The following is a 54,831-nucleotide window of genomic DNA, read 5'->3' as shown; positions in this document are numbered from 1 at the left end:
CCTCATGCACCGCCTGCCGATGGCGCGCGCCGCGAAGGCGGCCGGCTACGACGTGCACGTGATCACGCGGATCAATCGGGAGCAGGATCGCACGGCGATCGAGGCGGAGGGTTTCGTCGTCCATCCGGCCGATCTCGCGCGCGGCAGCCGGCGCCCCGATCGCCTGCTCGCCGCGGTCCGTCGGGTGCGGGCGCTCTACCGCGACATCCGTCCTGACATCGTGCATCACGTCGCCCTGCAGGGCGCCGTCGTCGGCGCGCTCGCCGGGACCGGGCTTCGGCTGCCGACCGTCAACGGACTGACCGGCCTCGGCACCCTGTTCACGTCCGACGCTGGCGTCGTGTCCCGGCTGGTCCGCGTCGCACTCCCCGCCCTGCTCGACCGCGCCCGCTCCCTGACGACGGTGGAGAACCCGGACGACGCCGCTTTGCTCGCCGCGGCCGGCGTCTCGCCGGCGCGGATCGTTCCGTTTCCGGGCTCGGGCGTCGACACCGACCGGCTGACGCCGCTGCCGGAGCCGGACGGCGCACCGACATTCGCCTATGTCGGACGCATGCTGGTCGACAAGGGCGTCCACACCTTGATGAGCGCCTGGCGGATGCTGCACGAGGCCGGGCAAGCGCCGCGCCTGCTGCTCGCCGGAACCCCCGATCCATCGAATTCCACGTCGCTCTCGGAGGCCGAGCTGCGCGCCTTCGCGCAGCTCCCCGGCGTCACCTGGCTGGGCCATGTGTCGGACATTCGCGCCGTGTGGGCCGCGGCGCATGTCGCGGTGCTGCCGTCGCGCCGCGAAGGCCTCCCCGTCAGTCTGCTCGAGGCCGCCGCCTGCGGCCGTCCGCTGCTCGCGACCGACGTGCCGGGATGTCGCGAGGTGGCCTGCGCCGGCATCAATGCGCTGCTCGTTCCGGCCGACGATCCGGCGGCGCTCGCCGCCGCCGTCCGGCGGCTCGCCGCGGATCCGGATTTGAGACGGACGCTCGCCGCGCAGAGCCGATCGCTCGTCGAGGCGCAGTTCTCGGCCGCGATCGTCGGGCGGGAGATCGTCGCGCTCTACGACCGCGTCGCCGCGCTCAAGCAGCCTCGCCCCTGAAATCCGGGATGGCGTCGCGCAGGATCTTCAGAACCTCGTCCTGGGCGCCGTCGGTTCCGTGCGCGAGCGCGCGCTCGAGGGCGCCGAGCCGCGCCTTCATCACGTCGAGCGAGGCGAACACCGGCTTCGCCGCCATCACGCCCGGGATGCCGATCTCCAGCGTCGGCTCGCCGCGTGCGAACAGGATCTCGTTCAGCCGCTCGCCCGGCCGGATCCCGGTGAACTCGATCGCCACGTCGCGCCCCGGCTCCAGCCCGCTCAACCTGATCATCCGCTCCGCGAGATCGACGATGCGGATCGGCTGGCCCATGTTGAGCACGTAGATCGACACTTCCGAGCGATCCGGCCCGAGCGCATGGCTCGACGCCGTGAGGACGAGATCGCAGGCCTCCCGGATGGTCATGAAGTAGCGCACCATGTCGGGATGCGTCACCGTCACCGGGCCGCCCATCTCGATCTGGGCCTTGAACTTCGGGATCACCGAGCCGTTCGACGCGAGCACGTTGCCGAACCGGACCGCGATCAGCCGCGTCGGGCGCCGCTCGGCCGCGCCCGCGCGGCGCACCAGCTCGGCATCGAGCGCCTGGCAGTACATCTCGGCGAATCGCTTGGTCGCGCCGAGCACCGACACCGGCTCGATCGCCTTGTCGGTCGAGATCATCACCATGCCGCGGGCGCCGACCCGCACGGCCGCGTCGGCGACGTTGACGGAGCCGATCACGTTGGTCTTGACGCCCTCGTCCCAGTCGCGCTCGAGGATCGGTACATGCTTGAGCGCCGCGGCGTGGAACACCAGGTCCGGCTCGAACTCGGCGAACAGCCGGTCGATCCGCGTGCGGTCGCGGATGTCGGCGATGCGGCCCTCGATGCTGGCGTCGCTGCCCTTGGCGCGCAACGCATCCATCACATCGTGCAGCGCGAGCTCCGAGCTCTCGATCACCAGGAGCCGCGCGGCGCCGAACCTGATCACGCGATGGCACACCTCCGACCCGATCGAGCCGCCGCCGCCCGTCACCACCACGGCCGCGCCCGCGACGAACCGCTCGAGCTGCAGGTTGTCGATCCCCACACTCGGCCGCAGCAGCAGATCCTCGACGGCGACGGGCGCGAGCCGCAGCACCTGCCCGCCCTCCTCCAGCGACGGCAGCCGATGCGTCGCGATCCCGAGGCGGCGCGCCGTCGTCAGCACGGTCTCCACGCCGGTGCCGGACTCGAAGGCCGACGACGTCAGCACCAGCCGGCGCAGATCGATGCCACGTCCGACGAGGTAGTCGTTGGCCTGCGCGAGATCGGCGAACGTCCCCAGCACCCGCACCCCACGCACCATCTGGCCCTGCTCGGCCTGCGACGGCGACAGGATGCCGACCGGCGCGAGCTGATGCACCGCACCGCTCTCGATCGAGCGCAGCAGCACCTCGGTGTCGGCCGCCCGGCCGAGGATCAGCGTCGCGACCGAATTGCCCTGCGCCAGCGTCCGGCGCCGGGTCCGACTCAGCCGGAACCAGCGATAGGCGATCCGCGGCCCGCCGAGAAAGAAGATCTGGAGGACGAAATAGAGCGCGATGGTGATCTTGCCGAAGAAGAAGCTGCCGAAAAAATACGACGCGACCAGAATGTAGTCGAGCACCAGCAGCGACAGCGACAGGACCGCCGACGAGCGGACGATGTTGACGAGGTCGGGCAGCGAGGCGAACCGCCACTTCGACCGGTACAGGTCGAAGAACCAGTACACGCCGCTCGCATAGACGAAGAAGAACGGCAGGACCACGGCGAGCAGCGACGCCCGCTCCTCCAGCCCCGAATCCTCGAAGCGCACGTACAGGCTCAGCAGCAGCGCCGCGACCGTCGCCACGACGTCGTGCCCGATGATGCAGTACCGTCGCCAGTTGAACCGAACCGGAATACCCATCCGCCGCCTGTCGTCCCGCGTCGCAACCAGACTAGTAGAGCAAGCGTCTGCCCGGCTCAACTGCGAGACATCCGACATCGACGAGCGACCGCGCCGGATTCCACCGGAACGCCGCGACCGTGCGATGGACATTCCTGTGCCGTCTCGCTAGTTCTGCCTCGTCGGGCGGTCCACCCCCGCAAGGCACGGCACGACCTTGGTCACCCGGGCCGGGGTCGTCCGGGTCGCGGTCGTGCGCACGAATGGAACCGGCGATGCCGCACTGGCACACTTCGACACTCCCGGTGCTGGTCGCGTTGGCCGGTCTCGTGGCCACCGCGCTCCTGACCGCCGGCCTAATCCGCGTGCTATTCCCGCTGCTCCGGCGCTACGCCCTGGCGCGCCCCAACGCCCGCTCCTCCCACACGATCCCGACCCCCCAGGGCGGCGGCATCGCCGTCGTCGCGACGACGCTCCTGGTGGCGGCGGGTGCCGCGACCTGGGTCGGCATCGCGCCCTGGCCGCACGAACAGCTCCTGGTTGTCGTCGCCTCGACCGCGATGCTCGCCGTCGTCGGGCTGATCGACGACATCCGTCCGATTCCGCCGGGACCGCGGCTCCTGCTCCAGGCCGTGGCGGTCGCCGCCGTGACGGCGACGCTGCCCGGTCCCGTCGATCTCCTGCCCGCGATTCCGGACCCGATCGAGCGCACCGCGCTCGGCCTCGGCCTTCTGTGGTTCGTGAACCTCGTGAACTTCATGGACGGGATCGACTGGATGACGGTCGCGACCGTCGTTCCGATCACGGGCGGGCTTCTGGTGCTGGCGCAGCTCGGGGCGCTGCCGCCGCCCGGTGGCGTGGTCGCACTCGCGCTGCTCGGTGCGACGCTCGGCTTCGCGCCGTTCAACAAGCCGGTCGCGCGCCTGTTTCTCGGCGACGTCGGCAGCCTGCCGATCGGCCTGCTCATCGGCTGGCTTCTGATCACGCTCGCTGCCCGCGGGCATGTCGCCGCCGCGCTCCTGCTGCCACTCTATTACGTGACCGATGCGACTCTCACCTTGCTGCGCCGGCTCGCCCACGGCGAGCGCGTGTGGGAGGCGCACAAGACGCATTTCTATCAGCGCGCCGTGACGCGCGGGATGAGCGTCCGCCAGGTGATCGGCCGGGTGTTCGCGACCAACACGGCGCTCGTCGTCGCCGCCGTGATCACGGTTCTGGCCGACCAGACCGCCGTCAGCCTCGCGGCGACTCTCGCGGGCGCGGCCGCGGTCACGGCGCTGCTGGTCGATCTCGCGGGATCGCTGCGCGCGGCGACGCCCTCGCGACCGCCCTGCTGATGCGCATCCTGGTCACCGGCGCATCGGGATTCGTCGGCCGTGGCTTGGGTCCGGCGCTCGTGCGCGCCGGACACGTCGTCCGCGCGGCGGCCCGGGATGCGACGGCGATCTCACCCGAACCTGCGGTCGAGCGCGTCCGGCTGCCCGATCTCGCCGGAGAGGTCGACTGGACACCGCTGCTCGACGGCGCGGACGCGGTCGTGCACCTCGCCGGCATCGCGCATCGCAGCGGCGTCGAGGCAGGCGATTACGACCGGGTGATCCGTCACGCGACCGCCGCGCTGGCGCGAGAGTGCGCCGCACGCCGCCTCCCCCTCGTCTTCGTCTCGTCGATCGGAGCCCAGACCGGCTCGGCCGCCGACCATGTCGTCCGCGAGACCGACCCGCCGCGCCCGGTCACGGCCTATGATCGCGCCAAGCTCGCCGCCGAGGCCGCCGTGCGCGAGGCCGGCGGCGCTTTCACGATCCTGCGGCCGCCGCTCGTCTACGGCCCCGGCGTGAAGGGCAACATGGCGCTGCTGATGCGGATCGCCGATCGGCCCTGGCCGCTGCCGCTCGGCGCGTTCCGGAACCGGCGATCGCTGGTCGCACGCGACAATCTGGCCGAGGCGGTCGCGTTCTGCCTCGCCACGCCCGCGACGCGGGGCGAGACCTACGTCGTCGCCGATCGCGAGGCCCTGAGCGTCGCCGAGATGATCGCCGTGCTGCGGACCGCCTGCGGGCGTCCGCAGCGGCTGATCCCGGTTCCTCCACCGCTGATCGGCGGGCTTCTGTGTGCGGCCGGACGCGCCGCGACCTGGGACCGGATCGGCGGCGCCCTGGTGGTCGACCCCGGCAAGCTTCTCGCCGCCGGTTGGCGGCCGGCGGTCGACACCCGCGCCGGGCTCGCCGCGATGATGCGGGCGTACAGGTCGGCCGCAAGGGCGTGAGCGCCGCCGCCGGAGCGAGCCGGACGGTGGTTGAACCGACTCGGACCGCACAGTAAGACCGTCGAGGCGCCGCACGAGACGGCGCGGATCGGGGTGCGAGCCGAACGGGGTGGTGCGCGTGCGAACGTTGATCACGGGTGCGGGTGGCTTCGTCGGGCCCCACTTATGTTCAGCGATCGGGCACGCGATCGGACCGCGGCTGGAGCTCGTTCCGACGTCCCAGGCGCCCGAACGGCACCCCGCGCTCGGTCCGTTGCCGGGCCTCGACATCACCGACAAATGCGCCGTGGCGGAGACGATCGCGCGCCTTTCGCCCGACTGCGTCGTTCATCTCGCCGGGATCGCCGCCCCTGTCGCGGCGAGCGCCGACTGGCGCAAGGCGTGGCACGTGCATGTCGAGGGGACGCTCAACATCGCGCACGCGATCCTGGCCCACGCGCCGCACTGCATCCTGATCTTCGTCGGCTCCGGTCAAGTCTACGGCCACAGCGCCCGGACCGGCACCCCGCTCGACGAAGACACGCTGCTCGCGCCGGTCGACGACTACGGCGTCACCAAGGCCGCCGCGGACCTCGCCCTCGGAGCGCTGGCCCAGCGCGGCCTGCGGGTGATCCGGATGCGGCCCTTCAACCATACGGGCCCGGGCCAGACCGAGGACTTCTTCATCCCGAGCGTGGCGATGCAGATCGCCCGCATCGAGGCCGGCGTGCAGCCGCCCGTCATCCGGGTCGGCAACCTGACGGCGGAGCGCGATGTCCTGCACGTCGCCGATGTCGCGGCGGCCTATGCGTCGGCGATCCGGCACGCCGCGGACCTCGCGCCCGGGACCATCCTGAACATCGCGTCGGGACAGCCGGTCAGCATGCAGGCCGTGATGGACCGGCTGATCGGCGCGAGCCGCGTGGCGATCACGGTGGAACAGGATCCCGGGCGGCTGCGGGCGAGCGATCTTCCACGGATCGTCGGCGACGCGTCGCGGGCACGCCGCCTGCTCGGCTGGCAGCCGCGGCGGAGCCTCGACGACGCGCTGTCCGATGTGCTGAACGCGTGCCGGGCGCGGATCGCCGCCGTTTGATCTCTCGGCAGCGGCCGACGCCCGGCGACGGTGGCCTCGTCAGATCTTCAGCCGCTTGAACACGAACCACGGCAGGTGGCGGATGATCGTCATGATCGGCCACCAGAACCACGGCGTGTAGACGGTGCGGCGGCCTTTCTCCACGGCCCGCACGATGTCGGCGCCGACCGCGTCGGGGCTCGCGAACAGCGGCCCCTTGGCGATCGCGTCGGTCATCGGCGTGTCGACGAAGCCCGGCTTGACCGTGAGAACCCGCACCGGCGTGCCGGCATAGGCGTGGGCGAGCCCTTCGAGAAAGCGGTCGAGCCCGCCCTTCGCCGCGCCGTAGACGAAGTTCGAGGCGCGGCCGCGGTCGCCGGCGACCGAGCCGATGGTGATCAGGGCGAGCGGCGCGGCGGCCGGGCGGTCCTTCAACAGCGCCAGGATCCATAGCGCGACGCTGACGAAGTTGACCTCGAGTGCGTTTCGCGCGGCGGCGAGGTCGCGCTCGCTGGTCGCCTGGTCGCCGAGCCCGCCATAGGCGATCAGCACCTCGTCGGGCTCGCCGAGACGGCGGCGCAGCTCGGCGGCTCCGGCTTCGATGCCGGCGAGATCGGCGAGATCGAGCGTCGCGACGTCGGCCGCCCGTGCCCCGCCGGCGCGCAGGTCGTCGGCGATCGCCGACAGGCGGGCGGCGTTCTGCCCGACCAGCAGGAAGGCGGCGCCGGTCGCGGCGCGGCGACGCGCATAGGCCTGCGCCATCGCCGAGCCGGCGCCGAGAATCAGAATGCGGGAGGGCGAGGTCGGCGTCTCGGGCGTGCTCATCGGGCGTCTCCGGTCACGCGGCGCCAGAAGTCGGAGCCGAAGGCGGGGTCGCGCGACGCCGCGACCTTGCGCCAGTCGGGATAGCCGGACCGGAACATCTCCGGCGTCATCACGGCGTCCTTGGCGGGATAGATACGGCCACCCGCGGCGGTCGCGATCGCGGCGAGCCGCAGCAGCAGCCGTCGGGTGGCCTCGCCCTTGTCGGGAAAGTCGAGCGCCAGCGTCGCGCCCGGCATCGGGAACGACAAGACGCCGCCCGAGCGCGATTCGCCCAAGAGCTTGAGGACGGCGAGGAACGACCCCTGGCCCTCGGCGGCGGTCGTCTCCAGGAGACGCACCATGGTCGCGCGCGCGACGGGCAGCGGGATCACCGACTGGTGCTGATAGAAGCCGCGCTTGCCGTAGAGCCGGTTCCAGTTCGACAGCGCGTCGAGCGGATAGAAGAACGGGTCGTAGTGCTGCGTGCAGGCGCCGACCGCATAGGGCCGCCGGCGATAGAGCGCGTTGAAGGCCCGCATCGTGACGCCGTTGAGGACGAAGCCGGGCAGCTCCGGCGCGAAGCCGAGCCGCGGCGGCTTGTGCACGTCGAGACCGCCGGTCTCGGCCCAACGGCCGCGCATGAAGAGGCCGCGGCCGAGATCGCGGCCCCTGGCGAGGCAATCGACCCAGGCGACCGTGAACGGCCAGTCGCGGCTGTCGGCGGCGATGCGGAAGAACTCGTCGACGTCGCGGATCGGAAGCGATTCGGTGTGCAGCCGCGCCGCCGCGATCGGCGCGAGCCGCATCTCCACCCATTGGATGAAGCCGGTCAGGCCGAGCCCGCCGATCGTGGCGGCGAACAGATCCGCGTTCTCGTCGCGCGACAGCGTCAGGCTCTCGCCGGTCGAGCGCAACAGCCCGATCTTGTCCACATGGGCGCCGAAGCTGCCGGCCGTCTCGTGATTCTTGCCGTGCACGTCGTTGGCGACGGCGCCGCCGAGCGTGACGAACTTGGTGCCGGGCGTCACCGGCACGAACCAGCCGCGCGGCACGATGGTGCGCAGGAGCCGGTCGAGCGACAGCCCGGCTTCGGCCCGCACCCGCCCGGCCTGCAGGTCGAGCCATTGCAGGCGGTCGAGCCGATCGGTGACGAGGAGCCGGCCGTTCGCATTGAGGCAGACGTCGCCGTAGGAGCGGCCGAGCCCGCGGGCGAGCAGCGGCGCGCCGGGGACCGTGACGACGCTCGCCGCGACGTCCAGGAAGGGCGGTCGCACGACCTCGTGCAGTGGCCGGACGAGGCGCCCCCAGGCGGTCAACGGGGTCATCGGCATCGGGCTGATCCTGATTTGCTCATCCTGCCTCGCTCGCTCCGATTCGTCTCTCGTCCGATTCGTGGTGTGCCGCGCGTCTCGTGCGCACGTGCCGCTCCGGCCGGCTCACGCGGCGACGGGCTTCGGAGCCGAGAGCCGCACCGCGACCGGCACGGCCAGGAAGCCGGCGACGGTCGCGTACCACACCGTGCCGAGCCGCAGGATCGCGGTCGCGACCAGCGCCACCTCGGTCGGCACGCCTTGCAGGCCGAGCAGCATCACCATGACGATCTCGAAGCCACCGACACCGCCCGGCGTCATCGTCAGCCCGCCGACGACGGCAGCGAAACCGAACACGAAGGTGGCGGCCGACAGCGTGACGGGCGCACCGAGCAGGTGCAGCACCGCCCACAGCGCCACGGCCTCGACGAACCACGAGGCGATCCCGAGCGTCAGCGAGGCGAGAAAGACCCGGCCCTGCATCACCAGTGCGGTGTCGCGAACCATGTGGCGCAGCTGGATGAACAGGCGCGGCTTCACCCGCACGATCCCGTAGATCGCGTTCAGCATCGCGTTCAGGAGCCGCGGACGGGCGATGAGCAGCGTCCCGGCGGCGGCCACCGCCAGAACGGCGAGCACCGCTCCGCGATACTGCTCGAAGCCGGTCAGCCCGGCGAGACACAGGAGCAGCATCGCGTAGACGTCGCTGATCCGGTCGGCGAGCTGGAGCGCGAGGCCACGCCGATAGGCGAGATCGAATCGACGCTTGAGAAACCATAATCGTACCATCTCGCCGAGCTTGCCGGGCGACATGGTCAGCGCGAAGCCGGCCGTGTAATAGGCCGAGGTCTCCCAAAACGGCATCCTCAGGCCGAGATGGCCGGCCAGATAGACGAACCGCCAGGTGCGGATCACGTAGTTGAGGGTGGCGAAGGCGACGACCACCAGCACCAGCCAGACCGGCGCGTCGGCCAGCACCCGCATCGCCTTGTCGAGATCGTCGCGCGCCGCCAGCACGACGATCGCGGCGACCAGCGAGACGCCGGCGAGCACCGCGGCCGTCACCCCGGCGCGACGCAACGCCGTCCGCAGCGCCGGCGCGCCGTCGGCCGCGGGCGTTCCGGACAGGCCCCGTCCCGGTTCCGTCGATCCCCTCGAGTCTGCCATCGCCCGGACCTTACCCGAACGGCGTAAACGAATTTTCCCCCGGACGTGCCCGCCGGCGGCGGCCGTCCCGGGCGTCTTAACCCACCGTTCTAGACGGGTTCCATGACGCCCGGAGCATCGACGCGAGCATCGGTCGACGCATCGCCCGTCGCTACGCTCCGCCATCGATCATCCCGTGCCACCCGCGATCGGGACCGGACAGGGATGCCATTATATGCAATATTACGCATATACGGGACGCGCGAAACGCCGTCGAATTTACAGAAGCCGCGCGTCGCCGCTCGCCACGCCCGCCGAGTCGCCTCGGTCGAACCTGGGCCGGCGGGACTTCACCGGCATGGCGCCGGCGTGGCGCCGCCGGGCGAAACGACAAGAACGACATTGACGAGGGAGATGCTCACCGTGGCCGGTCAGACCAATTATCTCGCATCGCGGCGCGCCGTTCTCGGCCTCGCCGCAGCCGGGCTCGCGACTGCGGCCGCCCTGCGGCCGGCCGGCGCCGCGCGGACCGCCACCAAGGCGCGAATCGTCATCGTCGGGGCCGGCGCGGCCGGCACCGCGATGGCCAACCGGCTGGTCGAGCGGCTCGACGGCGCCGCGATCACGCTGGTCGACGGCCGCGCCGAGCATTGGTACCAGCCCGGCCTGTCGCTGGTCGCGGCGGGGCTACGGCCCGTCTCCTACACGGTCTCGAAGACGACCGACTGGCTGCCCCAGGGCGTGACGCTCGTCGCGGAGGCGGCGGCCGCCATCGACCCGGTCGCCAAGACGGTGGCGACGACCAGCGGTAAGCGCCTCCCCTACGACTTCCTGATCGTCGCGCCCGGCCTGGTGCTCGACTATGCGGCGATCGACGGGTTCTCGCTCGACCTGATCGGCCGGGGCGGCATCGGCTCGCTCTATGCCGGGCCGGACTACGCGGCGAAGACCTGGGCGGCCGCCTCGGCGTTCGCGGACAAGGGCGGCAAGGGCCTGTTCACCCGGCCGGCGACCGAGATGAAATGCGCCGGCGCGCCACTCAAGCACACCTTCCTGATCGAGGACATCGCCGGCCGCCGCGCCGGGAAAGGCAAGTACGAGATCACCTACGCGGCCCACAACGACGCGTTGTTCAGCGTGCCGATCGTCTCCGAGAAGGTCCGCATGCTGTTCCAGGAGCGCGGCATCAAGACGGTCTACGGCCATGTGCTGAAGTCGGTCGAACCGGGCCGCCGCATCGCCACCTTCGCGACGCCGAAGGGCGACCAGCAGATGGCGTACGACTATCTGCACGTCATCCCTCCGCAACGCGCCCCGGAGGTGATCCGCCAGTCGGGCCTGTCCTGGGGCGATCGCTGGACCGACCAGGGCTGGGTCGAGGTCGACCAGAAGACGCTGCGCCACCGCCGTTTCCCGGAGGTCTTCGCGATCGGCGACGTCGCCGGCGTGCCGAAGGGCAAGACCGCCGCCTCGGTGAAATGGCAGGTGCCGGTCGTCGAGGACCATCTGGTCGCGACGATCGAGGGCCGGCAGAGCAGCGCCGCCTATGACGGCTACACGTCCTGCCCGCTGATCACCCGGGTCGGCCGCGCCATGCTGGTGGAGTTCGACTACAACAACAATCTCACCCCGTCCTTCCCGGGCATCATCGCGCCCCTGGAGGAATTGTGGATCAGCTGGCTGATGAAGGAGGTCGCCCTGAAGGCGACCTACAACGCTATGCTGCGCGGCCGGGCCTGAGGAGGACACGTCATGAAGGAGCTGACCGTCGGCACCATGATCGCCGTGTTCGAGGAGATGTTCGGCCTCGCGCTCTTCTGGATCTTGGTTCTCGTCGCCGTCGCCGTCACGGCGGCCTATCTCTACGTGCTGATCCGCGACCGCAGGCTGTCGATGCGCAAGTTCCTGTGGGCGCAGCTCGCGATGCCGCTCGGCGCCGTCGCGGCCGTGCTGTTCGTCCAGGCGGTGACGCATTCGGGCTTCGGCGACATCGGCGGGCCGGTCGACGTGATGGTGTTGCTCGGCGTCGCGGTGCTGGGGGCGATCGGCATCGCCATCCTGGTCTACACGGCGCAGTCCCTGGTTCGCGGTGTCCGCGACGCGAGCCGCCGCGCGCTGTAGCGGCGGGCCCGCGCTCCGGCGACCGGGGCCGTCACGCGGTCGCGTCGGGCGGGCGGCCCGGCCGCGGCCGCCAGCGCGGCAGCGACCAGCCCCAGCGCAGCGCCGCCGCCCGCACCGCGAAGCCGACCGCGAAACCGGCGCCGACCGACACGTCGCGCGGCGCTCCGGCGAGGGTCAGGCCCGTGAACGTCACGGCCCCGGCGAGCGCCGCGGTCGCGTAGATCTCGCGGCTGAGGATCACCGGGCTCTCGCCGCCCAGGATGTCGCGGATCACGCCGCCGAACGTCGCCGTGATCACGCCCATGGCGGCCGCGACGATCGCGCCCGCGCCCGCCCGCAGCGCCGCCTCGGCGCCCGTCACGGCGAACAGCGCGAGACCGACCGCGTCGAGCCACAGCAGGATGCGATGGCGCGACTGCGGGAGATGAGCCGTGAAGAAGACGACCACCGAGACCGCGGCGCAGACCACCAGATAGGCCGGCGCCCGCGTCCAGAACACCGGCGCGCCCATCAGCACGTCGCGCAGCGTGCCGCCGCCGATCCCGGTCGCGGTGCCCAGCATCACGAAGCCGACCACGTCCATTTGCTTGCGCGAGGCGACCAGCGCGCCGGTGACGGCGAAGACGACGATCCCCAGCCAGTCGAGCGCGGTCGTGACGGTGTCGAGCATCGCGGCCTCCGGATGCCGCGCCGCCCGCGGCGCCACCATGGAGACACGACGGCGGTACGCGCGCAACCGCGCCGGGCGCTCGCCCCGCACGCGGCCGTTTCCGACCGCGACGATTCAGTTGGGCTGCTTGTCGTTGCTGTTCGGCGTGTAGGGCGCCGTCCGGGTGTGACCGCACGCCGTGCACTCGTAGGTCCGCATTTCGCGGCTGATCGGGCCGGCGATGCTGAAGTTCCGCGACACGACCTGGCACCGGCGGCCGCAATCCTCGCAGCACGGGCGATCGAGAACCACGTCCCGATACAGAATCAGCGTCGCGACCGTTTCGATATCGAGCGACTGTCTCGGCAATACGACCCGCGGAACAAATCTCTGGCGTCGAATTCCGAGCCTGTCTTCATGGCCACTCATACGAGTGGTCCTCCGTCATCAACAGCAACGGCAAAGAGATACCACGACGTGAGAAAACAAGAATCCGTACATTCCCGTTCACCGATGAAGCTAATACCTGACCCGCGCCGAACGCGGCGTTCATAGGCTATTAAGTCCCGTGAAAGTCCCGCAGTCGGCACGGCGGCCCCGCCCCGCTCCCGAACGGATCTCCCCCTGGACGAACATCTCGCCCGCGCGGATGGCTTCCCGGGATCCGAAACCGCACGGCGACCCGGGCGAAAAGCTCCGTCCCTCCCACCTGGTCACGATCGGGCCGTCGCCGTTGCAATGTCGGTCCGCGTCCGGATCCGCCCCGGGTCCGAAGCGGGCACCGTGCGGTGGCGACCGCCGCATCGCGACGCGGTTTTCGGTGCCCACCGGAGAACTTTCGAGCGAAGGCTCGCCGCGGCGGCGGGCGATCCCGCTTTCGTGACGACACTCGTCGCTTGCATTTCTCCACGGATGCAACATCATGCTTGCGATCCGGACCGCGCGATCCGACATGCTGCGCGGCGGTGTTCGTCACCACCGCCGTGGAATTTCGATCTGCGCTTGTCGTGCGCGCCGGCGCCGCCACCGAATCCCGGGGCTGTCTGTCGTGACCGCTCCGCGTCGTGACCGCTTTACGTCTTTATCGCTTTGCGTCGTTACCGCTCGGGGTGGGGGCCGCTCGGTGTGGTGGCCGTCGGTGTGGTGGCCATTCGATGTCACGACAACTCGGATCGTCGCCGTTTGGTGTCCGGACAGTTCTCTGAAGAGAGGGAACGCATGAGCGACTTCGACGTGCGCCGAACGGCCGACGGCTTCACCTGCAAGCTCTGGCGGGGCGAGCGAATGACTCTGCTCGGCTTCGACGTCGCCGATCCGGAGGCGGACCTGGTCGGCTTCTCGATCGAGGTGAAGTCGCCGGGATCGGACGAGTTCATCCCGCTGCGCAACCGGATCGCCTTCGCCTATCCGGGCGGCGCCGCCAGTGCGGTGAACGGCAGCCGCAACTTCGATTCCCGCGAGGCGCCGTTCCAGAAATTCCGCTGGATCCACTTTCCCTACAAGCCGGTCGACGGGCGCTACGCGTACCGTGTCACGAAGCGACACATGCCTCGCGACGGCGAGCTCGTGTCCGGCACCCGCCTCACCGTGTCGATCGACCAGAGCGCCGTGACCTATGATGGCCTGGTGGACGTCGGCTTCACCCGAAACTTCGCCTCCTCGCAGGCCTATCGCGAGCAGTTCGGCAATCGCGAGGACGTCATTCCGGCAGAGGCCACGGCCGGGCCGCGTTTCGTCAAGCCGGACCTCGCCAACAGCCGCGGCGAGAGCGTCTACAAGTGGCTCGGCTTCGAGGCCTACGATCTCCTGTTCGGCTTTCTCGACGAAGCCCTGGCCGACAAGCAGCTCGGCCTCGACGTGATGGCCTACGATCTCAACGAGCCCGACGTGATCAGCCGACTGGAGCGTTTCGGTGCCCGGCTGCGGATCATCATCGACGATTCGGCCGACCACAAGGTGGCGAGCAGCGCGGAGTCGCGCACCGCGACGCGCCTGCGCAAAGCCGGCGCGTCCGTCGTGCGCACGCACTTCTCCGGGCTGCAGCACCACAAGGTGCTGATCACCCGGCGCAAGGGCGTGCGCGAGAAGGTGCTGTGCGGATCGACCAACTTCACGTTCCGGGGCCTCTACATTCAGGCCAACAACATGCTGGTCTTCCATTCGGCCGAGATCGCCGCCCTGTTCGGCCGCATGTTCGACCTCGCGTTCGAAGACCCGTCGGCGTTCCGGAGCGACGATTTCGCCAAGACGTGGCACGCCGTGTCCACCCGCGGAAAGCCGACCGTGCAGGTCTGCTTCTCGCCGCATGTCCAGCCGGACCTCTCGCTCAACCCGATCCGCGCCGCGATCGATCAAGCGACCTCGTCGGTCTTCTACTCGGTCGCGTTCCTCAGCCAGATGACGACCGGGCCGACCATCGAGGCCCTGACCCGCCTGATGGATAGACCGATCTTCAGCTACGGCACCGCCGACCGGCGCGGCAGCCTGGAGCTGCGCAAGCCGGACGGCACGATCGGCCTCGTCGACTTCGCCTACCTGGCCAAGAAGGCGCCGCAGCCCTTCGCGGCCGAGTGGAGCGGCGGCAAGGGCCGCAACATCCATCACAAGTTCCTGGTCACCGATTTCAGCCTGCCGACCGCCAAGGTGTTCACCGGCTCGAGCAATTTCTCTCCCTCCGGCGAGAAGGGCAACGGCGATCATCTGATCATGATCGAGGATCGCAAGATCGCCACCGCCTACGCGATCGAGGCGGTGCGCATCTTCGATCATCTCCGCTTCCGCGATCTGATGCGCGACACCTTCGGTCCGAAGGACGAGAAGATGACGCGGGCCAAGGCGCCGAAGGCGATCACGCTGCGCAAGCCGCCGGCGATCGGCGGTGGGTCCGCATGGTTCGAGCGCTTCTACGTCGAGGGCAGCCAAGCCCGGCGCGACCGCCTGGTGTTCTCCACCTGAGCGATCCGATCCGGGATCCGAGGAACGCGACATGCCGCTGAACGACTATGCGGTTCTCAAAGGCCGCCCCATCAACAACCGTCTCGCCACCGGCGCCAGCCCGCACTACCAGGTGCTCGTGTCGGAGAACGGCACGTTGCACCGGATCGCCGTGAACGTCCGGTCGCAGGACGGCAGCGAGGTCGAGTTCCTGGTCCGGTCGCACTTCGAACACCCGATCACCGACCTGCTGAAGGATCTGCCCGAGGGCCTGCATCCGACCCGGAGCGCTCCCGGTGGCATCGCCCTGGACTTCATCCGGGCGAACCTGATGCAGCCGTGGGAGATCAAGCCGCTGCCGATGTCCGCGGCTGGACCGGACAACGATCTCAACGAGAAGATCGACGCCTATGTCCAGCGCGCCATGTCGGACGAGACCGCGATGATCTACGCGTTCGGCGAGACCTGGGGACCGGAGAACGACAGAGCCGACCGCTACTTCGGGTTCAGGCCCGGACGCGGCATCCACGACATCCATTTCAATCAGGGCAACCCGCCCGGCCGCTACGCCGATCAGAACGGACCGTGGCAGGACGGCGCCCTTCTCTTCGAGTTCCCGTCGGACCGCCAGTGGGTCGCGGTGTTCCTGAAGTTCCAGACCCAAGCCTGGCACTCGGACGACGCCGACGGATCGCCGATCGTGGCGCCCGACGCGGACCATCCGGGGCGGCCCCACACGCCGGTCGATCGCGACCAGATTCCGCCGTTCGACGTGCCCGACGGGCTCGTCCGCATCGTCGCAGCCTATGTCAACGACGTGAGGACACCCGAGCGCGAGACCGTGACGCTCCTCAACACGGCCGACGTGCCGGTCGACCTCACCGGCTGGCAGATCAAGGACAAGCAGAAGCACGCGATGACCTTGAGCGGATCGATCCCGGCCGGCGCGACGACCGTGGTGGAGATCGTCCAGCCCGTCGCCTTGTCCAACAAGGGCGGGCTGATCACGCTGCTGGATGCCCGCGGCGTGAAGGTCCACGGCGTCTCCTACACGCGCGATCAGGCCCGGCAGCCGGGTCGGACGATTCCGTTCCAATCGTGAGATCGTGCGGCGCGCGGCGAGCGGTCGTCCCTGTGCGACGGCTCACGCGCCGTCGGCGACCGGCCCGCGCGGCGCCCGCAGAACGTAGACGGCGGCCGCGACGGCGATCGCCAGCACGGCGAGTGCGGCCGGGTGATGGGCGAGCGACGAGACCTTCCCTTCGGTGATGATCAGGGCCTGGCGCACGGAGAGCTCGAGCTGCGGCCCGATGACGAAGCCGATCAGGAACGTCACCCGCGAGTAGTCGAAGCGGTGCATCAGATAGCCGACGAGGCCGAACCCCACCATCAGGCCGACGGCGAACACCGACTTGCTTTCGAGATACGCGCCGACCAGGCACAACATGGTGACCACCGGCACGATGACGGTCGCCGGCACCTGCGTGAGCTTGGCGAAGGCGACGAGACCGATCCGCCCGACCACCAGCATCATCACGGCGGCGACCATCATGGCGCCGAAGATGCCGTAGATCAGCCGCGGCTGCTCCTCGAACAGGCGTGGGCCCGGCGTGACGCCGTGGATGGTCAGCGCCGCGATCAGGATGGCGGCCGAGACGCTGCCCGGCAGGCCGAGCGCGAACAGCGGCACGAAGCTCGCCGGCACCACGGCGTTGTCGGCCGTCTCGGCGGCGGCGACACCTTTCAGCTCGCCCTTGCCGAACACCTCGCCCGGCTTCGCCATGCGCTTCGCCAGCGCATAGGAGGCGAAGGAGGCGACGGTCGGCCCGAGCCCGGGCAGGAGGCCGATCGCGGTGCCGACGACGCTCGACTGCAGGATGGTCGGCAACACCCGGCGGAACTCCGGCCAGCCGAGCCGATCGTCGGCGCCGCCGGCCGCGACGCTCGCCGTGTCGGCGCGCCGGCCGATCACCTCCTCGGCCTGGATGATCATCTCGGACAGGGCCAGCATGCCGACCGTGACGGCGAGCAGCGGAATGCCGTCGAACAGCTCGACCTGACCGAAGGTGAGGCGCGGCGTGCCGCTCTCGACGTCGAGACCGACGGTCGCGCACAGGAGCCCGAAGGCGCCGGCCGCCAGCCCGCGGAACAGCGACGTGCCGGCGAGCGCCGCGATGAAGGTCAGCGCCAGGATCATCACGGCCGACATCTCGACCGGCCCGAAGCCGAGCGCCAGCGTCGCCAGCGGCCGGGCCAGCAGGATCAGCGCGAGGGTGCCGATCAGGTCGCCGATCACCGAGCCGTAGAGCGCGACCTTCAGGGCCTGCTTGGCCTTGCCGGCGCGCGCCAGCGGATAGCCGTCGAGACACGTCACGGCGGCGTTCGGCTCGCCCGGCGTGTTGATCAGGATCGCGGTCGTCGCGCCTCCCGCGCCGGACGCCTTGGCGATGCCGATCAGGAAGCCGACGGCCGCGACCGGCGTCAGCCAGTAGCTGATCGGTATGGCGATCGCGAGCGCGGCCGGCCGGTTGAGGCCGGGCAGCACGCCGATGACGTAGCCGAGCAGCACGCCGAGCAGGACGAACAGCACCGTGACGGGCGCGAGCGCGTCGCCGAGGCCGAGAAGCACCGCGTCCATGAGCACGCCTTTAGCGAAAGACCAGCCAGACGAGGCCGACGCAGGCGAGCGCCGCGACGGCGATGCGCAGCGGCCGGCGCTCGCCCAGCACCAGCATGCCGGCCGGCACCATCACGAGCGCACAGCCGGCGATGCCGACGACGGGAAGCACGGCCGCGCCCAGCACGGCGACGGCGCCGATGCGCAGGCACGCGCCCCAACCGTCCGGATAGGGGTCGCCCGGCGTGGCGCGTAAGAGCCGCAGCAGCGCGTCGGCGACCACGAAGAGGCCGAGCGCGATCGCGCAGACGGTCGGGAACACGGCCGGCGACAAGCCGATGCCGCCGTCCGAGGTCTGCGCCGGAATGATCCAGACGACGGCGGCGAGCGCGGCGCCGGCGATCAGCACGGCCTCGGCGACGACCGAGAGGCGCGAGCGAGCCGGCCCGGACGACGCGGCCGCCGGGGTCGCGCCGCGATCCGGAGCGCCGCTCACTTCGACTGCTCGATCAGCTTACCGAAGTCGTCGATGTGGCGCTTGACGGTCGCCTCGAGCGGCGCGCCGGTCTCGACCAGCTGGTTCAGGCTCCGCTTCTCCATCAGCGAGACGATGGCCGGATCCTTGCCGGCGGCCGCGAAGGCGTCGTCCAGCCTCTTCGCCACGGCGGGCGGCAGCCCCTTGGGCGCGACGAACAGGATCAAGTTGACGCTCGCCACGCCGTAGCCGAGCTCCTTCAGGGTCGGCACGTCGGGCAGGCCGGCGACCCGCTTGTCGCCGAGCACCGCCATCACGGCGAGCTCGCCGGCCTTGGCCTGCGGATAATAGGCGCCCGACGAGTAGCCGAGATCGACGTGACCGCCCATCACCTGGGTCACCACCTCGGCGCCGCTGCGGGTCGGCACCGGGACCAGCGACACGCCGGCCTTCTTGGCGACCGCGGTCGAGATCATCCGGTCGAGCGCCGTGTTGGAGGCGTAGTTCATCCGGCCCGTCGCCTTGGCGGCCGCCATGGCGTCGGCGAGGGTCTTCCAGCCGTGCTTGGGCAGCGCGATGAAGGCTTCGGGGAACTCGCCGATCGCCGCCACATAGGTGAAGTCGGCCGGCGTGTAGCCGAGCTTCATCAGCTGCGGGTCGAGCGTGATCGTCGTCGAGGTGGTGGCGACGAGGTTGTAGCCGTCGGCCGGCATCCTGGCGAGCGCGGTCGCCGCCACGGCGCCGCCGGCGCCCGGCTTGTTCTCCACCACCACGGGCTGGCCGAGCTGCTTCGCCACCACCTCGGCGACGGCGCGCGCGACCACGTCGGTGGTGCCGCCGGCCGCGAAGCCGACCGCGATGGTGACCGGCTTCTCCGGCCATTCGGCCCGTGACGGCGCAGCGAAGGCCGCGAGAAGCGCGGCGCTCCACAGGACGGATCGAATGGTGCGGGAGATCGACATCGGCGGCTCCTTGGGGCGGTCGGCACGGGCGGGACGGAGGACGGGCGGGACGAAGGACGGATCATCCGGACGGAACGAGACGCCGGATCGGACCGGAGGGACCATCACGGGATACAAGTATCGTGCCCGTTTCGCGCCTGTCCAATCGCGGGCGGCCGCGGCCCGTCGTGACCCGCGGGGGCGGGTGCCGCGCGCCCGCTGCAACGCGTCGCGAGACGCACCCCCTTGGGATACTTCAATCGTGACGCCATGGCTCTGTCGTGGCGGCCGTGCTGAACTCCGCGACTGATTCGACCGTGGAGCACGACGATCATGGCTTGCGCGACCTGGACCCGACACACGTTCGCCGCGACTCTCGCCTGCGTCGCCGTCGTGATCCTGCTCGCCACCGGCATGGCCGCGGCCCGGGTCGATCCGACGAAGCTGTCGGCCGCGCAGTCGGCGGCGGCCCGCTTCCTGCAGCTCGCGAAGGGCTCGGAGACCACCGGCCGGGTGCCGCGCGAGAGCGATCCCGCGGTGCGGCCGCTCATCGACATGGTGTTCGACACCAGCGACGTCACCGGCCCGGTCAGCTTCCAGGAGCTGACGCCGCTCAGCCAGCGCATGGTGACGGGCGCCCAGATCGGCACCGTCTACATGCTGGCCGGCACCGGCGCGGCCGACCTCGCGGCGCTCGCCGGCGACCCGCAGGCGGACGCCAAGGTCAACCGCAACGTCGTGCGCTTCGCCCCGGAGATGGGGCGCTTCCTCGATTTCGAGCTGGTCGTGCAGAGCGCCATCGTCGAGGCCGTGCTGATCCAGCTCGCGAGCGCGACGCCGGCCGAGCTCGCCCGGCCGAACTTCCAGTCCGGGCTCGCCAGCATCCGCCAGGGCAGCCTGCGCACCGTCGCGAGCGTGATCGAGACGCTGATGGTCGACGGCCTCTCCGACGAGTGGCGGCGCAACCGTCTGCCGGCGCTCGGCGGCATCGCGCCGCGGCTCGCCCGTTTCCTCGAGCCGGCCCAGCGCGCCGACCTGGAGCGCCTGGCGACGGCCTGCGCCGACGCGATGAGCGACCCCACCCTGAAGCGCACCCTGCAGGCCTTCGCCCGCACCGTCGCGGGCAGCTGAAGCGTTGTTCTCCTGGTCGTGGCGAACCGCTGTGCGGCACGTTGTCGGCCGGTCGACCGCCGTGCCATGGTGCGGGGTCGCTACGGACCGAAAGTCGTTTGACCGAAAGTCGTTTGGATGAGCACCGTGTCGTCGCCCGCCGGATCGCCCCCGCTCTCTCCGAGCCCCGCCGCACCGGCCTCGCGCTGGCGGCGCCTGCAGGCGGCGACCGACGCGGTGCATCGGGCGCTCGATGCGCGTATCATGACGGGCGATCCGTTCCGCGACCGTGATCGCTACGCCCGCTTCCTCGTTATGCAGCTCCAGATTTTCCGCGATGTCGACGCGCTCTATGCAGACTCTGCGTTGCGCGCCGTGTTTCCCGATCTCGCCGAGCGTCGCCGGCTTCCCCTCGCCGAGCAGGACGCGGTCGACATCGGCCTCGATCTCGCACCGCTCGATGCCCCGGCCGTCGTTCCGCCGATCGACGTGCCGACCGGCATGGGCTGGCTCTACGTGATCGAGGGCGCCGACCTCGGCTCGCCCTTTCTGCTCCAGGAGACCGCCAAGATCGGCATCGGCGAGGACTTCGGCGCCCGCCACATGCGCGGCCACCCGCAGGGCCGCGGGCTGCACTGGCGCCACTTCACCGAGGCGCTCGACGCCGCCGTCATGAGCGAGCCCGAGGAGGCGCGGCTGATCGCCGGCGCCGAGGCGGCCTTCGCGCGGGTGAACCGGCTGTTCGATCTGGCCGGCCTCGCCGCCCCGGCCTCCGTCTGACGGAGGAGCCCGCCGCTCGCCGGCGCGCCGGGCCGAGCGCCTTTTTTCGCACCGAAAGCCCCGCCCCGAGGCGCCATCGCCGCCCATCCTGCATCGGGCGAGGCCGGAGCGCGGTCTGCGGCCGCCTTGGCGACGGGTGGCACGATCGTGCCCGTCGGCGCAGCGCCCTCGGACGCGGAGGTGCGCCGCCTCGTCGCCGGGATGCCGAGCGCGGGGCGTCAAGTGCGCGACTGCCGGATCACCTCGAGCCAGCTCTGCGCGGCCTTCTCGGCGCTCTTGCGCACCGCCTCCGGCTGCTTCTGGGCGAACTCTTCCATGTAGGCGTCGCCGGCCCCGCCGGCCGTCGCGATCAGATGCCACTTGACCGCCTCGACCGGGTCGGCCGGGGCGCCGCGGCCGGCCGAGAGCAAGCGGGCGAGACGGTTCTGGGCGATGGCGTTGCCGCGCATCGCCGCCTTGCGGAACAGCCCGGCGGCGCGCGCCTCGTCCTTCGGAACGCCGGTGCCGTTGAACAACGCGATGGCGTACTCGACCTGTGCGTCGACCACGCCGGCGGTCGCGGCGCGCTCCATCCAGCGGGCCGATTCGGCCATGTCCTGGCGGACGCCGCGGCCCTCCTTGTGGAGCACCGCGAGAGCATACTGGGCCTCCGGGCTGCCGCTGGCGGCGGCGATGCGGAACAGCTCGGCGGCGCGGTCGTAGTCCTGCGGGAAGAGCTGGCCCTCGACATAGAAGAGACCGAGATCGTAGGCGGCGGCCGGGTGGCCGAGCTTGGCGGCGGCGGCGAGCAGGCGGGACGCCTCGCCCGTGTCCTTCGGGCCGGCGCGACCGCCGAGCCGGAACATGGCGAGCGCGAACATCGCGTCGCGGTCGCCGCGGCTGGCGGCGAGGCCGTACCACTCGGCCGCCTTGCGATCGTCCTGGGCGACGCCGAGGCCGTTGGCGTAGAGCTCCCCCAGGAGCGTCATGGCGCGCGTGTCCTGGGTGGCGTCGATGCGCTTGGTCGCCTCGTGGAAGGCGGTGAGATAATAGCCACGCTGGAAGGCGCCGTAGGCGAGGTCCGGAGCCTGGGCCGGGCGGGCCGGCGCCGGGCCGGTGGCCTGCGGCTTCGCCGGGGTGCCGGCCGCGGGCTTGGGCGGGGGGGCAGGCCGCGGCGCGGCCGGCCGCTGCGGGGCGACGGCGGGCGGCGAGACGGGCGGCGAGGTGGGCGGCTGCTGCGCGAGCGCCTCCGGCGCGACGAGCGCGCCGGCCAGCAGGGCCGCCGCGACGGCGCGCCTCACGGCGCCACCTCGGCGCGCGCCGCGAGGACCAGGCCGAGCCGGCTCGCGGCATCGGCGAGGGCGGCAGCGGGGCCGCGCGGATCGTCCAGGATGCGGTCGTCGAGCGCGACGAAATCGGCGCCCGCGGCGGCGACGGCGGAAACCTCGTCGAGCGTCGTCGCGTAGCCGACGCACGGGCTCTCGAACACCTCGGCCCACCAGCCGACCCGCTCGAGCGTGACCTCGAAGGGCGGCATCCGGCCGTCCGGGCCGGGCTCGCCGAACAGCACGTAGTCGGCCTCGAGCTCGGCCGCCTCCATGGCGTCGTGGCGGGTGCGCAAGGCCCCGACCCCGGCGATATGGGCGGGCTTGAGCGCACCGATCGCCTCGCCGAGCGCGGCGACACCGGTCAGATGGGCGCCGTCGGCGCCGCTGCGGCCGACGATCTCGGGCCGGTCCTCGACCAGCACGGCGGCCCCGCGCGCCTGGGCGATCGGCGCCACCGCCTTGACGGCGTTGACGGCGTCACGCTCGCCGAGCCCGACGGGCAGGCGCACCAGCACGGCGGCGACGTCGACATCGGCGGCGAACGCAGCCGACAGCCGCGCCGCGGCGGCCGCGGGGTCGGTGACGAGGGTGACGAGATAGAGGCGCTGGTGGTCGTCCGGCATGGCCTGGAAGTGCGGGGCGATCGGGGCGAAAGCGGGGCGGTTCCACGATGTCGCGCGTTGCGCGGCGACCGGCCGCTGGATGGCCCACGCGGCCGGCGGAGACTCGGCCATTCTGACAGAGCTGCGCCTCCGGCGTTCCCTCCCCCCTTGTGGGGGAGGGAGCAGGCCATGCCGGTCAAGGGTGTCCGCGGTTCGACATCAGGTCCGATGAACGGCCCGGCCCGCAGGTCACTCCGCCGCGGCGGCGGTGCGGCCGATGACCGGGTCGAGCTTGCCGGCGGCGTAGAGCTTGGCCATCTCGGCAAGCGGGACGATCTTCTTGATCTTCGACGCCTGGCCGGCCGTGTTGAACTCCTGGAAGCGCTGCTTGCACAGCTTGGTCATCGCCTCCATGGCCGGCTTGAGATACTTGCGCGGGTCGAACTCGCTCGGATGCTCGGTCAGCACCTTGCGGATCTGGCCTGTCATCGCCATCCGGTTGTCGGTGTCGATGTTGATCTTGCGCACGCCGTTCTTGATGCCGCGCTGGATCTCCTCGACCGGCACGCCCCAGGTCGGCTTCATCTGGCCGCCGTACTGGTTGATGATATCCTGCAGATCCTGCGGCACCGAGGACGAGCCGTGCATCACGAGATGCGTGTTCGGCAGCAGCCGGTGGATCTCCTCCAGCACGTGCATGGCGAGGATCGCGCCGTCCGGCTTGCGGGTGAACTTGTAGGCGCCGTGGCTGGTGCCCATCGCGATCGCCAGCGCGTCGACCTTGGTCTCGACGACGAACTTCAGCGCCTCCTGCGGATTGGTGAGGAGCTGGTCGTGGCTGAGCTTGCCCTCGGCGCCGTGGCCGTCCTCCTTGTCGCCCATGCCGGTCTCCAGCGAGCCGAGCACGCCGAGCTCGCCCTCGACCGACACGCCGCCGAGATGCGCCATGTCGACGACCCGCTTGGTCACCCCGACATTGTAGGCCCAGTCGCCCGGCGACTTGCCGTCCTCCTTGAGCGAGCCGTCCATCATCACCGAGGTGAAGCCGGCCTGGATCGCGGTCATGCAGGTGGCCGGGCCGTTGCCGTGATCGAGATGCACGCAGATCGGGATCTGCGGATAGATCTCGGTGAGCGCGTCCATCATGCGGGTGAGCATGATGTCGTTGGCGTAGGCGCGGGCGCCGCGCGAGGCCTGGATGATCACCGGGGCGTCGAGGCTCGACGCCGCCTCCATGATCGCCAGCGCCTGCTCCATGTTGTTGATGTTGAAGGCGGGCACGCCGTAGTCGTTCTCGGCCGCGTGGTCGAGGAGCTGCCTGAGTGTGATTCGTGCCATCGTCGTCTCCCGTCCTGTTTCGCCCTGATGAACTTCGCCACCGTGAACTTCGCCACCGTGAATGTCGCGGTCGTGAACGTCGCGGTCGTGAACGCCGCGGTCGTGATCGCTTCCACCGAAGTGACCACGACCGCCGCAATGATCACTTCGCCCGGAGAATCTCGACCCCCGGCAGCGCCTTGCCCTCCAGCATCTCGAGGAAGGCACCGCCCGCCGTGGAGATGTAGGTGAAGCGGTCGGCCGCGCCGGCGTGATTGAGGGCCGACACGGTGTCGCCGCCGCCCGCGATGGTGACCAGCTTGCCGGCCGCCGTCAGCTCGGCCGCGGCCTCGGCGATCTCCACCGTCCCGGTGTCGAAGGGCTCGATCTCGAAGGCCCCGAACGGGCCGTTCCACAGCACCGTCTTGATCAGCTCGAGCTCGGACACGACGTGCTCGATCGAGCGCGGGCCGATGTCGAGGATCATCTCGGTCGGGCCGACCTCGTCGAGCGCGGCGACGCGCGACGGCGCGTTGGCCGCGAACGTCTCGGCGACCACGGCGTCGACCGGCAGCACGATCTGCTTGCCGCTCGCCTTCGCCTTGGCGAGGATCTCGTTGGCGGTCGGGATCAGATCCGGCTCGCACAGCGACTTGCCGACCGGATGGCCCTGCGCGGCCAGGAACGTGTTGGCCATGCCGCCGCCGATGATCAGCACGTCGACCTTGTCGAGCAGGTTGCCGAGCAGATCGAGCTTGCCCGACACCTTGGCGCCGCCGACCACGGCCGCGACCGGGCGCTTGGGCTGCTCCAGCGCCTTGCCGAGCGCCTCGAGCTCCGCCTGCATGCTGCGCCCCGCAAAGGCGGGCAGCTTGTGGCCGAGGCCTTCGGTGGAGGCGTGGGCGCGGTGCGCCGCCGAGAAGGCGTCGTTGACCCAGATGTCGCCGAGCGCCGCGAGCTTGTCGACGAAATCCGGGTCGTTCTTCTCCTCTTCCTTGTAGAAGCGGGTGTTCTCCAGGCACAGCACGTCGCCGGGCTGCATGGCGGCGGCGGCCCGCTCGGCCGGCTCGCCGATGCAGTCGGACGCGAAGGCGACCGGCTTGCCGATCACCTCGGCGACCGCGGCGGCGACCGGGGCGAGCGAGTACTTGGGATCCGGCCCGCCCTTCGGCCGTCCGAAATGCGACAGCAGGATCACCTTGGCGCCCTTGCCGATCAGCTCGTTGATGGTCGGCGCGGCCCGCTCGATGCGGGTCACGTCGGTCACCTTGCCGTTCTCGGTCGGCACGTTGAGGTCGAGGCGGAGAAGGACGCGCTTGCCCTTCACGTCGGCCTGGTCGAGTGTGCGGAATGCGGTCATCTGAGGTTCTTCGATGCGGCAATCAGGATGCCGGAGCCCAGGGCCCAGGTTGTGAACGTGATGGACGGGATCGTCCAGACCGTCGGACGTGACGCGAGCCGGTGGTCGAGGCCGGACAAGCGGCCTTTCAGTTCGGCGATGTCGGCCTTCAGGGCCGCATGATCGGTGATCGTCGGGAGCACCGAAAGATCCTTCTCGATGCCGGAGAGCCGCCGGTCGATGCGGTCCAGCAAGTCTTTCACCCTCGCGACGCGCTGCTCCAACGTCGGATCCTCCGGACCGCCCCCACCGATCGATCGCCCCCTCGTGCCGGAAACGGACGGATCTCCGCCACGGCGTCAGTCCTTCGAAATCGGCGTCTGTGCCTGCCGCAGCGGGCCGGCGAGGTGCTTCTCGACGTGTCCGCAGCGCGTGCAAACGAGGGTGACGACCGCATCCGTCCGGCCGTCACCCGCCTCGGCGGATCGATAGAGATAGAAATCGTCCTTTTCCGCACCGTCGGCAACGAAAGATCCGTGAAGCTGGCCTTCACGAGGCCGGCCAGCGCCTCGAAGTCGTCGGGCGATCCGGTGCGGTCGTCCATCGATCCGTCTTGACCCCGTTCGCGTCAGATCAGCTTCGCCATCGCCACCGCGGTGTCCAGCATGCGGTTGGAGAAGCCCCACTCGTTGTCGTACCAGGACATCACGCGCACCAGGGTGCCGTCCATGACCTTGGTCTGGTCGACGTGGAACACCGACGAGTGCGGGTCGTGGTTGAAGTCCGACGACACGTTGGGCTGCTCGGTGTAGCCGAGGATGCCCTTCAGCGGACCGTCGGCCGCGGCCTTTATGGCGGCCGTGATCTCGTCCTTGGTTGTCGCCCGCTTGGCGATGAACTTCAGGTCGACGACCGAGACGTTCGGGGTCGGCACGCGGACGGCGACGCCGTCGAGCTTGCCCTTGAGCTCCGGCAGCACGAGGCCGACCGCCTTGGCGGCGCCGGTCGAGGTCGGGATCATCGACAGGGCGGCGGCGCGGGCGCGGTACAGATCCTTGTGGACCTGGTCGAGCGAGGGCTGGTCGTTGGTGTAGGAGTGGATCGTCGTCATGAAGCCCTTGTCGATGCCGATCGCATCGTTGAGAACCTTGACGACCGGCGCCAGACAGTTGGTCGTGCAGGAGGCGTTGGAGACGACCAGGTGCTCCTTGGTCAGCTTGTCGTCGTTGACGCCGTAGACGACGGTGAGGTCGGCGCCGTCCGACGGGGCGGAGACGAGTACGCGCTTGGCGCCGGCGTCGAGATGCATCTTGGCCTTGTCCTTGGCCGTGAAGATGCCGGTGCACTCCATCGCGATGTCAACGCCGAGCTCCTTCCACGGCAGCGTGGTCGGATCCTTGATCGCCGTGACCTTGATCTTGCCGTGGCCGATGTCGATCGAGTCGCCCTCGACCTTCACGACACCCGGATAGCGGCCGTGGACGGAATCGAAGCGCAGCAGGTGCGCATTGGTCTCGACCGGGGCGAGATCGTTGATCGCGACGAACTCGATGTCGGTGCGGCCCGCCTCGGCGGCCGCCCGCAGAACGTTGCGTCCGATCCGGCCGAAGCCGTTGATTGCCACCCGTACAGCCATGCTGGTCTCCCTTCCATGCCCACAAGCGCAGCCCGGCGGGCCGCGCGCCATGTCGATCCGATCTCGCCGTCGGCCGCCTTGATATAGGTCGGTTCTACACGACCCCTACGGCGGCTTTTTTTACAATGCCTGCAATTTGCCCAGGGCGACCTCGGCGACCCGTTCCGGCGTGATGCCGAAATGGCGGTAGAGGTCTGGCGCGGGACCGCTGGCGCCGAAGCCGGTCATCCCGACGAACCCTCCGTGCGATCCGACGATCGCGTCCCAACCCTGACGGATGGCGGCCTCGACCGCAACCCTCACGGGCGCCTCGCCGATCACGGCGTCGCGCTCCGCCTCGGGGCGGTCGAGGAACAGTTCGACGCACGGCACCGACACGACCCGGGCCGGCACGCCGAATTCGGCCAGGCGCTTGCGCGCCGCGACCGCGATCGCCACCTCGGAGCCCGACGCGAACAGCGACACCTTGGCCGGTCCGCCCTCGGCCGGCAAGAGCTCGTAGGCACCGCCGGCGCACGGGTTGCCGGCTGCCGTCGCGTCGCGCAGCTGCGGCAGGTTCTGACGCGACAACGCCAGCACGCTCGGCCGGTGGTTCGCGGCGAGCGCCAGTGCCCAGCACTCGGCGGTCTCGACCGCGTCGCAGGGACGAAACACCAGGAGGTGCGGGATCGCCCGCAGGGCTGCGAGATGCTCGACCGGCTGATGGGTCGGCCCGTCCTCGCCGAGCCCGATCGAGTCGTGGGTCATCACGTGGATGACCCGCCGGCCCATGAGGCAGGCGAGCCGGATCGACGGGCGACAGTAGTCGGAGAACACCAGGAACGTGCCGGAATACGGGATGACGCCGCCATGCAGCGCCATGCCGTTCATGGCCGCGGCCATGCCGTGCTCGCGGATGCCGTAATGGATGAAGCGACCGCCGTAGTCCTCCGGCGTGAGCGCCGGCATGCCCTTGGGGCGGGTGTTGTTCGAGCCGGTGAGGTCGGCCGAGCCGCCGATCAGCTCCGGGAAGGCCGGCACCAGCACACCGAGCGCCAGCTCCGAGGAGGAGCGGCTCGCGCGGTCCTTGGGATCGGCGGCGAGCTGGCGCTTGATCTCGGCGAGCGCGGCGTCGAGCTCGTCGGCCGGCACCGCGCCGGCGATGCGGCGCTCGAGCTCGGCCCGGCGGTCGGCCGGCAGCGCGGCGACGCGCGCCTCCCAGGCGGCGCGACGATCCCGCGAGCGCGCCCCGGCGGTTCGCCACAGCGACAGAATGTCGTCCGGAACGACGAAGGGTGGCGCGTCCCAGCCGAGCGCCTTGCGGGCGCCGGCGATCTCCTCGGCGCCGAGCGGCGAGCCGTGCGACTTCTCCGAGCCCGCCTTGGTCGGCGCGCCGAACGCGATGGTGGTGCGGCAGGCGATGAGGCTCGGCTTGTCGCTCGTCTGCGCGGCCGCGACGGCGGCCAGGATCGCCGCGGGGTCGTGGCCGTCGATCCGGCAGGCGTCCCAGCCGGCCGCCTCGAAGCGCTTGAGCTGGTCGACCGAGTCGGCGAGCCGGATCGGGCCGTCGATCGAGATGCCGTTGTCGTCGAACAGCACGATCAGGCGGGACAGCTTCAGGTGGCCGGCGAGCGCGATCGCCTCCTGGCTGATGCCCTCCATCAGGTCGCCGTCGGAGGCCAGCACGTAGGTGTGGTGGTCGACGATGTCGGGTCCGAACTCGGCCGCGAGGTGGCGCTCGGCGATCGCCATTCCGACCGCGGTCGCGATGCCCTGCCCGAGCGGCCCGGTCGTCGTCTCGACGCCCTCGGTCGCCTCGACCTCGGGATGGCCCGGGGTGCGCGAGCCGAGCTGGCGGAAGCTCTCGATGTCCTCCATCGAGACCGACTGGAAGCCGGTGAGATGGAGCAGCGCATAGAGCAGCATCGAGCCGTGGCCGGCCGACAGCACGAAGCGGTCGCGGTCGAACCAGTGCGGCGCGGCCGGATCGAACTTCAGCACCCGCGTGAACAGGACCGTGGCGATGTCGGCTGCCCCCATCGGCAGCCCGGGATGTCCGGACTTCGCCTTCTCGACGGCATCCATGGCGAGAGCCCGGATCGCATTGGCCATCCGGTCGTGATCGGCGCGGGAAAGGGGGGTAATGTCGGCCTCCTGTGTGGGTGCGGAGGTCGGCGTCGGCCGCGATGCACCTTCGTGGACTGACGAAGTCGGGGGAGGCGGACGTCGCGACGGCACCGGCCGAAGGCCTCGTCTGGCGAGGCGCAGGATCTGATAGGCAGCCCGTATGACACTGTCAACGCGACAGCGCCGCCTTCGGCGCGGCCCGTCGGTGCGGCGCGCGCAGGATTTCGCGCGAAGGCTGTCGGACCTGTGTGCATCGCATTGACGCGGCCTTGCGAACGCCCGTAAGGTTCAAGCTCCATCTGCTTGCCATTTCATGCTTTCGGGGACGGCATGGGTAGCCCGGACGAGCCCGCGGGACGGGTCCGTGAGAGTCCCGGGACGCGGCTGGAGAATGGCGGGGCGAGGGCGCCATGAGCGACAGCACGATCGTGGAAGCGGCCAGCACCCGGCTCCAGCGGGCCCTCGCGGCGTTGGAGGAGGCGGTCGAGCGCCGGCACGAGCTGGAGCGTGGCCGCAGCGCGCTGTCGGCGCAGGTCCACACGCTCGGCGCCGACCGGGCGCGGCTCGCCGATGCGCTCGACCGCGAGACGGCGCGGGCGCAGCGGCTCGACGGGGTCGGCCGCGAGGTGGCCGGCCGGCTCGACGCGGCGATCGCCACGGTGCGGGCCGTGCTCGCCGCCGACGAGACCGGATGAGGGTCGCGCGATGGCGCTCGGAGGAACGAATCGTGGGGCTCTTCTCGAAGCGGCGCGGGCGAGCGCCTCGCGGTCCGGCACAGCCGGATCGAGCGCGGCCGGATCAGGCGCCGTCGAGCCGGACGCCGCGGCTCCCGGCGCCACGCGGTCAGGTGCAGCAAGGTCGGCCATGGCCCATGTCAGCGTGACGATCAACGGCCGGCAGTACCGGATGGCCTGCGACGACGGGCAGGAGCACCATCTGGCCCGGCTCGCCCACGACCTCGACCAGCGCATCACCAAGCTGCGCACCAATTTCGGCGAGATCGGCGACATGCGGCTCACCGTCATGGCGGCGCTGCTGATCGCCGACGAGCTGGCCGAGGCGTCGCAGCGCGCCCGCCGGTTCGAAGAGGAGGCGGCGGAGCTCCAGGAGAGCCGCCGGGCCGCCGCCGAGCGCAGCCAGGCTACCACGGCGGCGATCGCGGCCGCCCTCGATTCGGCCGCCGAGCGCATCGAGCGAGTCACCCGCGCCCTCGACCACGGCACCGACGGCCACGAGCTGCCGACCGGGTGACGGCCGGACATCGCTGTCCCCTATCGGTGTCGCCATCACTCTTTCGCAGCGGGTGGCGGTTCCGCGCCGACCCGGGTGGCGGCACGGCGCGCGAGCGACTAGATTGGGTCGTGCGGGGCTGCGGGGTGCGTTAGGGGTCTTTTCCCCGGGGCCTTATCGATCCTGAAGGGAGCTGTCCCTGGCCGGGCCCGTGGGCCCGGACATATGGCGCCCACCTACCATGGTAGGGAACCCGGGATCGCATACTCCGACGGCTCAGGCGGCTCCGCACATCCTTTTCGGCCCGGCCCGCGAGGGCGATGGCCCTCCCTTGCCCCGTCCCGGGAGCGACCGCGCCGCGCATGAGCCCAAGACCCCCGAACGACCAGGTCGCCGCAGCGAAGGCGACGCTGCGCAAGACGGCGCTCGATCGTCGCGACGAGCTCGCCGCCGCGGACCGCGCCGCCGCCGCCGAGGCGATCGCGGCACGTCCGCTGACCGTGCCGGTCGACGCCGGCACGGTCGTGGCCGGCTACATGGCGATCCGCAGCGAGATCGATCCAGCGCCGCTGATGCGCCGCTTCGTGGAGAACGGCGCGGGACTCGCGCTGCCGGTCGTGCAGGGCCGCGGAAAACCGCTCCTGTTCCGCGCCTGGGCGCCGGGCGTGCCGCTCACCACGGCGGGCTTCGGCCTGCTGGAGCCCGGCCCGGAGGCCCCCGTGGTGGTGCCGGACGTGCTGCTGGTGCCGCTCGCCTGCTTCGACCGGGCCGGCCACCGGATCGGCTACGGGGCCGGCCATTACGACATCACGCTCGCAGCCCTCCGGGCCGAGAAGCCGGTCGTCGCCATCGGGCTCGCCTATGCGGCCCAGGAGATCGTCCGGGTACCGGCGAACGAGCGCGACGCACGGCTCGATCTCGTGCTAACGGAGGCCGAGATCATCGACTGCCGCTAGGCGCGGAGCCCCCGGCACCGCGCGGCGGCCCGGCCGGTCGGCCCCTTTCGGGACGTCCGGCCGCAGAACCTTCGGGGCGTGTGAGCGTGCGGATTCTCTTCATCGGCGACGTGGTCGGCCGCAGCGGCCGGGCCATCGTGGCGGAGCGGCTGCCCGGGCTGGTGCGCGACTGGCGGCTCGACTTCGTGGTGGTCAACGGCGAGAACGCGGCCGGCGGCTTCGGCATCACCGAGCTGATCTACCACGACCTGCTGGCCGCCGGCGCCGACGCGGTGACGCTCGGCAACCACTCCTGGGACCAGCGCGAGGCGCTCGTGTTCATCGAGCGGGCCGAGAAGCTCGTCCGCCCGCTCAACTATCCGCCCGGCACGCCGGGCCGCGGCGTCGCTCTGGTCGAGGCCCGCAACGGCGCCCGCGTGCTGGTGACCAACCTGCTCGGCCGCGTGTTCATGGATCCGCTCGACGACCCGTTCGCCGCGGTCGAGCGCGAGATCGCCGCCTGCCCGCTGCGCGACGCGGCCGACGCCATCGTGGTCGACATGCACGCCGAGACGACCAGCGAGAAGCAGGCGATGGGGCACTTCCTCGACGGCCGCGCGAGCCTCGTGGTCGGCACCCACACCCACGCCCCGACCGCCGACCACCGGATCCTGCCGGGCGGCACCGCCTTCATGAGCGACGTCGGGATGACGGGCGACTACGACACGGTCATCGGCATGGCCAAGGACGAGCCGCTCAACCGCTTCCTGCGCCGCATCCCGGGCGGCCGGTTCGAGCCGGGCGGCGGCCCGGCCACCCTGTGCGGCCTCGCGGTCGAGACCGACGACGAGACCGGCCTCGCCGCCAAGGTTGCGCCGGTGCGGATCGGCGGCGCGCTCGAGCCCGCCGTCCCGGCCTTCTGGGCCGCCTGAGCGACCCCGTCGCGGCGACGCGCCGGCGCCGGCCTGCCCGCCGCTTGCCGCCCGCGGCCGAATGTGGCTTTTGCCGCCACGCCTCGCTATATCTGGCGCCCCGACGCAGTCGACAGGACGCCGGCGCCCCCGCACCCGCGGTTGCGGCGCAGCGCCTCGACCGCCCCGACGACACCGATTCGACCGCACAGACACGACCGAGCCCGACAGGATCCGACATGGCCGGACATTCCCAATTCAAGAACATCATGCATCGCAAGGGCCGGCAGGACGCGATGAAGTCCAAGCTGTTCGGCAAGCTGGCCCGCGAGATCACCGTGGCGGCCAAGCTCGGCACGCCGGACCCGGCCATGAACCCGCGCCTGCGCGCCGCCATCATCGCGGCCCGCGCCGAGAACATGCCGAAGGACAACATCGAGCGCGCCATCAAGAAGGCGTCGGGCAGCGAGGGCGAGAACTACGACGAGATCCGCTACGAGGGCTACGGCCCCGGCGGCGTCGCCGTGATCGTCGAGGTTCTGACCGACAACCGCAACCGCACCGCCTCCGACGTGCGCTCCTACTTCACCAAGTCGGGCGGCAACCTGGCCGAGACCGGGGCGGTGTCGTTCATGTTCGACCGCCTCGGCGTGATCGAGTACGGCCCCGAGGTCGCCTCCGCCGACGCCATGCTGGAGGCGGCGATCGAGGCCGGCGCCGACGACGTGGTGTCGTCCGAGGGCGGCCACGAGGTCTACGCCTCGCAGGAGACCTATCGGGACGTCGCCAAGGCCCTGGAAGCCAAGTTCGGCGAGCCCAAGAAGGCGGCGCTGGTGTGGAAGCCGCAGAACTCGGTGGCGGTCGACGACGAGCAGGCCGAGAAGCTGTTCAAGCTGATCGAGTCGCTCGAGGAGCACGACGACGTTCAGCACGTCTACGCCAACTTCGAGGTCTCCGAAGCCGCCATGGCCAAGATGGGGGCGTGAGACGCGTCGGCCTTCCGGCGCAGCGGAAGGCCGGTCAGCTGCTCCAGCCGCGCGAGACGCTCGTCCGCGGTCGCGAGGTCGCGCAGAACCGCATCGTACTCGACGACCTTGGCGGCGACCAGGAAGCGATACCAGAACCCCTGCAGGACGTGGTAGATCAGGCCCTCGCGGCCGTCGAGAAACCCGAGCTGGATGACATACCGGTAGAGAAAATAAAACAGCGGCCCCATCCAGAACGGCAGCTTGTTGTAGAGCCGTTCCTTGACGCCGCGCTTGAAGGATGCCTGGACCGACGCACTGCTCGCGGTGAGCGCCCGGTCGGTCGCGAACAGCCCATAGCGCTGGTTCAGGACGTCGACCGCCTCGCGGGTCGCGTACTTGTTGTGCTTGTCGGTGAAGAACGTGAGATCGAACAGATTCACGTCGGCGAAGCCGCCCGCGAAGGTCACGGTCCGGCCGCCCGACACGACGATGTGCTCGTCCATCCAGCGCTGCTCGATCCGGCCCCGACCGCGCCGCCAGATGCGCAGCAGCACCAGCGGATAACGCCCGCCGTGGCGGATGAACCGCCCCATGAAGATGTGCTTGCGCTCGAGATTCACCCCGACGACGTCGGCCGGAAGATCGCCGAGCTCGGCGGCGATCCTCGCCGCGAGGTCCGGCTCGACGATCTCGTCCGCATCGAGCCGCATGATCCAGTCGCTGGTGATCGGCGCGTGATCGAGCGCCCATTGGAACTGCACCGCATGATTGACGAACGGATTGGTCAGCACGACGGCTCCGAGCGCTCGCGCGATCTCGACCGTGCGGTCGGTCGACCCGGAATCGACGACCACCACCTCGTTACAGAACGGCTGCACCGAGCGGATCGCCCGCGCGATATGCCGCTCCTCGTTGTGGGTGAGAATGATCGTCGCGAGCATGAACGAGCCCCTCGAAAACGCCGGCCGCGGCGCGGCGGCCGGACCGCGTCCGGCGGCCGACGGCCTCTCCTGACGGACGGAGCCGGATCGGCCGCGCGCCGTGCGGCTCTTCTACGAGGTGAAGCTCTGACGGATGATGACAGGGGCGCGCATCGCGCCTTCGGGCGAACCACAGGGGCGCTCCCGGGAGCCGGGCGCTGCCCCGACGGCACGCCCGGCGATCGCTCGCGGCGTCGCCCGCGGCCTCACTTGCCCTCGAACACCGGCTTGCGCTTCTGCTTGAAGGCGCGCAGCCCCTCCAGATAGTCCTGGCTGTCGTAGACGACGCGGCGCAGGCCCTGCAGGCGCTCGAAGCCCTCCGGGCTGACCGGGTGGGCGCCTTCGAGGATGCGGAGCTGCTCCTTCATCACCGAGACGGCGAGCGGCGCATTGGCGGCGATGTCCTTGGCGATGCCGTAGGTGACGGTCTCCAGCTCCTCGATCGGGACGATGTGGTTGACCATGCCGAGATCGAAGGCGCGCGCCGCCGTCACCGGCTTCGCCGTGAACGCCATCTCGCGCACCGTGCAGGCCGGCGCCGCGTTGAGGAAGGTGAGCATGCCGGAGATGTTGTAGGGCACCGAGAGCTTGGCCGGCGTGATGGCGAAGCTGGCGTTCGGTGCGATCACGATGATGTCGCAGGCGAGCACCACCTCGCAGGCGCCGCCCCAGACGCTCCCCTCCACCATGGCGATGACGGGGATCGGGAAGCGCGAGATCTCGCGCACCAGATGACGCACCGGATCGTCCCAGCCGAGCGGATCGCGGTGCCCCTCGGGCAGCTCGTCGATGTTGAAGCCGGCCGACCACACCGTCACGCCGGGTTGGGCGCGCAGCACCACGGCGCGCAGATGGTCGCTGCGGAAGCCTTCGAGCGCCGTGCACAGCGCGTCGATCAGGGCGCTCGACAGGGCGTTGCGCTTCTCGGCGTTGTCGAGCGTGACGGTGCCGACGAAACCGTCGCGCGACGTGGTGATCAGGCCCATGAAGGCGCTCCCGAACGAGTGGCGGATGGCACCGCCTAGCCGATTTGCACGGCGCCGGTCAGTCGGAAGAATGCGGGCGGACCGGCGGACACTTGCCCGGCCGGCGCCGCATCAGTCCTCCGCCGCCGCGTCGGCGGCGTGTGCGGCGACGACGGCGAGCACGCGGCGGGCGCCGAAGCGGTCGGCGGGATCGAGCGCCACGACCTTCTCCAGCGCGGCGACGCCGTCGGCCTCCGCGCCGATCCGCAGGCTCGCATAGCCCCAGGCGAGCAGGGCCTGGAGATAGAGGCCCGGCGCCTCGTCGAGCGCCGCGAACGGCGCGTCCTCCGGCCCGACCAGCCGCCAGTCCGTCGCCACGTTCAGGCGCCGCGCCATCGCCTGAACGATCGCGTCCGCGTGCGGCAGCGCCTCGGCGAGCCGGTGATCGTAGAAATAGAACCGATAGGCGGCGAGCCGCGCCTCGACGCTGTCCGGCGCTTGCGCGAGCGCGGCCAGCACGGCCGCCTCGGCCTGGACGGGCGCCGAGCGCGCCTGCAGGGCGCCGGCGAGGATGTCGCGGAGCGCCGGCCCTTCGTCGTCCCGATCGCCGGACCGGCCATCGCCGTCGTGACGCCGATGTCCCCCGCGGCGCGTCATGGGCAGCCTCTCGAAAACCCAGAAACCAGCTTATCAGCAAAAGCAAGGGATCGGCACGGCCGGCTTTCGTAGGGTGCGGCGACGCCAAACGAGGGACCGTGCCGTCGTGGGATCAGAACAATCTCACATCGAGCACGAACGGCTCGGCCGCCGCGAGCGTGATCCGCGCCGCATCGGGGTGACGATGATTGATCAGGACATTGACGTCGGGCGAGCCGTCGAGCGGCACCACCACCGAGGGGACGAAAAGCAGCGGCGCCGCGAGCCCCGCATGCCAAGCGTCGCCGCGGGCCTGCGTCAGACTGTCGTAGCGCCGCCAGTCGGCCGGCAGATCGACGATCGTGACCGTCTCGCGCGCGAGATCGTCGGGCACAGCGTAACGGAGCATCACGAGCTCGGGCATCAGCGCCGGATCCTCGACATGGACGAGCTTCTCCAGGACGCAGAGCGCCGGCGAGGTCGCGCAATAGGTGACGGCATGCCCGACCGTGTTCCAGCGCCCGTCGAACAGCATTCCGTAGCCGCCGTCGAACATCTGGGCGTTGGCCTTACCGGACAGCCGCCACAGGACCATCAGGCGGCCGCGCCCCAGGCGATCTTGGCCAGGATCGTCTCGATCACGCGAGCCCCGGCTTCGGAGCACGCGACGTCGAGCGGGGTCTCGCCGTCGAGGACGGCGAGCGGATGGCGCAGCCAAGCGGCGGCTTTGTCGCGGTCGCCGAATGTCGCCTCGGCGAGCGTCTGGAGTCGAAGCAGCCGCACGGCCCGGTCGGACTCCTCGACAGTGAGGGGTTGCTGCTTTTCGGCCCGATGGCGCCTGGTCCGCGGCGGGATGACCAAGCGGTCGATCTCCGACTCGCCGAAGCCGGCCCGGACGAGCCCCTCCAGGGTGGCGAGGGGCAGACGCGCCTGCACGGCGAGCGCCAGATCGGCCTGGGAGCGAACGCTCCGCCCGAGCACGGCCTTGCCGCCGAGTTTGCGGGCCACCTCCTCGACCAGCGACATGTCGGACTCCGTACCCTTGGCAATCTGCCGAGAATCTAACGGCATATTGCCAAATCGCAAGCCCCCGCCCTTGACCCCCGTGCGTCGGCGAAAATAGGGTCGTCGGCCCTCGGGACCGTTCGCCAGGGGCGCCGACATTTTTCGTCGCCGCCCGGCCACCCCACCAAGAACCCTGAAATCGAGCCTGGAAACGCTGTCATGCCCGGAAGCCTGTTCGCCCTCCTCCGCAGCCGCATCCCGTCGCAGGGCAAGACCCTGATCGAGACGCCCGAAGGCGCACGGATCACTTATGGCGACATGCTGGCGCGGACCGGCCGGCTCGCCAACGCGCTCGTCGGCCTCGGCGTGAAGCCCGGCGACCGGGTCGCCGTGCAGGTGGAGAAGAGCCCCGAGAACCTGATGCTGTTCCTGGCGGTGATGCGGGCCGGCGCCGTCTACCTGCCGCTCAACACCGCCTACACGACCCACGAGGTCGAGTATTTCGTCTCCGACGCCGAACCGCGCCTTCTCGTCTGCGATCCGGCCAAGCGCGACGGGCTCGAGCCGATCGCCGCGTTGCGCGGCGCGGTGCTCCACACGCTCGATGCCGACGGCCGCGGCTCGCTCGCCGATCTCGCCGCCGCCGCGCCGGAAGCGTTCGAGGACGTCGGCCGCGCCGGACACGACCTCGCCTGCATCCTCTACACGTCGGGCACCACGGGCCGCTCCAAGGGCGCCATGCTGACGAACGCCAATCTCGGCTCCAACGCCGACACGCTGGTCAAGTACTGGCGGTTCAGCGAGACCGACGTGCTGCTGCATGCGCTGCCGATCTACCACACCCACGGCCTGTTCACGGCGGCCATGACCGTGATGCTGTCGGGCGGCAGCATGCTGTGGCTGCAGAAGTTCGACGCCGACCAGGTGATCGCGGCTCTCCCGCGCGTCACCACGCTGATGGGCGTGCCGACCCATTACGTGCGGCTCGTCCAGCATCCGGGGCTCACCCGCGAGGCGACCGCGCATATGCGGCTGTTCACGTCGGGCTCGGCGCCGCTGCTCGCCGAGACGCACGAGACGTTCAAGGCGAAGACCGGCCACGCCATCCTGGAGCGCTACGGGATGACCGAGACCGGCATGAACACCTCCAACCCCTACGACGGCGAGCGTATCGCCGGAACGGTCGGCTTTCCGCTCCCCGACATCGCGGTTCGGGTGGCGAACCCCGGCAGCGGCGAGGTGCTGCCGGCCGGCGAGGTCGGCGTCATCGAGGTGAAAGGGCCGAACGTGTTCGCCGGCTACTGGCGGATGCCGGAGAAGACCCGCGAGGAGTTCCGCCCCGACGGCTTCTTCATCACCGGCGACGTCGGCATGATCGACGCCCGCGGCTATGTCCACATCGTCGGCCGCGCCAAGGATCTGATCATCTCGGGCGGCTTCAACGTCTATCCCAAGGAGGTCGAGAGCGAGATCGACCTTCTGCCCGGCGTCGTCGAGTCGGCCGTCATCGGCTGCCCGCATCCCGACTTCGGCGAGGGCGTCACGGCCGTGGTGGTGAAGGCACCGGGCGCGACGCTGACCGAGCGCGACGTGATCACGGCGCTGGAGGGGCGGCTCGCCAAGTTCAAGCTGCCCAAGCGTGTGCTGTTCGTCGACGAGCTGCCGCGCAACACCATGGGCAAGCTGCAGAAGAACGTGCTGCGCGACCAGAACAAGACGCTGTACGGGTGATAGGGGCGCCCGCCGCCCTGTCCTTCTCCCCGCGCGCGGGGAGAAGGTGGCTCGCCGCGCAGCGGCGTGTCGGATGAGGGGGCGCTTCCTCTATGCTCGGACTCGCGGCGATGCCCCCTCACCCGACATCCGCGCTGGGCGCGCGAATGTCGACCTCTCCCCGCACGCGGGGAGAGGTGAGAACGGCGACCGTCAGAGCGAAGCGGCGACCGCCTTCGCGACCGCCGCAAGCGCCCCGTCGCGGGCCGCGGCGGGGGCCGTCGTCTCGGTCAGATAGGCCGCGACGATCACGGGCTTCCGCGTCGGCGGCCAGAACAGGCCGACGTCGTTGGTGGCGCCACGCTCGCCCGTGCCGGTCTTCTCGCCGACCTTGAAGCTCTGCGACAGCCCGGCGCGCAGCCGTGCGGCGCCGGTGCGGTTGCCGACCAGCCAACCGGTGAGCAAATCACGGGACGGCGACGACAGAGCGTCGCCGAGCACGAGCCTCTCGATATCGGCCGCCATCGCGGCCGGCGTCGTGGTGTCGCGCGGATCGTCCGGCCACGCCTCGTTGAGGGCGGGCTCGATGCGGTCGAGCCGGCTCGTGTCGTCGCCGAGCGTGCGCAGCCAAGCGGTGAGGCCGGGCGGCCCGCCAAGCGTGCCCAGGAGCAGATTGGCCGCGGTGTTGTCGCTCGTCACCATGGCCGCCTCGGCGAGCGCCGCGACCGTCATGCTGCCACCCGCGTTCGGCCTGGTGAGCGGCGCCCAGTCGAGCAACGCCGCGGGATCGATCGTGATTCGCCGGTCGAGCGCCTCGCGGCCGGCGTCGACACGGGCCAGCACGGCGGCGGCGAGCAGCAGCTTGAAGGTGCTGCACATCGCGAACCGCTCGTCGGCGCGATGGCCGGCCCGCATGCCCGTAGCGGTGTCGATCACGGCGACGCCGAGCCGGCCGCCGCTCTCCCGCTCGATGCGGGCGAGCGCCGCGTCGAAGGTCTCCGCACGGGCGGGTCCGGCCACGACGAGCGCGGCCATGGCGGTGAGGAGGGAGCGTCTGTCGATCATCGAAACCCGTATTCGTCGTAGGGTGGGCAAAGGCGTGGAACGCCCGTGCCCACGCGGTCGATCCTCTCGGCTCGGCGTTCGCTGGACCAGACGGCGTGGGCACGGCGCGTCAACGGCGCGCCTTGCCCACCCTACGACTCCACCGATCGCACGTCCGAAGAGTCCTTCAGCATCACGCCGGAAAGCCGGCGCACCCGCATCTCACGCAGGAGATGCGTCAGCTTGAAGGCGGCGTCGGCAGGAGCGATGCCGTCGGGACGAATGTTCGACAGGCAGTTGCGGTCGGCATCGGTCGTGGTGTCACGCGGCCGCCACGTCACATAGGCGCCCATGCTGTCGGGTGCCGAGAGGCCGGGCCGCTCGCCGATCAGCACGACGACGCTTTCGGCGCCGAGCGCGCCCGCCACCGCATCGCCGATCGCGACGCGGCCGTGCCGCACGACGACGAGCGGCGCCACGCGCCAGCCGTGGGCCAGCAGCGCCGGCAGCACGGCGGCGAGCACCGGCCCGGCGTGGCGCTCGACCGCCTGAGCCGAGAGCCCGTCGGTGACGACGATCGCAAGGTCGTATGTCGCCGCATGGGCGGCCAGCGCCACGCCGGCCTCGGGCGCGAGCCGGCGCCCGAGATCGGGCCGCATCAGATAGGCGTGGCGGTCGGCGGCGGCGCTGGCGACCGAGACGACCGGCAGGCCGAGCCCGACGAGCTCCTGGTGCAGCCGCGCCTGCGCGAAGGGCGCGTGCACGGCGTCGCGGGCGCGCGCATGGGCGAGGCGGAACTCCAGCAGTGGCGCAGTGGCGAGACTGGCGCCGGCGCGCGGCAGGCCGATGCGGGCCGCCGTGAGGCGGCGCAGCCCCGCCCAGGGATCGGCGTCGTTGGCAACCGCCGTGGAGGTCTTCGAAAGGTCGGGCTCGGTCATCGCGTCACGCCGGCAGCAGCGCCCGGAACGTCGGCGGCAGCGCGCCCGGGCGAATGCGCGCGGCATCGTCCAAGAGCCCCTGGCGGGCGAGCCATGCCTCGAACTCGGGCGCCGGGCGCTTGCCGAACAGATCGCGCATCGCCAGCGCGTCGTGGAACGACGTGCTCTGGTAGCCGAGCATGATGTCGTCGGCGCCCGGCACGCCCATCACGAAGTTGACGCCGGCGGCGACCAGCAGGGCCAGCAACGCGTCCATGTCGTCCTGATCGGCCTCGGCGTGGTTGGTGTAGCAGACGTCGACGCCCATCGGCACGCCGAGCAGCTTGCCGCAGACGTGGTCCTCCAGGCCGGCCCGGGTGATCTCCTTGCCGTCGTAGAGATATTCCGGGCCGATGAAGCCGACCACGGTGTTGACGAGCAGCGGCGCGTAGCGCCGCGCCACCGCGTAGGCGCGCGCCTCGAGCGTCTGCTGGTCGACGCCGTGATGGGCGTTGGCCGACAGCGCGCTGCCCTGCCCGGTCTCGAAGTACATGACATTGGTGCCGATCGTGCCGCGCTTCAGCGACAGCGCCGCGTCGTGCGCCTCGTCGAGCAGCGCGAGATCGATGCCGAAGCTGGTGTTGGCGGCCTGCGTGCCGGCGATCGACTGGAAGACGAGATCGACCGGCGTTCCGGTCCTGATCAGGTCGAGCGTCGTCGTCACATGGGCGAGCACGCAGTGCTGGGTCGGGATGTCGAGCTTTTCGCGAATGTCGTCCAGCATGCGGAGCAGCGTCCGGGTGCGCTCCGGTGAGTCGGTCGCCGGGTTGATGCCGATCACGGCGTCGCCGGCGCCGAGCAGCAGCCCGTCGAGGATGCTGGCGGCGATGCCGCGCGGGTCGTCGGTCGGATGATTGGGCTGGAGCCGCACCGACAGCCGCCCGGGCAGGCCGACGGTCGAGCGGAAACGCGTCGCCACGGCGCACTTCGCCGCGATCATGATCAGATCCTGCAGCCGGCACAGCTTGCTCGCCGCCGCGACCATCTCGGGCGTCAGGCCGGGCGCGAGCGCGGCGAGCACCGGCGTGGTCGCCGCATCCGACAGCAGCCAATCGCGAAAGCCGCCGACGGTGAGATGGGAGACGGGCGCGAAGGCGGCGCGGTCGTGCGTGTCGAGGATCAGCCGGGTGACCTCGTCGGCCTCGTAGGGCACCACGGCCTCGGCCAGAAACGTCGTCAGCGGCAGCTCGGCGAGCGCCATCTGGGCGGCGACCCGCTCCTCGCCGCTTTCGGCCGCGAGGCCGGCGAGCCGATCGCCGCTCCGCGCCGGCGTCGCCCGGGCGAGCAGGGTCTTCAGGTCGGGGAAGACATGGCGCGTGGCGCCGAGCGTCGCGGCGTACATCGGGGCTCCGGGCCGGCGGTGTCCGCCCTACAAAGCCGCCGACCGTGACGGTTCGGTGACGTCGACGGCCGGACCGCGAGCCGTACCGTCGGCCCGGCGTCGCACCGCCTCACGCCTTGCCGTAGACCGGCACCACGGCGCCGCGGGTGACGCGGTTTTCGGCGGAGGCGAGGAACAGGATCGTCGCCGCCACCTCCTCGACCTTCGGCCAGGCGGAGAGGTCGGCCTTCGGCATGTCCTGGCGGTTCGCCGGCGTGTCCATGATGGACGGGGCGACGGCGTTGACCAGCACACCCTCCTTGGCCACCTCCTCGGCGAGCGCCACGGTGAGGGCGGCGACCGCCGCCTTGGCGGCTGCGTAGATCGCCATGCCGGCGCCGGTGCGCCATTCCAGCGCCGGGCGCGCCGCGACGTTGACGATCCGTCCCCCGTTGCGGCCGCGGGCGAAGGCCCGCAGCGCCGCCTGGCAGCACAGCGCGCAGGTGATCAGGTTGACGCCGACCTGGTGGTGCAGCACATCCTCGTCGAGGTCGCGCAGCGGCCCGTAGGCGAAGCCCCCGGCGAGATGGATCGACGCCCACAGCGGCGGCAAGCGCTCGTAGAGCTCCTCGACGTCCTCGCTGTCGCCGAGATTGAGCTCGCCGTAGAGGATGACCCGGTCGTGGTCGCGGAGCGGAAACGCCTCGGCGGCGCTCTCGCGCGTGTAGGGGACGTGGCAGACCGCCCCGGCCTCGACCAGGGCCGTCACCACGCCGACGCCGAGCGCCCCGGTGCCGCCCGTCACCACCACGTGCCGCCCGCTGAAGTCCATACCGCCCTCTCGTCCCACCTGTCGCCGCCCCGGATACGCCGTCGAGACGCCGGCGAATCACTGCGCCGACAAGACGATAGCGCCGGGCCGCGGCGCGGCCCACCGGCCCCGGCGCGCGGGTGCCCCGCCGCGGTCGCGGGGCCGGTGCGGGACCACCGAAAATTACGGTTGATCGCGGCGCCGCCGCTGCCCATCAAGACAGCCGAGCAGGATCCCGTCGCAGCGGACCCCCCGATGCCCCGAGCCGTGGCCCCGACCGAGCAACCGCCCGACACCGTCTCCCCTCGCGCGGACGCGCGCCCCGCCGGCGAGCGCCGTCCGGGCACCGTCCTGCGCAGCGACCGGACGATGGTGCGGTTCGACGACGTGACGCGCCGCTTCGGCGACACGACGGCCGTCGATCGTCTCGACCTCGACATCCGCGAAGGCGAGTTCTTCGCCCTGCTCGGCCCCTCGGGCTGCGGCAAGACCACGCTGCTGCGCATGCTGGCCGGCTTCGAGCGGCCGGACGCCGGACGCATCCTGCTCGCCGGCGAGGACATCGCCGCGGTGCCGCCGTGGCGGCGGCCCGTCAACATGATGTTCCAGAGCTACGCGCTGTTTCCGCATCTGACGGTCGCCGGCAACATCGCATTCGGGCTGAAGCAGGACCGGCTGCCGAAAGCGGAGATCGCGGCCCGCATCGCCGAGATGCTGCGCCTCGTCCGGCTCGAAGGCCTGGGCGGGCGCAAGCCGCACCAGCTTTCCGGCGGCCAGCGCCAGCGCGTCGCGCTCGCCCGCGCCCTCGCCAAGCACCCCAAGGTGCTGCTGCTCGACGAGCCGCTGGCCGCCTTGGACAAGAAGTTGCGCGAAGAAACTCAGTTCGAGCTGATGGCCCTTCAGGAGCGGCTCGCCACCACGTTCGTCGTCGTCACCCACGACCAGGAGGAGGCGATGACCATGGCGGACCGGATCGGCGTGATGAATCACGGCCGTCTCGCCCAGGTCGGCACCCCGTCCGAGATCTACGAGCAGCCGCGCTCGCGCTGGGTGGCCGGCTTCATCGGCGACGTCAATTTCATCGAGGGCACCGTGGCGGCGGCCGACGCCGGCGGGGTCACGATCACCGATCCGGGCGGCCGCCGGTTCCGCGCCGCCGGCCCGACGACGGCCGGCATCGGCGACCGGGTGACGCTCGCGGTGCGCCCCGAGAAGCTCGTCGTCGCCACCGGGACGGCCGCCTCCGCGACGGCCGAGCCGGCGCCGGACAACACCGTCACGGGCAAGGTCGGCGACATCGCCTATCTGGGCGACATGTCGCTCTACAAGGTACGGCTCGACGACGGCACCCTGCTCAAGGCGTCGGTCACCAACGCGCGCCGACGCACCGAGCAGGGCATCGACTGGGACGACATGGTCCGCCTGTCGTTTCCGCCGGACGCCGCCGTGGTGCTGACGGAGTGAGGGACGAGGTGATCAGCACGCCTGAACACAACACCGGGCTCGACCGCCTGGACTGCCCCCCACCCCCGCCCCCTCCTCCCACGCCCGCAGGGCGTGGCGGGGAGGGCTTTGGCGCGCACCGCGCGCCGGGGGTGGGGGGCTCTTCGGCGCCGGCCGCGACGGATGCGGTGGCGAGATGAATCAAGTCACCTCGAAGCCGCGACAATCTCTCGGCGAGCGGTTGATCGTCGCCCTGCCCTATCTGTGGCTGGTCGCCTTCTTCCTGGTGCCGTTCCTGATCGTCGGGCGGCTCAGCCTGTCGCAGACCGCGATCGCGCAGCCGCCCTACACGCCGGTGCTCGACCTCGCGGCGGGGCTTTCCGGCGTGGCCGATTTCGTCCGCGCCCTCTCGACCGACGCCTACGCGCTGATCGCAAGCGACGACCTCTATCTGTTTTCCTATCTGAAGAGCCTGCAGGTGGCGCTCGTCTCGACCGCGATCCTGCTCGCCGTCGGCCTGCCGATCGCGCACGCCATGGCGCGCGCTCCGGCGCGGGCGCAGGCGATTCTTGTGGTCGCCGTGATGCTGCCGTTCTGGACCTCGTTCCTGATCCGCATCTATGCCTGGATGACCATCCTGCAGCACGACGGCCTGCTGAATCAGGCGCTCCTCGCGCTGGGCCTCGTCGACACGCCGCCGGTGTGGCTCGCCACCGACGCGGCCGTGATCATCGGGATCGTCTACTCCTACCTGCCGTTCATGGTGCTGCCGCTCTATGCGAGCCTACAGAAGCTCGACGAGACGCTGATGGAGGCCGCCGCCGATCTCGGCTGCCCGCGCGGACGAGCGTTCTGGCTCGTCACCCTGCCGCTGATCCTGCCCGGCGTCGGCGCCGGCTGCCTTCTCTGCATGATCCCGATCGTCGGCGAGTTCGTGATTCCCGACCTGCTCGGAAGCTCGGAGACGATGATGATCGGTCAGACGCTGTGGACCGAGTTCTTCTCCAACAAGGACTGGCCGGTCGCCTCGGCCATCGCGGTCGTCCTGCTGGTGCTGCTGGTCGGGCCGATCGCCGGCTACGAGGCGCTGCAGTCGCGCCAGATCCGCGAGGGCCGCTGAGATGCGCCGCCTGTCCGGGTTCAATCTCGTCTCGCTCGCGCTCGGGCTCGCCTTCCTTTACGTGCCGATCCTGATTCTGGTCGTCTACTCGTTCAACGCCTCGCGGCTCGTCACCGTGTGGGGCGGCTTCTCGACGCGCTGGTACGTGGCGCTGATGGAGGACCGCGCCCTGCAGGAGGCGGCGCTGACCTCGCTCGGCATCGCCCTCGCCTCGGCGACGCTCGCCACCGTGCTCGGCACGCTCGCGGCGCTCGCCTTGACCCGGCTCGGCCGCTTCCGCGGCCGGCTGCCCTTCGCCGCGATGATCTACGCGCCGCTGGTGATGCCCGAGGTGATCACCGGCCTGTCGCTGCTGCTCTTGTTCGTCGCGGTCGGCTTCGAGCGCGGTGCCGCGACCGTGACGATCGCCCACACGACGCTCACCATGTGCTTCGTCGCGGTCGTCGTGCAGTCGCGCCTCGCCGGCTTCGACCGCAGCCTGGAGGAGGCCGCGCAGGATCTCGGCTGCCCGCCGCTCGCGACGTTCCTCACCGTCACGCTGCCCGTGATCGCGCCCGGCATCGCGGCCGGCTTCCTGCTCGCCTTCTCGCTGTCGCTCGACGACCTCGTCATCGCCAGCTTCACGACGGGCCCGGGCGCGACGACGCTGCCGATCCGGATCTACTCGGAGGTGCGGCTCGGGGTGAAGCCGGAGATCAACGCCGTGTGCACGATCTTCATCGCCGTGACGGCGCTGGTCGTCATCCTCGCCTCGCTGGCGACCCGGCGGGCGGAGCGCCGCGAGGCGGCGGCCCCGTGAACGGGGTCATTCCGAGGGGCATCGCAAGCCCGGTCACTCGCTGCTCTGGCCGGGCGGGCGGAGGATGTAGATCAGCGCCCAGATCGGGACGATGATCACGGCGCCGAGCAGCAGGTTGGGCAGCACCACGGCGACGGCGCGGCGGACCGCCTGCTCGAGCCGCTCCGGCGAGACGCCGAGCTCGCCGACCAGGGCGTCGAGCGTGATGCCGAAATGCGCCAGCACGGTCCCGACGATCAGCGAGGCGACCGCGATCTTCGCCACGGTGTGCAGCACTCTCCACATCGTCCCCGGGCTCCACCCCTGCGCGATGGCGCGCGACCGACCGATTCGCGGCGCGCCATCATACAGCAAGCGCACTGTTGGAGGCGGCGCGGCGAGCGGGCGGGCCGAGGCCGCAACGAATCGGTCCCTCAGCGAATCGGTCCCTCAGCGCGTCGGCACCTCGGCCACCGGCGCCTCGGGGACGGGCGTCGGCTCGGGCGCCGGGGTGGCCTGCTCGGCCGCGGGGGCCGAGTCCGGCGTCGGGGCCGGGGCGGGCTCCGCGGCCGGGGCGGGGGTCGGTGCCGGAATGCCGAGGCGGCGCAGCACGGCGGCACCGTCGCCGCCGCCGAGCCGGTCGATGGCCGAGCGGACCGCGTCGCGGGTGCGCTTATCCGAGAGCGAGTCGAGCAGCGGCGCCGCGGCGCCGGAGCGGCGGATCAGCGCCTGGGTGTCGGGCAGCATCATCGGGTCGTCCCAGCTGCCCTGGACGAAGAACGGCAGCTCGAAGGTCGGCGGCTGCTCGAGCATGGGGGCCAGCAGGCTCGCCGTCCCGGTGAGGTCGAGCTCGCGGCTCGGCACCGAGGCGGTCCCGGCCACGGCGAGCCGCACATTGGTGCCCTGGAGGCGCACGTCCTCGGCCTGGGCCGTGCCGTTGCTGACCTTGAGGACGACCGCGAGGCTGTCGAAGGGAGTGCGGCCGGAGCGGAAGTCGGCGCCGCCGCCGAGCGGGCGACGCTCCAGCCGCCGCAGCAGCTGCTCGACATTGACCCCGACCAGCGCCCCGTTGGCCGCCGTCAGCGAGACGCGGCCGTTGAGCGTGCGGGTGAGGCCGAAGACGCTCGCCCCCGCCCCGTCGAGGCTGACCAGGACGTTGCCCTTGCCCTCCAGCCGGCGCACCCCGATCAGCTCGGACAGGCAGGTCTCGAGGTCGACGTCGCGGAACGAGAGCTGGGACCGCAGGGCAGCGCCCTCGGCCGTCTTGTCGAGGGCGAGCGAGCCGGTGACGACGCCGTTGAAGGCGTGCGACTCGCCGACCGTGACGACCAGCCGCCGATTTTGCAGGGTCGCGGCCATCGCGGTGCGGCCGAAGCGCGTCTGCGGGGTCAGCACCCGGGCGGCGGAGACCCGCAGGTCGAGGTCGACGTCGTCGAACCAGTCCAGCGCCAGCGGCTTGCGGTTCCAGGCGCGCTGGTCGGAGGCCATCAGCCGCATCGCGGACGCGTAGGGGGTGAGGTCGAGCGTGTCGACGGCCAGCGTCCCCTGCAGGCTGCGACGGTCGCTCAGCGCCCAGGTCAGCACCCCCTCGGCGGCGTTGCCGTCGAGCTCGATGTTGAGGCTCGACAGGGCGACCGTGCCGCTGACCACGTTGGTCTTGGCCTTCAGGGCGAAGCGGCCGAGCCCGACGCCGTAGAGCGGCCGCCCCGACACCCAGCCGAGCGCGGCGCGCAGCGACGGCGCGTCGGCCGCCAACGTGCCGTCGATCTTGAGGCTCGGGCGCAGGCTCATGGCGCCCTCGAAGGCCGCCTTAAGCGGCACCCCGCCGAGGCGCAGCTTGAGCCCGGAGGTCTCGCCCACCAGCGCCGCCGGGAAGTCGGCGATCGCCAGCGCGAGGTCGAGCGGCTCGTCCCGCCAGGTCACCCGGCCGGTCGCCGCGAAGCTCTTGGCGATCGACGGCCAGGCGAGCGACAGCTCGACCCGCTCCAGCGCCTCGCTGAGACCGCGGGCGGCATCGACCACCACGACGGTGCCGTCGGCGATCCGGATCTCGGAGAAGGACAGGGAGCGCGGCTCGGCCCGTGGATCGGGGCGCATCGCCCGTGCCAGCGTGTCGACCAGCGGCGACCAGTTGGAGCGCCCGTCGGCGGCGAACTTCACGGTGATGTGGGGCCGCACCAGCGCGATGTCGGCGATCTCGATCCGCCCGGTCAGGAGCGGCAGCCAGCGCACATTGGCGACCAGCGCCTCGGCCACGAAGGGCGAGTCGTCCTCGGCATAGCCGGCGAGTGCGATGTCGCCGAGCGCGATGCGGGGCGACGGGAACATCGACAGGGTCGATGTGCCCCGCACGGTCGGCTCTAGGCCGGTGACGGCGCGCACCTCGCCCGTGACGGCGTCACGGGCGGCATCGACCGACACCAGATAGGATGCGAGCCCCAGCACCACGACACCGCCCACCGCCACCAGGGAGACGGCGGCGGCGAGACGCTTGAAGCCGGTGGGGACGCTCACGGCAGCACAGATCCGGTTTTGTCATGCGGGTCGAGCCGGGCAAAGGCCGGCGGAACGCGCCGACCCTGCGCGATCTCTGTGACCCTTTCGTGGCCGGCAAGACTCGGCGCCGGAAGGGGTTTTTGGAAAAGCCACGAGCGAGAGCGAGGTCCATCGCGACCGCGTCGCCGCATGGAGGGCAGAATTTGCTCCGTCGTTTCGGGGTGGCGCACCGATCCCGGGTCTGCCCGGGATCGGGTTCGAGGCGTGCCGACGTCGGCCGACGCCGACTTCGGTGCGCCGAGCCCGGCCCCCCTAACCCCTGCCTGTCGTGAGCCATGCTCGCCGGGGGTCTGGATTCCGGGCTCGCGGACCGCAGATCCGGGCCCCGGACCGACCGGTCCTGCAACAACCTCCAGGGGGGGACAGTGCCCGGCCGCTCAGGCCGCCTTGGCCGAGCCGACCTTGAAGGTCGCCTCGGTGTTGGCCTTGACCTCGTCGAGCGACACGCCGTCGGCGAGCTCGATCAGGGTCATGCCGCCGGGGCCGTGCTTGTCGATGGTGAACACGGCCAGATCCGTGATCACCATGTCGACCACGTTGGCGCCGGTGAGCGGCAGGTTGCAGCGGTGCAGGAGCTTCGGCCCGTCCTTGGCGACGTGCTCCATCACCACGACGACCTTCTTCACCCCGGCGACCAGGTCCATGGCACCGCCCATGCCCTTCACCATCTTGCCCGGGATCATCCAGTTGGCGAGGTCGCCGTTCTCGGCGACCTGCATGGCACCCAGGATCGACAGGTCGATGTGACCGCCGCGGATCATCGCGAAACTGTCGGCGGAGGAGAAGTAGCTGGTCGTCGGCAGCTCCGTGATGGTCTGCTTGCCGGCGTTGATCAGGTCGGCGTCCTCCTCGCCGTCATACGGGAACGGCCCCATGCCGAGCATGCCGTTCTCGCTCTGCAGCACGACCTTGACGCCCTCCGGGATGTAGTTGGAGACGAGCGTCGGGATGCCGATGCCGAGATTGACGTAGAAGCCGTCCTTCAGCTCGCGGGCGGCGCGGGCCGCCATCTGGTCACGGGTCCAGGCCATCACACTTCCTCCCCGGCGCCGGCCGGCATCTCGGCCAGGCTGCGCTTGCGCGTGGTGCGCTGCTCGATGTGCTTCTCGGCGTGCACCTGCACGACCCGCTGGACGAAGATGCCCGGCGTGACGATGCGGTCGGGCTCGATGTCGCCCGGATCGACCAGATGCTCGACCTCGGCGACGGTGACCTTGCCGGCCGTCGCCATCATCGGATTGAAGTTGCGGGCGGTCTTCCGGTAGACGAGGTTGCCCTCGGTGTCGCCCATCCAGGCGTGCACGAGCGAGACGTCGGCGACGAGGCCGGTCTCCATCACGTATTTCTCGCCGTTGAACTCGCGCACCTCCTTGCCCTCGGCGATCACGGTGCCGACGCCGGTCTTGGTGTAGAAGGCCGGGATGCCGGCGCCGCCGGCCCGGATGCGCTCGGCGAGCGTCCCCTGCGGGTTGAACTCGAGCTCCAGGTCGCCGGACAGGAACTGCTGCGCGAAGAGCTTGTTCTCGCCCACGTAGGACGAGATCATCTTCGCGATCTGGCGGGTCTCCAGGAGGATGCCGAGGCCGATCCCGTCGACGCCGGCATTGTTGGAGATCACGGTCAGGTTCTTGGCCCCCGACTCGCGCACCGCCTTGATCAGGCTCTCGGGTATGCCGCACAGGCCGAAGCCGCCCGACATGATCGTCATCCCGTCCTTCAAGAGCCCCGCCAGGGCCGCGGACGGGTCCGCATAGACCTTCTTCATGTTCCCACCCTCATGATCCCACCGCCGTTTGCTTCGCGTTCGAGAACCGCTGCCGTCGCGCCCGGCTCGCCGGTCCGGATGTGGCCGACCGCGTGACGGATTCGCAAGTCTGTTCAGTCGCTCGGGCCGCTCGCGGACGGCGCGTCGACGCCGCCGACGGACGCCTCCCGGTCGTGTCTCGCCCCGGCCCGCGCAGGGCTCCGCCCGGCCGCAGGTCCGGTCCATGCTGCAGGTGCGGCACGATGCTACGCGAGCGGCGCGTCCGGGTCGAGATCGTCGGCGAGCCGGACCATGCGGATCACCGGGACGAGGCCGACCAGGACGATCAGCAGGGCGGCGAGCGCCCCCTCCTCGAAGCTGCCGCGGGTGGCGAACTGGTAGACATAGGTCGCCAGCGTCTCGGTGTTGAGCGGGCGGAGCAGCAGGGTGGCCGGCAGCTCCTTCAGGCAGTCGACGAACACGAGGAGGGCGGCGCCGACGAGCGCCGGCCGGGTGAGCGGCAGATGCACGGCGGCGACGACCCGACGCGGCCGCGCGCCGACCGAGGCGGCGGCGTCGTCGAGGTCGACCGGCAGGCGGGTCAGCGCCGCCTGGGCGAAGCCGGTGGCGATGGCGAGAAACCGGATCGTGTAGGCGATGACGACGGCGGCGGCCGAGCCGGCGAGCAAAAGGCCGGCGCCGTGCCCGGTTAAGGCCCGCATCACGCCGCCGATGGCCTCGTCGACCGCGACCAGCGGCCCGAGCAGCCCGAGCGCCAGCACGGTGCCGGGCACCGCGTAGCCGAGCCCGGCGGCGCCGAGCAGCGCGCCGGCGCGCCGACGGCGGATCAGCCGGGCCGCGAAGGCGCCGCCGAACCCCAAGGTCAGCGTGACGACGGTGGCGGTGCCGGCCAGCATCACGGTCGAGCCGATGTGGCGAACGAGGTCAGGGTCGAAGCCGACGAGAAGGCCGCGGACGAAGACCTCGCGCAGCAGGAAGCCGAACGGCACGGCGAAGCCGAGCCCGACCGGCACCAGGCAGGCGGCGAGGGCGAGGAGGCCGGCCGCGCCGGTGAGCGGCAGGCGCCGGCAGATCCGCGCGTCGGCGCTGCTCGCCGCGACGAGGCGATGGCGACGGGCATGGCGCTCCAGCGCGATCAGGGCGGCGACCGCGATCAGCATCACGACGGCGATCTGGGCGGCGCCGGCGAGGCTGCCGCGATTGAGCCAGGTGGTGAACACGGCGAGCGTCAGGGTGCGGACGCCGAGATACTCGGTGGCGCCGATGTCGTTGAGGGACTCCATCAGCACCAGTGCGAGGCCGGCGGCGAGCGCGGGCCTCGCCATCGGCAGCGTGATGGTGCGGGCGATCCGCCACGGGCTCGCCCCGAACAGCCGCGCCGCCTCGATCAGCACGGCGCTGCGCCCCTGAAAGCTCGCCCGCATGGCGAGATGCACATACGGATAGAGCACCAGGCTCATGATCACGACGGCGCCGCCGAGCGAGCGCGGCTCCGGCAAGAGCGAGCCGGCCGGCACCGCGATGCCGAGCAGCCAGCGCAGCGCGCCCTGCACGGGCCCGAGCGTGTCGAGCGTGTCGGCGTACACGTAGGCGACGATGTAGGTCGGGAAGGCGAGCGGCAGCGGCAGCAGCCAGGTCATCAGCGAACGACCCGGAAAGTCGTGCACGGCGACCAGCCAAGCGGTGCCGACGCCGATCAGCGCGGTCAGCGCCGCGATGCCGGCGAGCAGCAACGCGGTCGTCGCGAGCGCGTCGGGCAGCACATAGGCGGCGAGATGCGGCCACAGCTCGGGATCGCCGCGCAGCGCGATGGCGACGAGACTCGCGAGCGGCGTCGCGACCAACGCCGCCAGCGCTGCGAGCAGCGCCCAGGCGAGCGGGTGACGAGGAAGGCGAAGAAGGTGACGCGGAACGTGGATCGGGCCGTTCACCCACGCCGTCCGCGGGACGTGATCGGGAGCATCCGTCCCGATCTCTCCCCCGTCATGCCCGGCCTCGTGCCGGGCCTCCACGTCGCGACCCGACGGCGCACGAAGACGCGGATGGCCGGGACGCGCCCGGCCATGACGACGTGAGAGAAGCGGGGCCGCCCGGGTGCTCAGTTGTCGAAGCCCACCTTGTCGACGAGAGTCGCGGCCTTCTTCTTGTTCTCGGCGATGGTGGCGATCGGCAGCGGGTCGGCGGCGAGCTCGCCATAGGCGGCGATCACGGCGTGCGGCTTCACGCCGGACCGGATCGGATATTCGAAGTTCATGTCGGCGTAAATCTTCTGCGCCTGCTCGCCGACCAGCCACTCGATCAGCTTGAGGGCGTTCGCCTTGTTGGGGGCGTTCTTGGCGAGGATCACGCCCGACACGTTCATGTGGGTGCCGTGCCCCTTGAAGGTCGGCAGGATCACCTTGGTGGCCTCGGCCCAGGCCTTCTTGTCGGGCTCGCGCTCGCTCATCAGCGCCCAGTAGTAGGTGTTGCCGACGCCGATGTCGCACTTGCCGGCGGCGATGTCGCGCGCCACCTCGCGGTCACCGCCCGACGGCTTCTGGGCGAGGTTGGCCTTCAAGCCCTTCAGCCACTCCTCGGCCTTGGCCTCGCCGTAATGGGCGATGGCGGCCGCGAACAGCGCGTTGTTGTAGATGTTCTGGCCCGAGCGGATGCAGACGCGGCCCTTCCACTTGGGATCGGCCAGCTCCTCGTAGGTGATCTCGTTCTGGGCGACGCGCGCCTTGGAGGCATAGACGACGCGGGCGCGCGCCGAGACGGCGTACCACAGGCCGTTCGGATCGCGGTACTGGGCCGGCACAACCTGGTCGAGCACGTCGGACTTGATCGGCTGGGCGACGCCGAGGTCGATCGCCTCCTTGAGGCGGCCGATGTCGACGGTGAGGAGCACGTCGGCCGGGCTGTTGGCGCCTTCGGTGGCGATGCGTTGCTCGAGCCCGCTGCTCGCCGAGATGGTGTTGACCTTGATGCCGGTGTCCTTGGTGAAGGCCTCGAACAACGGCGCGACGAGCTTCGCCTCGCGATACGTGTAGACGTTCACCTCGCCGGCCTGGGCGAGCACCGCCGTCGGGGCGGCGACGAGCGTCGCGGCGACGACGAGAACGGACGCGAGACGGGCGGACGACGGAGAGCGCGGGCGCGTCGGCATGGCAGGCTCCTGACGGGGACTGAGGGCACGTGTCGGCGAACACCTGCCGCCGAGCTAGAGGTGCGGACGCCGATCCGTCAAGGAATTCCCTCGATCCATCATGCACTTGGAACGATTCCGAGATTGGAACCCTTACAAGCTTCGGAAAAATTCCCGTGTCCGGCCGGTGACGCGATGCCGGCGTGCAGCAGCTAGCCGGAATGGGCGCGGCGTCACGCCGCGCCATCGAGGCCGCTCGGTCGACGCGGCCGAGTCGCGAATATATCCAATGTGCGATATTTAAATATTCTCCGGAGATATCCCATGGCGCTCTTCATCCGCGATCCCGCCGTCGACGCGCTGGCCGAGGAGGTGCGGCGCCTCACCCGCGCCCGGACCAAGACCGAGGCGGTGCGCAACGCCCTCCTGGCCCAGCTCGCACAGGCGCGCCGCGCCCTGCCGATGCGCGATCGTCTCGCCCGCGCGCAGGCGCTCGCCGACTCGATGGGACCGAGCGACCCGACCGTCGACCTGAAGGCCTGGAGCGACGCGATGTGGGACGAGCGCTGATGTTCCTCGATGCCTCGGCCGTCGTCGCGATCCTCGGGCGGGAGCCCGGCTGGGAGGAGATCGCGAAGCGCCTCGCCGCGACCGACCCGCCATTCTTCGTGTCGCCGCTGGTCAAGTTCGAGGCCGTTCTCGGCCTGGCACGGCTCAAGGCGGGACCGGCCGGCGCCGCGAAGCCGTCGGCCGAGCTGCTCGGCCGCGCCCGCGCCGCCGTGGAGGCCTTCGTCGAGGATCTCGGCATCGAGGAGGTGCCGATCACGCCCGACATCGGGCGCCGCGCGCTGGACGCCTGCGCCACGTTCGGGAAGGCGGTGGGCCATCCGGCCGACCTGAACTTCGGCGACTGCTTCGCCTATGCCTGCGCCGGCGGCCTCGGCGTCCCCCTCCTCTACAAGGGCGACGACTTCGCCCGCACCGATCTCGCCTGACGTCGCGACCTCTCAGCGCGACTCGCCGCCGAGCGCCGCCGCCCGCGACGGCCGCGGCAGGTCGG

54 protein-coding genes and 1 other RNA gene (2 of these 55 running past the window's edge) are annotated in these 54,831 nt (G+C 70.9%); 23 read left to right on the top strand and 32 right to left on the bottom strand.

All coding sequences use genetic code 11. The features are described from left to right. Positions 1 to 1,090, top strand: partial view of a glycosyltransferase gene (locus tag ACFSOX_RS09395; protein ID WP_378477543.1) — the 3' portion only. The gene continues 122 nt to the left of window position 1, outside the view; only the last 1,090 of its 1,212 coding nucleotides appear in the window; the start codon falls outside the window, past its left edge; the stop codon is at positions 1,088 to 1,090. Here ACFSOX_RS09395 and ACFSOX_RS09390 read toward each other — a convergent pair. Beyond that, on the bottom strand, positions 1,071 to 2,999 hold the full coding sequence (locus ACFSOX_RS09390; RefSeq protein ID WP_378477542.1) for a polysaccharide biosynthesis protein: 1,929 nt from the start codon (positions 2,997 to 2,999) through the stop codon (positions 1,071 to 1,073). The genes ACFSOX_RS09395 and ACFSOX_RS09390 overlap by 20 nt on opposite strands. 254 nt (positions 3,000 to 3,253) lie before the next feature. On the opposite strand from ACFSOX_RS09390, the gene ACFSOX_RS09385 reads away from it, so the two are divergent. From ACFSOX_RS09385 to ACFSOX_RS09375, 3 genes are all read left to right on the top strand, one after another. Then, complete coding sequence (locus ACFSOX_RS09385; RefSeq protein WP_378477541.1) at positions 3,254 to 4,315, top strand: MraY family glycosyltransferase; 1,062 nt, start codon at positions 3,254 to 3,256, stop codon at positions 4,313 to 4,315. Next, positions 4,315 to 5,244, top strand: coding sequence for an NAD-dependent epimerase/dehydratase family protein (locus ACFSOX_RS09380; RefSeq protein WP_378477540.1), 930 nt, complete (start codon positions 4,315 to 4,317; stop codon positions 5,242 to 5,244). Before ACFSOX_RS09385 ends, ACFSOX_RS09380 begins: the two co-directional genes overlap by 1 nt. A gap of 109 nt (positions 5,245 to 5,353) precedes the next feature. Then, positions 5,354 to 6,319: an NAD-dependent epimerase/dehydratase family protein gene (locus tag ACFSOX_RS09375; protein WP_378477539.1), complete on the top strand. Its 966-nt coding sequence runs from the start codon at positions 5,354 to 5,356 to the stop codon at positions 6,317 to 6,319. Positions 6,320 to 6,358: 39 nt separating this feature from the next. Here ACFSOX_RS09375 and ACFSOX_RS09370 read toward each other — a convergent pair whose 3' ends face one another. The 3 genes from ACFSOX_RS09370 to ACFSOX_RS09360 all read right to left on the bottom strand — a co-directional run bounded on the left by ACFSOX_RS09370 (position 6,359) and on the right by ACFSOX_RS09360 (position 9,579). Next, positions 6,359 to 7,123 carry an SDR family NAD(P)-dependent oxidoreductase gene (locus tag ACFSOX_RS09370; RefSeq protein ID WP_378477538.1) on the bottom strand — a complete coding sequence of 255 codons (765 nt, stop codon included), beginning with the start codon at positions 7,121 to 7,123 and terminating at the stop codon, positions 6,359 to 6,361. Next, positions 7,120 to 8,433, bottom strand: a complete 1,314-nt coding sequence (locus ACFSOX_RS09365; RefSeq protein ID WP_378477537.1) for an FAD-binding oxidoreductase — start codon at positions 8,431 to 8,433, stop codon at positions 7,120 to 7,122. Before ACFSOX_RS09365 ends, ACFSOX_RS09370 begins: the two co-directional genes overlap by 4 nt. Positions 8,434 to 8,538: 105 nt before the next feature. After that, complete coding sequence (locus ACFSOX_RS09360; protein ID WP_378477536.1) at positions 8,539 to 9,579, bottom strand: lysylphosphatidylglycerol synthase transmembrane domain-containing protein; 1,041 nt, start codon at positions 9,577 to 9,579, stop codon at positions 8,539 to 8,541. A 393-nt stretch (positions 9,580 to 9,972) separates the two neighbouring features. Between ACFSOX_RS09360 and ACFSOX_RS09355 the strand changes: the two genes are divergently transcribed. After that, entirely contained in the window at positions 9,973 to 11,298 is a 1,326-nt protein-coding gene (locus ACFSOX_RS09355; RefSeq protein WP_378477535.1) for an NAD(P)/FAD-dependent oxidoreductase, read from the top strand. A 12-nt stretch (positions 11,299 to 11,310) separates the two neighbouring features. Then, a complete protein-coding gene (locus ACFSOX_RS09350) occupies positions 11,311 to 11,679 on the top strand; it encodes a DUF5368 domain-containing protein (RefSeq protein ID WP_378477534.1) in 369 nt (122 codons plus the stop codon). A 31-nt stretch (positions 11,680 to 11,710) separates the two neighbouring features. Here ACFSOX_RS09350 and ACFSOX_RS09345 read toward each other — a convergent pair whose 3' ends face one another. Further along, positions 11,711 to 12,349 carry a trimeric intracellular cation channel family protein gene (locus ACFSOX_RS09345; protein WP_378477533.1) on the bottom strand — a complete coding sequence of 213 codons (639 nt, stop codon included), beginning with the start codon at positions 12,347 to 12,349 and terminating at the stop codon, positions 11,711 to 11,713. A gap of 114 nt (positions 12,350 to 12,463) precedes the next feature. Next, the gene (locus tag ACFSOX_RS09340; RefSeq protein WP_378477532.1) at positions 12,464 to 12,589 is read right to left on the bottom strand and encodes a hypothetical protein; all 126 of its coding nucleotides are present in this window, start codon (positions 12,587 to 12,589) and stop codon (positions 12,464 to 12,466) included. Between the two features lie 957 nt (positions 12,590 to 13,546). Here ACFSOX_RS09340 and ACFSOX_RS09335 point away from each other — a divergent pair. Next, positions 13,547 to 15,283: a phospholipase D-like domain-containing protein gene (locus ACFSOX_RS09335; protein ID WP_378477531.1), complete on the top strand. Its 1,737-nt coding sequence runs from the start codon at positions 13,547 to 13,549 to the stop codon at positions 15,281 to 15,283. Positions 15,284 to 15,314: 31 nt separating this feature from the next. Next, positions 15,315 to 16,364 (top strand): DUF2278 family protein, encoded by a 1,050-nt coding sequence (locus tag ACFSOX_RS09330; protein WP_378477530.1) that lies wholly within the window; start codon positions 15,315 to 15,317, stop codon positions 16,362 to 16,364. A 42-nt stretch (positions 16,365 to 16,406) separates the two neighbouring features. Here the strand turns inward: ACFSOX_RS09330 and ACFSOX_RS09325 are convergent, their stop codons facing one another. From ACFSOX_RS09325 to ACFSOX_RS09315, 3 genes are read right to left on the bottom strand one after another with little or no spacing between them, the layout of a single operon-like run. After that, entirely contained in the window at positions 16,407 to 17,900 is a 1,494-nt protein-coding gene (locus ACFSOX_RS09325; RefSeq protein ID WP_378477529.1) for a tripartite tricarboxylate transporter permease, read from the bottom strand. Between the two features lie 10 nt (positions 17,901 to 17,910). Then, on the bottom strand, positions 17,911 to 18,375 hold the full coding sequence (locus ACFSOX_RS09320; protein ID WP_378477528.1) for a tripartite tricarboxylate transporter TctB family protein: 465 nt from the start codon (positions 18,373 to 18,375) through the stop codon (positions 17,911 to 17,913). Next, on the bottom strand, positions 18,372 to 19,316 hold the full coding sequence (locus ACFSOX_RS09315) for a tripartite tricarboxylate transporter substrate binding protein (protein ID WP_378477527.1): 945 nt from the start codon (positions 19,314 to 19,316) through the stop codon (positions 18,372 to 18,374). Before ACFSOX_RS09315 ends, ACFSOX_RS09320 begins: the two co-directional genes overlap by 4 nt. 312 nt (positions 19,317 to 19,628) lie before the next feature. Here ACFSOX_RS09315 and ACFSOX_RS09310 point away from each other — a divergent pair, with 312 nt between their 5' ends. Both ACFSOX_RS09310 and ACFSOX_RS09305 read left to right on the top strand, forming a co-directional pair. Beyond that, positions 19,629 to 20,426, top strand: a complete 798-nt coding sequence (locus ACFSOX_RS09310; protein WP_378477526.1) for a hypothetical protein — start codon at positions 19,629 to 19,631, stop codon at positions 20,424 to 20,426. A gap of 117 nt (positions 20,427 to 20,543) precedes the next feature. Continuing rightward, positions 20,544 to 21,185 carry a biliverdin-producing heme oxygenase gene (locus ACFSOX_RS09305; RefSeq protein WP_378477525.1) on the top strand — a complete coding sequence of 214 codons (642 nt, stop codon included), beginning with the start codon at positions 20,544 to 20,546 and terminating at the stop codon, positions 21,183 to 21,185. A 218-nt stretch (positions 21,186 to 21,403) separates the two neighbouring features. Here the strand turns inward: ACFSOX_RS09305 and ACFSOX_RS09300 are convergent, their stop codons facing one another. The 5 genes from ACFSOX_RS09300 to ACFSOX_RS09280 all read right to left on the bottom strand — a co-directional run bounded on the left by ACFSOX_RS09300 (position 21,404) and on the right by ACFSOX_RS09280 (position 26,034). Then, positions 21,404 to 22,465 carry a tetratricopeptide repeat protein gene (locus ACFSOX_RS09300; protein WP_378477524.1) on the bottom strand — a complete coding sequence of 354 codons (1,062 nt, stop codon included), beginning with the start codon at positions 22,463 to 22,465 and terminating at the stop codon, positions 21,404 to 21,406. Next, entirely contained in the window at positions 22,462 to 23,226 is a 765-nt protein-coding gene (locus ACFSOX_RS09295) for a thiamine phosphate synthase (RefSeq protein WP_378477523.1), read from the bottom strand. The genes ACFSOX_RS09300 and ACFSOX_RS09295 overlap by 4 nt, the downstream gene beginning before the upstream one ends. A gap of 117 nt (positions 23,227 to 23,343) precedes the next feature. After that, a complete protein-coding gene (fba, locus tag ACFSOX_RS09290) occupies positions 23,344 to 24,432 on the bottom strand; it encodes a class II fructose-bisphosphate aldolase (RefSeq protein ID WP_378477522.1) in 1,089 nt (362 codons plus the stop codon). 142 nt (positions 24,433 to 24,574) lie between these two features. After that, positions 24,575 to 25,771, bottom strand: a complete 1,197-nt coding sequence (locus tag ACFSOX_RS09285; RefSeq protein ID WP_378477521.1) for a phosphoglycerate kinase — start codon at positions 25,769 to 25,771, stop codon at positions 24,575 to 24,577. Continuing rightward, positions 25,768 to 26,034, bottom strand: a complete 267-nt coding sequence (locus ACFSOX_RS09280) for a DUF2730 family protein (RefSeq protein WP_378477520.1) — start codon at positions 26,032 to 26,034, stop codon at positions 25,768 to 25,770. The genes ACFSOX_RS09285 and ACFSOX_RS09280 overlap by 4 nt, the downstream gene beginning before the upstream one ends. Before the next feature lie 123 nt (positions 26,035 to 26,157). Between ACFSOX_RS09280 and ACFSOX_RS09275 the strand changes: the two genes are divergently transcribed. Next, positions 26,158 to 26,367, top strand: a complete 210-nt coding sequence (locus ACFSOX_RS09275; RefSeq protein ID WP_378477519.1) for a hypothetical protein — start codon at positions 26,158 to 26,160, stop codon at positions 26,365 to 26,367. An 11-nt stretch (positions 26,368 to 26,378) separates the two neighbouring features. On the opposite strand, the gene gap is transcribed toward ACFSOX_RS09275, so the two are convergent. Next, on the bottom strand, positions 26,379 to 27,386 hold the full coding sequence (gap, locus tag ACFSOX_RS09270; protein ID WP_378477518.1) for a type I glyceraldehyde-3-phosphate dehydrogenase: 1,008 nt from the start codon (positions 27,384 to 27,386) through the stop codon (positions 26,379 to 26,381). Between the two features lie 120 nt (positions 27,387 to 27,506). Further along, a complete protein-coding gene (gene tkt, locus ACFSOX_RS09265; RefSeq protein WP_378477589.1) occupies positions 27,507 to 29,510 on the bottom strand; it encodes a transketolase in 2,004 nt (667 codons plus the stop codon). A gap of 392 nt (positions 29,511 to 29,902) precedes the next feature. Here tkt and ACFSOX_RS09260 point away from each other — a divergent pair, with 392 nt between their 5' ends. The 6 genes from ACFSOX_RS09260 to ACFSOX_RS09235 all read left to right on the top strand — a co-directional run bounded on the left by ACFSOX_RS09260 (position 29,903) and on the right by ACFSOX_RS09235 (position 33,554). Beyond that, the gene (locus ACFSOX_RS09260) at positions 29,903 to 30,187 is read left to right on the top strand and encodes a DUF4164 domain-containing protein (protein WP_378477517.1); all 285 of its coding nucleotides are present in this window, start codon (positions 29,903 to 29,905) and stop codon (positions 30,185 to 30,187) included. Positions 30,188 to 30,356: 169 nt separating this feature from the next. Continuing rightward, complete coding sequence (locus tag ACFSOX_RS09255) at positions 30,357 to 30,743, top strand: cell division protein ZapA (RefSeq protein WP_378477516.1); 387 nt, start codon at positions 30,357 to 30,359, stop codon at positions 30,741 to 30,743. A gap of 112 nt (positions 30,744 to 30,855) precedes the next feature. Beyond that, a non-coding RNA gene (gene ssrS / locus ACFSOX_RS09250) (6S RNA) lies at positions 30,856 to 31,013 on the top strand. Between the two features lie 71 nt (positions 31,014 to 31,084). Then, positions 31,085 to 31,678, top strand: a complete 594-nt coding sequence (locus ACFSOX_RS09245; protein WP_378477515.1) for a 5-formyltetrahydrofolate cyclo-ligase — start codon at positions 31,085 to 31,087, stop codon at positions 31,676 to 31,678. An 86-nt stretch (positions 31,679 to 31,764) separates the two neighbouring features. Beyond that, positions 31,765 to 32,589 (top strand): TIGR00282 family metallophosphoesterase, encoded by an 825-nt coding sequence (locus ACFSOX_RS09240; protein WP_378477514.1) that lies wholly within the window; start codon positions 31,765 to 31,767, stop codon positions 32,587 to 32,589. Between the two features lie 218 nt (positions 32,590 to 32,807). After that, complete coding sequence (locus ACFSOX_RS09235; RefSeq protein ID WP_378477513.1) at positions 32,808 to 33,554, top strand: YebC/PmpR family DNA-binding transcriptional regulator; 747 nt, start codon at positions 32,808 to 32,810, stop codon at positions 33,552 to 33,554. Here the strand turns inward: ACFSOX_RS09235 and ACFSOX_RS09230 are convergent. From ACFSOX_RS09230 to ACFSOX_RS09210, 5 genes are all read right to left on the bottom strand, one after another. Further along, positions 33,503 to 34,477 (bottom strand): glycosyltransferase family 2 protein, encoded by a 975-nt coding sequence (locus ACFSOX_RS09230; RefSeq protein WP_378477512.1) that lies wholly within the window; start codon positions 34,475 to 34,477, stop codon positions 33,503 to 33,505. The genes ACFSOX_RS09235 and ACFSOX_RS09230 overlap by 52 nt on opposite strands. Before the next feature lie 245 nt (positions 34,478 to 34,722). Next, complete coding sequence (gene scpB, locus ACFSOX_RS09225) at positions 34,723 to 35,502, bottom strand: methylmalonyl-CoA decarboxylase (protein WP_378477511.1); 780 nt, start codon at positions 35,500 to 35,502, stop codon at positions 34,723 to 34,725. A gap of 111 nt (positions 35,503 to 35,613) precedes the next feature. Then, positions 35,614 to 36,138, bottom strand: a complete 525-nt coding sequence (locus ACFSOX_RS09220; protein ID WP_378477510.1) for a hypothetical protein — start codon at positions 36,136 to 36,138, stop codon at positions 35,614 to 35,616. Positions 36,139 to 36,250: 112 nt separating this feature from the next. Beyond that, a complete protein-coding gene (locus ACFSOX_RS09215) occupies positions 36,251 to 36,712 on the bottom strand; it encodes an RES family NAD+ phosphorylase (RefSeq protein ID WP_378477509.1) in 462 nt (153 codons plus the stop codon). Further along, the gene (locus ACFSOX_RS09210) at positions 36,712 to 37,281 is read right to left on the bottom strand and encodes an antitoxin Xre/MbcA/ParS toxin-binding domain-containing protein (RefSeq protein ID WP_378477508.1); all 570 of its coding nucleotides are present in this window, start codon (positions 37,279 to 37,281) and stop codon (positions 36,712 to 36,714) included. The genes ACFSOX_RS09215 and ACFSOX_RS09210 overlap by 1 nt, the downstream gene beginning before the upstream one ends. A gap of 60 nt (positions 37,282 to 37,341) precedes the next feature. Between ACFSOX_RS09210 and ACFSOX_RS09205 the strand changes: the two genes are divergently transcribed. Beyond that, the gene (locus ACFSOX_RS09205) at positions 37,342 to 38,853 is read left to right on the top strand and encodes a malonate--CoA ligase (protein WP_378477507.1); all 1,512 of its coding nucleotides are present in this window, start codon (positions 37,342 to 37,344) and stop codon (positions 38,851 to 38,853) included. Between the two features lie 192 nt (positions 38,854 to 39,045). Here the strand turns inward: ACFSOX_RS09205 and bla are convergent, their stop codons facing one another. The 4 genes from bla to ACFSOX_RS09185 all read right to left on the bottom strand — a co-directional run bounded on the left by bla (position 39,046) and on the right by ACFSOX_RS09185 (position 43,006). Beyond that, positions 39,046 to 39,897 carry a class A beta-lactamase gene (gene bla / locus ACFSOX_RS09200; RefSeq protein WP_378477506.1) on the bottom strand — a complete coding sequence of 284 codons (852 nt, stop codon included), beginning with the start codon at positions 39,895 to 39,897 and terminating at the stop codon, positions 39,046 to 39,048. Positions 39,898 to 40,028: 131 nt separating this feature from the next. Further along, positions 40,029 to 40,814: an ethanolamine ammonia-lyase subunit EutC gene (gene eutC / locus ACFSOX_RS09195; protein WP_378477505.1), complete on the bottom strand. Its 786-nt coding sequence runs from the start codon at positions 40,812 to 40,814 to the stop codon at positions 40,029 to 40,031. 4 nt (positions 40,815 to 40,818) lie between these two features. After that, positions 40,819 to 42,195 (bottom strand): ethanolamine ammonia-lyase subunit EutB, encoded by a 1,377-nt coding sequence (locus tag ACFSOX_RS09190; protein WP_378477504.1) that lies wholly within the window; start codon positions 42,193 to 42,195, stop codon positions 40,819 to 40,821. A gap of 109 nt (positions 42,196 to 42,304) precedes the next feature. Next, positions 42,305 to 43,006 (bottom strand): SDR family NAD(P)-dependent oxidoreductase, encoded by a 702-nt coding sequence (locus tag ACFSOX_RS09185; protein WP_378477503.1) that lies wholly within the window; start codon positions 43,004 to 43,006, stop codon positions 42,305 to 42,307. Positions 43,007 to 43,240: 234 nt separating this feature from the next. Between ACFSOX_RS09185 and ACFSOX_RS09180 the strand changes: the two genes are divergently transcribed. The 3 genes from ACFSOX_RS09180 to ACFSOX_RS09170 all read left to right on the top strand — a co-directional run bounded on the left by ACFSOX_RS09180 (position 43,241) and on the right by ACFSOX_RS09170 (position 46,347). Continuing rightward, positions 43,241 to 44,449, top strand: coding sequence for an ABC transporter ATP-binding protein (locus ACFSOX_RS09180; protein ID WP_378477502.1), 1,209 nt, complete (start codon positions 43,241 to 43,243; stop codon positions 44,447 to 44,449). Positions 44,450 to 44,624: 175 nt separating this feature from the next. After that, the gene (locus ACFSOX_RS09175) at positions 44,625 to 45,548 is read left to right on the top strand and encodes an ABC transporter permease (RefSeq protein ID WP_378477501.1); all 924 of its coding nucleotides are present in this window, start codon (positions 44,625 to 44,627) and stop codon (positions 45,546 to 45,548) included. 1 nt (position 45,549) lies between these two features. Beyond that, positions 45,550 to 46,347 (top strand): ABC transporter permease, encoded by a 798-nt coding sequence (locus tag ACFSOX_RS09170; protein WP_378477500.1) that lies wholly within the window; start codon positions 45,550 to 45,552, stop codon positions 46,345 to 46,347. 33 nt (positions 46,348 to 46,380) lie between these two features. Here ACFSOX_RS09170 and ACFSOX_RS09165 read toward each other — a convergent pair whose 3' ends face one another. The 6 genes from ACFSOX_RS09165 to ACFSOX_RS09140 form a co-directional block, all read right to left on the bottom strand. Next, positions 46,381 to 46,632: a DUF6460 domain-containing protein gene (locus tag ACFSOX_RS09165; protein WP_378477499.1), complete on the bottom strand. Its 252-nt coding sequence runs from the start codon at positions 46,630 to 46,632 to the stop codon at positions 46,381 to 46,383. Positions 46,633 to 46,776: 144 nt separating this feature from the next. Beyond that, entirely contained in the window at positions 46,777 to 48,840 is a 2,064-nt protein-coding gene (locus tag ACFSOX_RS09160) for an AsmA family protein (protein ID WP_378477498.1), read from the bottom strand. Between the two features lie 419 nt (positions 48,841 to 49,259). Next, on the bottom strand, positions 49,260 to 49,913 hold the full coding sequence (locus ACFSOX_RS09155) for a CoA transferase subunit B (protein WP_111360637.1): 654 nt from the start codon (positions 49,911 to 49,913) through the stop codon (positions 49,260 to 49,262). Beyond that, positions 49,913 to 50,647: a CoA transferase subunit A gene (locus ACFSOX_RS09150; protein WP_378477497.1), complete on the bottom strand. Its 735-nt coding sequence runs from the start codon at positions 50,645 to 50,647 to the stop codon at positions 49,913 to 49,915. The genes ACFSOX_RS09155 and ACFSOX_RS09150 overlap by 1 nt, the downstream gene beginning before the upstream one ends. 245 nt (positions 50,648 to 50,892) lie before the next feature. Beyond that, entirely contained in the window at positions 50,893 to 52,578 is a 1,686-nt protein-coding gene (locus ACFSOX_RS09145; protein ID WP_378477496.1) for an ABC transporter permease, read from the bottom strand. Between the two features lie 167 nt (positions 52,579 to 52,745). Continuing rightward, the gene (locus ACFSOX_RS09140; protein WP_378477495.1) at positions 52,746 to 53,792 is read right to left on the bottom strand and encodes a Fe(3+) ABC transporter substrate-binding protein; all 1,047 of its coding nucleotides are present in this window, start codon (positions 53,790 to 53,792) and stop codon (positions 52,746 to 52,748) included. Between the two features lie 303 nt (positions 53,793 to 54,095). On the opposite strand from ACFSOX_RS09140, the gene ACFSOX_RS09135 reads away from it, so the two are divergent. Further along, the gene (locus ACFSOX_RS09135) at positions 54,096 to 54,341 is read left to right on the top strand and encodes a type II toxin-antitoxin system VapB family antitoxin (protein ID WP_378477494.1); all 246 of its coding nucleotides are present in this window, start codon (positions 54,096 to 54,098) and stop codon (positions 54,339 to 54,341) included. Continuing rightward, positions 54,341 to 54,766 (top strand): type II toxin-antitoxin system VapC family toxin, encoded by a 426-nt coding sequence (locus ACFSOX_RS09130; RefSeq protein WP_378477493.1) that lies wholly within the window; start codon positions 54,341 to 54,343, stop codon positions 54,764 to 54,766. The genes ACFSOX_RS09135 and ACFSOX_RS09130 overlap by 1 nt, the downstream gene beginning before the upstream one ends. 12 nt (positions 54,767 to 54,778) lie before the next feature. On the opposite strand, the gene ACFSOX_RS09125 is transcribed toward ACFSOX_RS09130, so the two are convergent. Then, positions 54,779 to 54,831 carry the 3' portion of a DUF1194 domain-containing protein gene (locus ACFSOX_RS09125; RefSeq protein WP_378477492.1) on the bottom strand. 781 nt of this gene lie beyond the right edge of the window, so only the last 53 of its 834 coding nucleotides appear in the window; its start codon lies beyond the right edge, outside the window; the stop codon is at positions 54,779 to 54,781.

The sequence above is a fragment of the Rhodoplanes azumiensis genome (assembly GCF_042682915.1).
Taxonomy (GTDB): Bacteria; Pseudomonadota; Alphaproteobacteria; order Rhizobiales; family Xanthobacteraceae; genus Rhodoplanes; species Rhodoplanes azumiensis.
This window is presented reverse-complemented; position numbering and strand designations above follow the sequence as displayed.

Excerpts from the sequence above, each read along its gene's own strand:
- ACFSOX_RS09390 (WP_378477542.1), bottom strand. The coding sequence starts at position 2,999 with ATGGGTATTCCGGTTCGGTTCAACTGGCGACGGTACTGCATCATCGGG.
- ACFSOX_RS09385 (WP_378477541.1), top strand. The coding sequence starts at position 3,254 with ATGCCGCACTGGCACACTTCGACACTCCCGGTGCTGGTCGCGTTGGCC.
- ACFSOX_RS09380 (WP_378477540.1), top strand. The coding sequence starts at position 4,315 with ATGCGCATCCTGGTCACCGGCGCATCGGGATTCGTCGGCCGTGGCTTG.
- ACFSOX_RS09370 (WP_378477538.1), bottom strand. The coding sequence starts at position 7,123 with ATGAGCACGCCCGAGACGCCGACCTCGCCCTCCCGCATTCTGATTCTC.
- ACFSOX_RS09365 (WP_378477537.1), bottom strand. The coding sequence starts at position 8,433 with ATGCCGATGACCCCGTTGACCGCCTGGGGGCGCCTCGTCCGGCCACTG.
- ACFSOX_RS09360 (WP_378477536.1), bottom strand. The coding sequence starts at position 9,579 with ATGGCAGACTCGAGGGGATCGACGGAACCGGGACGGGGCCTGTCCGGA.
- ACFSOX_RS09355 (WP_378477535.1), top strand. The coding sequence starts at position 9,973 with ATGCTCACCGTGGCCGGTCAGACCAATTATCTCGCATCGCGGCGCGCC.
- ACFSOX_RS09350 (WP_378477534.1), top strand. The coding sequence starts at position 11,311 with ATGAAGGAGCTGACCGTCGGCACCATGATCGCCGTGTTCGAGGAGATG.
- ACFSOX_RS09345 (WP_378477533.1), bottom strand. The coding sequence starts at position 12,349 with ATGCTCGACACCGTCACGACCGCGCTCGACTGGCTGGGGATCGTCGTC.
- ACFSOX_RS09335 (WP_378477531.1), top strand. The coding sequence starts at position 13,547 with ATGAGCGACTTCGACGTGCGCCGAACGGCCGACGGCTTCACCTGCAAG.
- ACFSOX_RS09330 (WP_378477530.1), top strand. The coding sequence starts at position 15,315 with ATGCCGCTGAACGACTATGCGGTTCTCAAAGGCCGCCCCATCAACAAC.
- ACFSOX_RS09325 (WP_378477529.1), bottom strand. The coding sequence starts at position 17,900 with ATGGACGCGGTGCTTCTCGGCCTCGGCGACGCGCTCGCGCCCGTCACG.
- ACFSOX_RS09315 (WP_378477527.1), bottom strand. The coding sequence starts at position 19,316 with ATGTCGATCTCCCGCACCATTCGATCCGTCCTGTGGAGCGCCGCGCTT.
- ACFSOX_RS09310 (WP_378477526.1), top strand. The coding sequence starts at position 19,629 with ATGGCTTGCGCGACCTGGACCCGACACACGTTCGCCGCGACTCTCGCC.
- ACFSOX_RS09305 (WP_378477525.1), top strand. The coding sequence starts at position 20,544 with ATGAGCACCGTGTCGTCGCCCGCCGGATCGCCCCCGCTCTCTCCGAGC.
- ACFSOX_RS09295 (WP_378477523.1), bottom strand. The coding sequence starts at position 23,226 with ATGGCCGAGTCTCCGCCGGCCGCGTGGGCCATCCAGCGGCCGGTCGCC.
- fba (WP_378477522.1), bottom strand. The coding sequence starts at position 24,432 with ATGGCACGAATCACACTCAGGCAGCTCCTCGACCACGCGGCCGAGAAC.
- ACFSOX_RS09285 (WP_378477521.1), bottom strand. The coding sequence starts at position 25,771 with ATGACCGCATTCCGCACACTCGACCAGGCCGACGTGAAGGGCAAGCGC.
- gap (WP_378477518.1), bottom strand. The coding sequence starts at position 27,386 with ATGGCTGTACGGGTGGCAATCAACGGCTTCGGCCGGATCGGACGCAAC.
- ACFSOX_RS09260 (WP_378477517.1), top strand. The coding sequence starts at position 29,903 with ATGAGCGACAGCACGATCGTGGAAGCGGCCAGCACCCGGCTCCAGCGG.
- ACFSOX_RS09255 (WP_378477516.1), top strand. The coding sequence starts at position 30,357 with ATGGCCCATGTCAGCGTGACGATCAACGGCCGGCAGTACCGGATGGCC.
- ACFSOX_RS09245 (WP_378477515.1), top strand. The coding sequence starts at position 31,085 with ATGAGCCCAAGACCCCCGAACGACCAGGTCGCCGCAGCGAAGGCGACG.
- ACFSOX_RS09235 (WP_378477513.1), top strand. The coding sequence starts at position 32,808 with ATGGCCGGACATTCCCAATTCAAGAACATCATGCATCGCAAGGGCCGG.
- ACFSOX_RS09230 (WP_378477512.1), bottom strand. The coding sequence starts at position 34,477 with ATGCTCGCGACGATCATTCTCACCCACAACGAGGAGCGGCATATCGCG.
- scpB (WP_378477511.1), bottom strand. The coding sequence starts at position 35,502 with ATGGGCCTGATCACCACGTCGCGCGACGGTTTCGTCGGCACCGTCACG.
- ACFSOX_RS09220 (WP_378477510.1), bottom strand. The coding sequence starts at position 36,138 with ATGACGCGCCGCGGGGGACATCGGCGTCACGACGGCGATGGCCGGTCC.
- ACFSOX_RS09215 (WP_378477509.1), bottom strand. The coding sequence starts at position 36,712 with ATGGTCCTGTGGCGGCTGTCCGGTAAGGCCAACGCCCAGATGTTCGAC.
- ACFSOX_RS09210 (WP_378477508.1), bottom strand. The coding sequence starts at position 37,281 with ATGTCGGCGCCCCTGGCGAACGGTCCCGAGGGCCGACGACCCTATTTT.
- ACFSOX_RS09205 (WP_378477507.1), top strand. The coding sequence starts at position 37,342 with ATGCCCGGAAGCCTGTTCGCCCTCCTCCGCAGCCGCATCCCGTCGCAG.
- bla (WP_378477506.1), bottom strand. The coding sequence starts at position 39,897 with ATGATCGACAGACGCTCCCTCCTCACCGCCATGGCCGCGCTCGTCGTG.
- eutC (WP_378477505.1), bottom strand. The coding sequence starts at position 40,814 with ATGACCGAGCCCGACCTTTCGAAGACCTCCACGGCGGTTGCCAACGAC.
- ACFSOX_RS09190 (WP_378477504.1), bottom strand. The coding sequence starts at position 42,195 with ATGTACGCCGCGACGCTCGGCGCCACGCGCCATGTCTTCCCCGACCTG.
- ACFSOX_RS09185 (WP_378477503.1), bottom strand. The coding sequence starts at position 43,006 with ATGGACTTCAGCGGGCGGCACGTGGTGGTGACGGGCGGCACCGGGGCG.
- ACFSOX_RS09180 (WP_378477502.1), top strand. The coding sequence starts at position 43,241 with ATGCCCCGAGCCGTGGCCCCGACCGAGCAACCGCCCGACACCGTCTCC.
- ACFSOX_RS09175 (WP_378477501.1), top strand. The coding sequence starts at position 44,625 with ATGAATCAAGTCACCTCGAAGCCGCGACAATCTCTCGGCGAGCGGTTG.
- ACFSOX_RS09170 (WP_378477500.1), top strand. The coding sequence starts at position 45,550 with ATGCGCCGCCTGTCCGGGTTCAATCTCGTCTCGCTCGCGCTCGGGCTC.
- ACFSOX_RS09165 (WP_378477499.1), bottom strand. The coding sequence starts at position 46,632 with ATGTGGAGAGTGCTGCACACCGTGGCGAAGATCGCGGTCGCCTCGCTG.
- ACFSOX_RS09155 (WP_111360637.1), bottom strand. The coding sequence starts at position 49,913 with ATGGCCTGGACCCGTGACCAGATGGCGGCCCGCGCCGCCCGCGAGCTG.
- ACFSOX_RS09150 (WP_378477497.1), bottom strand. The coding sequence starts at position 50,647 with ATGAAGAAGGTCTATGCGGACCCGTCCGCGGCCCTGGCGGGGCTCTTG.
- ACFSOX_RS09140 (WP_378477495.1), bottom strand. The coding sequence starts at position 53,792 with ATGCCGACGCGCCCGCGCTCTCCGTCGTCCGCCCGTCTCGCGTCCGTT.
- ACFSOX_RS09135 (WP_378477494.1), top strand. The coding sequence starts at position 54,096 with ATGGCGCTCTTCATCCGCGATCCCGCCGTCGACGCGCTGGCCGAGGAG.
- ACFSOX_RS09130 (WP_378477493.1), top strand. The coding sequence starts at position 54,341 with ATGTTCCTCGATGCCTCGGCCGTCGTCGCGATCCTCGGGCGGGAGCCC.